The organism is Methylophaga thiooxydans DMS010, from assembly GCF_000156355.1.
In the GTDB taxonomy this organism is placed as follows: Bacteria; Pseudomonadota; Gammaproteobacteria; order Nitrosococcales; family Methylophagaceae; genus Methylophaga; species Methylophaga thiooxydans.
This window is the reverse complement of sequence record NZ_GG657899.1, coordinates 113,910-171,580: the sequence shown is the minus strand read 5'-3', so window position 1 is coordinate 171,580 and position 57,671 is coordinate 113,910. Positions and strand designations below refer to the sequence as shown.

58 protein-coding genes (1 of these 58 only partly in view) are annotated in these 57,671 nt (G+C 47.1%); 19 read left to right on the top strand and 39 right to left on the bottom strand.

Annotated elements, in window-relative coordinates; genetic code table 11:
• The 3 genes from MDMS009_RS09665 to MDMS009_RS09655 form a co-directional block, all read left to right on the top strand.
• Nucleotides 1-349 carry the final stretch of a PhoH family protein gene (locus tag MDMS009_RS09665; protein WP_008291319.1) on the top strand. The gene continues 1,061 nt to the left of window position 1, outside the view, so 349 of the gene's 1,410 nt are visible here — the last part of the coding sequence; the start codon falls outside the window, past its left edge; it ends in the stop codon at nt 347-349.
• 193 nt (nt 350-542) lie between these two features.
• Complete coding sequence (locus MDMS009_RS09660; protein WP_008291419.1) at nt 543-1,157, top strand: PilZ domain-containing protein; 615 nt, start codon at nt 543-545, stop codon at nt 1,155-1,157.
• A 77-nt stretch (nt 1,158-1,234) separates the two neighbouring features.
• Nucleotides 1,235-1,891, top strand: coding sequence for a glutathione S-transferase (locus MDMS009_RS09655; RefSeq protein ID WP_043888156.1), 657 nt, complete (start codon nt 1,235-1,237; stop codon nt 1,889-1,891).
• Here MDMS009_RS09655 and MDMS009_RS09650 read toward each other — a convergent pair.
• The 6 genes from MDMS009_RS09650 to bioB are packed head-to-tail and all read right to left on the bottom strand — an operon-like array spanning nt 1,888 to nt 7,079.
• Nucleotides 1,888-2,583, bottom strand: a complete 696-nt coding sequence (locus MDMS009_RS09650; protein ID WP_043888154.1) for a transglutaminase-like cysteine peptidase — start codon at nt 2,581-2,583, stop codon at nt 1,888-1,890. The two genes, MDMS009_RS09655 and MDMS009_RS09650, sit on opposite strands and share 4 nt — an antisense overlap.
• Nucleotides 2,583-3,248 (bottom strand): dethiobiotin synthase, encoded by a 666-nt coding sequence (bioD, locus tag MDMS009_RS09645; protein ID WP_008291260.1) that lies wholly within the window; start codon nt 3,246-3,248, stop codon nt 2,583-2,585. The genes MDMS009_RS09650 and bioD overlap by 1 nt, the downstream gene beginning before the upstream one ends.
• Nucleotides 3,245-4,138 (bottom strand): malonyl-ACP O-methyltransferase BioC, encoded by an 894-nt coding sequence (bioC, locus tag MDMS009_RS09640; protein ID WP_008291417.1) that lies wholly within the window; start codon nt 4,136-4,138, stop codon nt 3,245-3,247. The genes bioD and bioC overlap by 4 nt, the downstream gene beginning before the upstream one ends.
• The gene (bioH, locus tag MDMS009_RS09635) at nt 4,131-4,892 is read right to left on the bottom strand and encodes a pimeloyl-ACP methyl ester esterase BioH (RefSeq protein WP_154647012.1); all 762 of its coding nucleotides are present in this window, start codon (nt 4,890-4,892) and stop codon (nt 4,131-4,133) included. Before bioH ends, bioC begins: the two co-directional genes overlap by 8 nt.
• On the bottom strand, nt 4,882-6,057 hold the full coding sequence (gene bioF / locus MDMS009_RS09630; RefSeq protein ID WP_008291376.1) for an 8-amino-7-oxononanoate synthase: 1,176 nt from the start codon (nt 6,055-6,057) through the stop codon (nt 4,882-4,884). The genes bioH and bioF overlap by 11 nt, the downstream gene beginning before the upstream one ends.
• A 14-nt stretch (nt 6,058-6,071) precedes the next feature.
• Nucleotides 6,072-7,079, bottom strand: a complete 1,008-nt coding sequence (bioB, locus tag MDMS009_RS09625) for a biotin synthase BioB (RefSeq protein ID WP_008291743.1) — start codon at nt 7,077-7,079, stop codon at nt 6,072-6,074.
• A gap of 43 nt (nt 7,080-7,122) precedes the next feature.
• Here bioB and MDMS009_RS09620 point away from each other — a divergent pair, with 43 nt between their 5' ends.
• From MDMS009_RS09620 to MDMS009_RS09605, 4 genes are read left to right on the top strand one after another with little or no spacing between them, the layout of a single operon-like run.
• Nucleotides 7,123-7,836 carry a ComF family protein gene (locus tag MDMS009_RS09620; protein WP_052298172.1) on the top strand — a complete coding sequence of 238 codons (714 nt, stop codon included), beginning with the start codon at nt 7,123-7,125 and terminating at the stop codon, nt 7,834-7,836.
• A gap of 35 nt (nt 7,837-7,871) precedes the next feature.
• Nucleotides 7,872-8,948 carry a sensor domain-containing diguanylate cyclase gene (locus MDMS009_RS09615; protein WP_008291570.1) on the top strand — a complete coding sequence of 359 codons (1,077 nt, stop codon included), beginning with the start codon at nt 7,872-7,874 and terminating at the stop codon, nt 8,946-8,948.
• The gene (locus MDMS009_RS09610; protein WP_008291488.1) at nt 8,935-9,363 is read left to right on the top strand and encodes a potassium channel family protein; all 429 of its coding nucleotides are present in this window, start codon (nt 8,935-8,937) and stop codon (nt 9,361-9,363) included. Before MDMS009_RS09615 ends, MDMS009_RS09610 begins: the two co-directional genes overlap by 14 nt.
• 19 nt (nt 9,364-9,382) lie before the next feature.
• Nucleotides 9,383-9,967, top strand: a complete 585-nt coding sequence (locus MDMS009_RS09605) for a hypothetical protein (protein WP_008291343.1) — start codon at nt 9,383-9,385, stop codon at nt 9,965-9,967.
• On the opposite strand, the gene MDMS009_RS09600 is transcribed toward MDMS009_RS09605, so the two are convergent.
• The 9 genes from MDMS009_RS09600 to gmk are packed head-to-tail and all read right to left on the bottom strand — an operon-like array spanning nt 9,954 to nt 18,351.
• Entirely contained in the window at nt 9,954-10,778 is an 825-nt protein-coding gene (locus MDMS009_RS09600; protein WP_008291708.1) for a thermonuclease family protein, read from the bottom strand. The genes MDMS009_RS09605 and MDMS009_RS09600 overlap by 14 nt on opposite strands.
• A gap of 28 nt (nt 10,779-10,806) precedes the next feature.
• Nucleotides 10,807-11,307 (bottom strand): hypothetical protein, encoded by a 501-nt coding sequence (locus tag MDMS009_RS09595; RefSeq protein WP_008291518.1) that lies wholly within the window; start codon nt 11,305-11,307, stop codon nt 10,807-10,809.
• A complete protein-coding gene (gene ubiA / locus MDMS009_RS09590) occupies nt 11,304-12,176 on the bottom strand; it encodes a 4-hydroxybenzoate octaprenyltransferase (RefSeq protein ID WP_008291764.1) in 873 nt (290 codons plus the stop codon). Before ubiA ends, MDMS009_RS09595 begins: the two co-directional genes overlap by 4 nt.
• Nucleotides 12,173-12,715, bottom strand: a complete 543-nt coding sequence (locus MDMS009_RS09585; RefSeq protein ID WP_008291704.1) for a chorismate--pyruvate lyase family protein — start codon at nt 12,713-12,715, stop codon at nt 12,173-12,175. The genes ubiA and MDMS009_RS09585 overlap by 4 nt, the downstream gene beginning before the upstream one ends.
• Before the next feature lie 15 nt (nt 12,716-12,730).
• Nucleotides 12,731-14,818 (bottom strand): ATP-dependent DNA helicase RecG, encoded by a 2,088-nt coding sequence (recG, locus tag MDMS009_RS09580; RefSeq protein ID WP_008291780.1) that lies wholly within the window; start codon nt 14,816-14,818, stop codon nt 12,731-12,733.
• A 24-nt stretch (nt 14,819-14,842) separates the two neighbouring features.
• Nucleotides 14,843-15,229: a RidA family protein gene (locus MDMS009_RS09575; RefSeq protein ID WP_036312414.1), complete on the bottom strand. Its 387-nt coding sequence runs from the start codon at nt 15,227-15,229 to the stop codon at nt 14,843-14,845.
• Between the two features lie 37 nt (nt 15,230-15,266).
• Nucleotides 15,267-17,423, bottom strand: a complete 2,157-nt coding sequence (locus MDMS009_RS09570) for a RelA/SpoT family protein (RefSeq protein WP_008291667.1) — start codon at nt 17,421-17,423, stop codon at nt 15,267-15,269.
• Nucleotides 17,424-17,429: 6 nt separating this feature from the next.
• Nucleotides 17,430-17,690, bottom strand: a complete 261-nt coding sequence (rpoZ, locus tag MDMS009_RS09565) for a DNA-directed RNA polymerase subunit omega (RefSeq protein WP_008291367.1) — start codon at nt 17,688-17,690, stop codon at nt 17,430-17,432.
• A gap of 49 nt (nt 17,691-17,739) precedes the next feature.
• On the bottom strand, nt 17,740-18,351 hold the full coding sequence (gene gmk / locus MDMS009_RS09560; RefSeq protein WP_008291575.1) for a guanylate kinase: 612 nt from the start codon (nt 18,349-18,351) through the stop codon (nt 17,740-17,742).
• A 184-nt stretch (nt 18,352-18,535) separates the two neighbouring features.
• On the opposite strand from gmk, the gene MDMS009_RS09555 reads away from it, so the two are divergent.
• The 3 genes from MDMS009_RS09555 to MDMS009_RS09545 are packed head-to-tail and all read left to right on the top strand — an operon-like array spanning nt 18,536 to nt 22,284.
• Nucleotides 18,536-19,567, top strand: coding sequence for a Fe(3+) ABC transporter substrate-binding protein (locus tag MDMS009_RS09555; RefSeq protein WP_008291328.1), 1,032 nt, complete (start codon nt 18,536-18,538; stop codon nt 19,565-19,567).
• Between the two features lie 10 nt (nt 19,568-19,577).
• The gene (locus tag MDMS009_RS09550) at nt 19,578-21,230 is read left to right on the top strand and encodes an ABC transporter permease (protein ID WP_008291460.1); all 1,653 of its coding nucleotides are present in this window, start codon (nt 19,578-19,580) and stop codon (nt 21,228-21,230) included.
• 1 nt (nt 21,231) lies between these two features.
• Complete coding sequence (locus MDMS009_RS09545) at nt 21,232-22,284, top strand: ABC transporter ATP-binding protein (protein WP_008291611.1); 1,053 nt, start codon at nt 21,232-21,234, stop codon at nt 22,282-22,284.
• A 3-nt stretch (nt 22,285-22,287) separates the two neighbouring features.
• On the opposite strand, the gene MDMS009_RS09540 is transcribed toward MDMS009_RS09545, so the two are convergent.
• Entirely contained in the window at nt 22,288-23,142 is an 855-nt protein-coding gene (locus MDMS009_RS09540) for a YicC/YloC family endoribonuclease (protein WP_008291269.1), read from the bottom strand.
• Nucleotides 23,143-23,266: 124 nt separating this feature from the next.
• Here MDMS009_RS09540 and rph point away from each other — a divergent pair, with 124 nt between their 5' ends.
• The 6 genes from rph to MDMS009_RS09510 all read left to right on the top strand — a co-directional run bounded on the left by rph (nt 23,267) and on the right by MDMS009_RS09510 (nt 27,421).
• Nucleotides 23,267-23,986: a ribonuclease PH gene (gene rph / locus MDMS009_RS09535; RefSeq protein ID WP_008291663.1), complete on the top strand. Its 720-nt coding sequence runs from the start codon at nt 23,267-23,269 to the stop codon at nt 23,984-23,986.
• Nucleotides 23,983-24,588: an RdgB/HAM1 family non-canonical purine NTP pyrophosphatase gene (gene rdgB / locus MDMS009_RS09530; protein WP_008291760.1), complete on the top strand. Its 606-nt coding sequence runs from the start codon at nt 23,983-23,985 to the stop codon at nt 24,586-24,588. The genes rph and rdgB overlap by 4 nt, the downstream gene beginning before the upstream one ends.
• Nucleotides 24,589-24,659: 71 nt before the next feature.
• Nucleotides 24,660-25,280 carry a hypothetical protein gene (locus MDMS009_RS09525; protein WP_008291462.1) on the top strand — a complete coding sequence of 207 codons (621 nt, stop codon included), beginning with the start codon at nt 24,660-24,662 and terminating at the stop codon, nt 25,278-25,280.
• The gene (hemW, locus tag MDMS009_RS09520; RefSeq protein WP_008291612.1) at nt 25,270-26,442 is read left to right on the top strand and encodes a radical SAM family heme chaperone HemW; all 1,173 of its coding nucleotides are present in this window, start codon (nt 25,270-25,272) and stop codon (nt 26,440-26,442) included. The genes MDMS009_RS09525 and hemW overlap by 11 nt, the downstream gene beginning before the upstream one ends.
• Nucleotides 26,443-26,476: 34 nt before the next feature.
• Nucleotides 26,477-26,767, top strand: a complete 291-nt coding sequence (locus MDMS009_RS09515) for a hypothetical protein (RefSeq protein ID WP_052093946.1) — start codon at nt 26,477-26,479, stop codon at nt 26,765-26,767.
• On the top strand, nt 26,768-27,421 hold the full coding sequence (locus MDMS009_RS09510) for an MOSC domain-containing protein (protein WP_008291510.1): 654 nt from the start codon (nt 26,768-26,770) through the stop codon (nt 27,419-27,421). It begins immediately after the preceding gene.
• Here the strand turns inward: MDMS009_RS09510 and MDMS009_RS09505 are convergent.
• Genes MDMS009_RS09505 through alaC form a run of 4 tightly spaced genes read right to left on the bottom strand, consistent with a single transcriptional unit; the run spans nt 27,412 to nt 31,613 of the window.
• Entirely contained in the window at nt 27,412-27,930 is a 519-nt protein-coding gene (locus MDMS009_RS09505) for a hypothetical protein (protein ID WP_036312394.1), read from the bottom strand. The genes MDMS009_RS09510 and MDMS009_RS09505 overlap by 10 nt on opposite strands.
• Nucleotides 27,931-29,076: a threonine synthase gene (gene thrC / locus MDMS009_RS09500; RefSeq protein ID WP_008291705.1), complete on the bottom strand. Its 1,146-nt coding sequence runs from the start codon at nt 29,074-29,076 to the stop codon at nt 27,931-27,933. It abuts the gene before it with no gap.
• A gap of 36 nt (nt 29,077-29,112) precedes the next feature.
• The gene (locus MDMS009_RS09495) at nt 29,113-30,426 is read right to left on the bottom strand and encodes a homoserine dehydrogenase (protein WP_008291607.1); all 1,314 of its coding nucleotides are present in this window, start codon (nt 30,424-30,426) and stop codon (nt 29,113-29,115) included.
• 8 nt (nt 30,427-30,434) lie between these two features.
• Nucleotides 30,435-31,613 carry an alanine transaminase gene (gene alaC / locus MDMS009_RS09490; protein WP_081443616.1) on the bottom strand — a complete coding sequence of 393 codons (1,179 nt, stop codon included), beginning with the start codon at nt 31,611-31,613 and terminating at the stop codon, nt 30,435-30,437.
• Between the two features lie 94 nt (nt 31,614-31,707).
• On the opposite strand from alaC, the gene MDMS009_RS09485 reads away from it, so the two are divergent.
• The 3 genes from MDMS009_RS09485 (at nt 31,708) to MDMS009_RS09475 (ending at nt 33,764) form a co-directional block, all read left to right on the top strand.
• Nucleotides 31,708-32,550, top strand: coding sequence for an HDOD domain-containing protein (locus MDMS009_RS09485; RefSeq protein ID WP_008291336.1), 843 nt, complete (start codon nt 31,708-31,710; stop codon nt 32,548-32,550).
• 155 nt (nt 32,551-32,705) lie between these two features.
• Nucleotides 32,706-33,239 (top strand): NlpC/P60 family protein, encoded by a 534-nt coding sequence (locus tag MDMS009_RS09480; RefSeq protein WP_052298161.1) that lies wholly within the window; start codon nt 32,706-32,708, stop codon nt 33,237-33,239.
• An 84-nt stretch (nt 33,240-33,323) separates the two neighbouring features.
• Nucleotides 33,324-33,764: a DUF3617 domain-containing protein gene (locus tag MDMS009_RS09475; RefSeq protein WP_237700511.1), complete on the top strand. Its 441-nt coding sequence runs from the start codon at nt 33,324-33,326 to the stop codon at nt 33,762-33,764.
• Between the two features lie 98 nt (nt 33,765-33,862).
• On the opposite strand, the gene MDMS009_RS09470 is transcribed toward MDMS009_RS09475, so the two are convergent.
• The 19 genes from MDMS009_RS09470 to parE form a co-directional block, all read right to left on the bottom strand.
• Nucleotides 33,863-34,486: a DUF1294 domain-containing protein gene (locus MDMS009_RS09470; RefSeq protein ID WP_008291329.1), complete on the bottom strand. Its 624-nt coding sequence runs from the start codon at nt 34,484-34,486 to the stop codon at nt 33,863-33,865.
• Between the two features lie 105 nt (nt 34,487-34,591).
• On the bottom strand, nt 34,592-36,085 hold the full coding sequence (gene lysS, locus MDMS009_RS09465; RefSeq protein ID WP_008291477.1) for a lysine--tRNA ligase: 1,494 nt from the start codon (nt 36,083-36,085) through the stop codon (nt 34,592-34,594).
• Nucleotides 36,086-36,098: 13 nt separating this feature from the next.
• Nucleotides 36,099-37,176, bottom strand: a protein-coding gene (prfB, locus tag MDMS009_RS09460; RefSeq protein ID WP_154647011.1) for a peptide chain release factor 2 whose coding sequence is annotated in 2 segments (ribosomal slippage) — nt 36,099-37,121 and nt 37,123-37,176 — 1,077 coding nt in all. Because the reading frame shifts where the segments join, the coding sequence is not laid out codon by codon here.
• Nucleotides 37,177-37,288: 112 nt separating this feature from the next.
• Nucleotides 37,289-38,095 (bottom strand): peptidoglycan DD-metalloendopeptidase family protein, encoded by an 807-nt coding sequence (locus tag MDMS009_RS09455; protein ID WP_008291223.1) that lies wholly within the window; start codon nt 38,093-38,095, stop codon nt 37,289-37,291.
• A 3-nt stretch (nt 38,096-38,098) separates the two neighbouring features.
• On the bottom strand, nt 38,099-38,674 hold the full coding sequence (locus MDMS009_RS09450; RefSeq protein WP_008291381.1) for a YqaA family protein: 576 nt from the start codon (nt 38,672-38,674) through the stop codon (nt 38,099-38,101).
• The gene (locus MDMS009_RS09445; RefSeq protein ID WP_008291679.1) at nt 38,674-39,333 is read right to left on the bottom strand and encodes a protein-L-isoaspartate(D-aspartate) O-methyltransferase; all 660 of its coding nucleotides are present in this window, start codon (nt 39,331-39,333) and stop codon (nt 38,674-38,676) included. The genes MDMS009_RS09450 and MDMS009_RS09445 overlap by 1 nt, the downstream gene beginning before the upstream one ends.
• 1 nt (nt 39,334) lies before the next feature.
• Nucleotides 39,335-40,081, bottom strand: a complete 747-nt coding sequence (surE, locus tag MDMS009_RS09440; protein ID WP_008291233.1) for a 5'/3'-nucleotidase SurE — start codon at nt 40,079-40,081, stop codon at nt 39,335-39,337.
• A 114-nt stretch (nt 40,082-40,195) separates the two neighbouring features.
• Nucleotides 40,196-42,994 carry a formate dehydrogenase subunit alpha gene (gene fdhF, locus MDMS009_RS09435; RefSeq protein ID WP_008291763.1) on the bottom strand — a complete coding sequence of 933 codons (2,799 nt, stop codon included), beginning with the start codon at nt 42,992-42,994 and terminating at the stop codon, nt 40,196-40,198.
• Nucleotides 42,994-44,691, bottom strand: a complete 1,698-nt coding sequence (locus MDMS009_RS09430) for an NAD(P)H-dependent oxidoreductase subunit E (protein WP_008291301.1) — start codon at nt 44,689-44,691, stop codon at nt 42,994-42,996. Before MDMS009_RS09430 ends, fdhF begins: the two co-directional genes overlap by 1 nt.
• A 382-nt stretch (nt 44,692-45,073) precedes the next feature.
• The gene (locus tag MDMS009_RS09425; protein ID WP_052298160.1) at nt 45,074-46,093 is read right to left on the bottom strand and encodes a formate dehydrogenase subunit gamma; all 1,020 of its coding nucleotides are present in this window, start codon (nt 46,091-46,093) and stop codon (nt 45,074-45,076) included.
• A 10-nt stretch (nt 46,094-46,103) separates the two neighbouring features.
• Nucleotides 46,104-46,283, bottom strand: a complete 180-nt coding sequence (locus MDMS009_RS09420) for a hypothetical protein (protein ID WP_008291221.1) — start codon at nt 46,281-46,283, stop codon at nt 46,104-46,106.
• A gap of 3 nt (nt 46,284-46,286) precedes the next feature.
• Nucleotides 46,287-46,871 (bottom strand): formate dehydrogenase FDH3 subunit beta, encoded by a 585-nt coding sequence (gene fdh3B, locus MDMS009_RS09415; protein ID WP_008291745.1) that lies wholly within the window; start codon nt 46,869-46,871, stop codon nt 46,287-46,289.
• A gap of 18 nt (nt 46,872-46,889) precedes the next feature.
• Nucleotides 46,890-49,787 carry a molybdopterin-dependent oxidoreductase gene (locus MDMS009_RS09410; RefSeq protein ID WP_008291635.1) on the bottom strand — a complete coding sequence of 966 codons (2,898 nt, stop codon included), beginning with the start codon at nt 49,785-49,787 and terminating at the stop codon, nt 46,890-46,892.
• 375 nt (nt 49,788-50,162) lie between these two features.
• Entirely contained in the window at nt 50,163-50,732 is a 570-nt protein-coding gene (locus MDMS009_RS09400; protein ID WP_008291474.1) for a TorD/DmsD family molecular chaperone, read from the bottom strand.
• A gap of 10 nt (nt 50,733-50,742) precedes the next feature.
• Nucleotides 50,743-52,296 (bottom strand): 4Fe-4S binding protein, encoded by a 1,554-nt coding sequence (locus MDMS009_RS16630; RefSeq protein ID WP_008291313.1) that lies wholly within the window; start codon nt 52,294-52,296, stop codon nt 50,743-50,745.
• Entirely contained in the window at nt 52,289-52,753 is a 465-nt protein-coding gene (locus tag MDMS009_RS15850) for a DUF3306 domain-containing protein (protein ID WP_052298159.1), read from the bottom strand. Before MDMS009_RS15850 ends, MDMS009_RS16630 begins: the two co-directional genes overlap by 8 nt.
• Nucleotides 52,750-53,223, bottom strand: coding sequence for a DUF3305 domain-containing protein (locus MDMS009_RS09385; RefSeq protein ID WP_008291396.1), 474 nt, complete (start codon nt 53,221-53,223; stop codon nt 52,750-52,752). Before MDMS009_RS09385 ends, MDMS009_RS15850 begins: the two co-directional genes overlap by 4 nt.
• A gap of 51 nt (nt 53,224-53,274) precedes the next feature.
• The gene (parC, locus tag MDMS009_RS09380; RefSeq protein ID WP_008291549.1) at nt 53,275-55,515 is read right to left on the bottom strand and encodes a DNA topoisomerase IV subunit A; all 2,241 of its coding nucleotides are present in this window, start codon (nt 55,513-55,515) and stop codon (nt 53,275-53,277) included.
• A gap of 21 nt (nt 55,516-55,536) precedes the next feature.
• A complete protein-coding gene (gene parE / locus MDMS009_RS09375; protein ID WP_008291650.1) occupies nt 55,537-57,438 on the bottom strand; it encodes a DNA topoisomerase IV subunit B in 1,902 nt (633 codons plus the stop codon).
• Nucleotides 57,439-57,671: the final 233 nt, after the last annotated feature.

Here is a 57,671-nt window from a genome sequence, read left to right as displayed (position 1 = left end):
CGGTGAATGGGGGCGTCAGGCAACCAATGATTTACTTCAGCGTTGGATCAAAATCCGTTCATTGAACTTTATGCGTGGTCGTACTTTCCTTAACCGTTTCATCATTATTGATGAAGCGCAAAATCTGACATCAAAACAAATGAAAACCTTAATCACCCGTGCCGGTCCCGGCACCAAAGTGGTCTGTTTAGGTAATATCGCTCAGATTGATACGCCGTACTTAAGTGAGACCACCTCCGGGCTGACTTATGTGGTCGATCACTTTAAGTACTGGCAGCACAGTGGCCACATTACTTTGTTGCGCGGCGAACGTTCCCGTTTAGCGGATTATGCGTCCGAACACCTATAATAATGAGCGTTAAATGACCATCATTCAGGACATAAGCGTATGAGTTAACACTCAAACCAAGCTACCAACTCTTTGGCGCAAACGTCACGGGACTGGTAAAAAATTCAGAACATGATATAAAGGAAGTCGGCTTTGGGGGCGTCCCACCCCCTAGTAATGCTTAATAATTATTAACAAATTTTGGACGGGCAAGATGCACTATGCTGGCTCAGATAGGCGCGAATTTTTTCGCATCAACGACACGGTTGTGGTTGACTATAAAATCATACAAAAAGAGAACGTTAGTTCCGTAGCGCATCGTATTGCGCAATCAACCGACGATGATGAAGGTAATGAAAAGGCGCAATTAAGAGCACTACAAACAGCCTTCACACATACCTTAGATCAAATTAATCACCAAGATCGTGATATTGCGCGTGCGCTGCGTATGCTCGATGAAAAAATTAATCTCATTTCACAAGAGATTCAGCGTCATCATAACCCCATCTCACATGATGATCTGACCGATGCGAACCTGAGTGGTGGTGGACTCGCCTTTATGGTCGCAGAGCCTATTGAAGTTAAAGACCACGTTGAAATCTATATGCAGTTATTACCCACTGCAAATACGATTCATGCTTTGGCGTCTGTTATTTCATGTGAAAAGATCCTGTCAGCATCGCCCGATAAGCCCTATCACTTGCGCATGATATTCACCCACATGGATGAGCAAGACCGCAACTTGTTAGTGAAACACACACTAAACCGTCAGGCTGAAATGTTACGTGGTGGTATCGCCAGTGATGCGATGAGTCTGCGCGAATTCTAAACCCAGCTGTTAGCAGATTTAGGTCTGCTGCCCAGATTGCTATACTGAGGCTTTTTAGGCCTCTTCCCGCTTAAAGTATGACTGAACCCAATTTACCCGTTTTATATAGCTTTCGTCGCTGCCCATATGCCATGCGAGCACGATTAGCCATAACCAGCAGTAACATTCACACTGAGCTACGTGAAGTTGTATTGAAAGACAAACCCGCGTCTTTGCTGGCTCTATCCTCAAAAGCCACTGTGCCGGTTCTGCAAACTGCTGAGGGTAAAGTCATTGATGAAAGTCTGGATATTATGTTGTGGGCATTGCAACAGCATGATCCCAATAACTGGCAACACAATCTGAGTGACGCTCAACAGCATATCAGCCAGCAGTTGATTGAAAACAATGATGGTGAATTCAAATTTTATCTTGATCGCTATAAATACGCTGACCGTTACCCTGAACACACTGAGCTGCATTACCGCCAACAAGGTGAAAAAACGCTAGCCAAGCTCGAGTCATTATTAAATAACAATGGCTGTTTGTTGGGAGCTAACTGGACGATAGCCGATATCGCGGTATTGCCATTTATCAGGCAATTCGCTTTTGTTGATAAGGATTGGTTTGATCAATCACCCTATCCAGCAGTAAGGCACTGGCTGGATGACTTTCTAGAAAGCGAATTATTTAAACGTATTATGCAGAAATATCCGCAATGGCATGAGGGTGATGACGCTACGCTATTTCCCTAATCCGGGCAGCGTGTACGAGCTTCCGAATCAGTTAAATCGTAATACTGGTAAAGACAAATCATCGCGGGTTCATTTGCGGCTTCAACATCCATTGATTTCAGTAGCTTCTGCCACAAACTAATCCGTTCACTACTATCCACGAACTGGTCTGATTGCTGTTTTTTATTAACCCATAAACCTTTGCCGTTAAAGCTATACACCGGATACAGATCATCACGTTGTGTCGCAGGCAGGATTTGGGTATTGAGGTTATCCAATACCAGTGGCGTGACTTTGGGATTATCGTAGTAACTCACCACCATATGTGCCTGATTTAATGAAAGCGCTTTGACATAGGTCAATCGTAATTTGTCTTCATCCATGCCCATGGATGTCAATGTGAAGTACTTGGCAATGGAGAAGTCTTCACAATCTCCTCCTCGTGTTACCAAGGTTTGTAGCGGTGTTGCCCAGTAATCTTCTTGCTGCCAGTGATCAATATCATCGACAAAAGTAAATTGATTCACAAAATCATTGGTTGCTTTCAGGCGACGCATATCAGACCAGTTCTGACCTGAGTCAATCAACTGCTTCCAGGCCTTCACCGTCTCCTCTGTTTGCTGATTGATACCGGTGTCAGTCACCTCTTTTTTAGGTGTGGAGGAGCACCCTACCAATAACGCAAGACAGAGAATTGCGAACCATCTGATCATCAGGGGTCGCCTTGTAGAAATGCGTCGGCAGTTTGTCCATTCTCCAGGCAAGGCACAACGCCAAGGCAAGGCGCATCAATACGTTGTTTTAAGGTCTCAATGATTTCATTTGACTCAGACTGGTGATCTAAATGATTAGCGACCCAACCTGCCAGTTTCAGCCCTTTTTGTTGAATGGCCTCTACTGTCAGCAAAGCATGATTAATGCAACCCAGTTTAACCGCAACGACCAGCACTACTGGTAAGTCGAGCTTGTGAGCCAAGTCTGCCATTGTTTCATCATCATTGATGGGCACAAACCAACCGCCGGCACCCTCGACAACCACTGCCTCTGCCTGTTGTTTAATTTGCTGGTAGCATTTTTTTATTGTGTTCAAACAAATCGACACCTCAGCCTGCTTTGCTGCGATATGCGGCGCAATGGCAGGTTCAAAGGCATAAGGGTTCACCATGGTATAGGGCAATGCGACATCGCTTTGCGCCATCATGGCTAAGGCATCGTCATTTCGCCACTCGCCTTCACGCCAATCACAACCACTGGCAATCGGTTTCATCCCCACTGTTTTTAGTCCTTGTTGCTGTAACAAGGCGATCAGACCGACACTGATGCAGGTTTTACCCACTTCAGTATCTGTGCCGGTAACAAAGACATGGTTAGGCATCATCGACGTTGAATCTCATTAATGGAAACATGAACACTACCGTCCTCAGCGTGTTGTTGACCCGCTTGCTGTAATTTCCAGCCATGGCCAAAAACAACTTCATAACTGGCGGGAAGCAAACCATCACGGCGAAATTGTTCATAGGCTGTAATCACATTTTTCATCACATTTTTACCCGTCAGTCCTCGTCGGCGTCCTTCATTTACATTATGCGCGCCCAATATTTTCAAATCACGCATCATCGCCATCGCCGTATCGTAAGTCAGGGTGTAGGGCTCGACATCTAATACACAATCAGCCAAACCGCTGGCTGTCATCGCATCGCCAACATCATGCATATCAAAGAACACATTGACATGCGGGTATGCATCAACCGCCGCCCAGGCCTGCCTTAGCTCCGTCAAGGTATCAGGCCCCAATGACGTAAACATTAACAACCCATTTGGTCTTAATACACGTTGAATTTCTTTGAAACTCTGCTTTGGGTCGCACCACTGCAGGGCGAGATTGGCAAACACTAAATCGACACTGTTATCGGCCAATGGCAGACTTTCAGCATCTCCCGTAATGGTTTGCAATGCTTTGTTTTGAGGTAACCAGCGTTTAAACCCCAGGTCGTCACGAAAGCGTTTTTTTGCCTGCTTTAGCATACCCGCTGCAATATCCATCGCAATCAGTTGTGCCTGAGGATAGCGCTGATGTAATAAGGCGAGATTTCGTCCTGTTCCAGCGCCCAAATCAAGAACACGTTCGGGCTCCACTGTCATCAAAGACAATCTATCGAGTAATTCATCTGCCGTCTGTCTTTGTAGCACAGCAACATCATCATACTGTGTCGCTGCAGCGGCAAAAGACTGCGCTACTTTAAATTTGTCGGGACGATATTCAGCCATCAATAAAAAGTTCTATTAATTCCTGACAGCGCTGCGGCTGTGCAATAAACGGGGCATGGCCAACGCCATCAATCATCGTGACATCTAATGCTGGGTTAAGCTTTTTTGCATAATCTGGCATTGATGCAGGGATCAAGGTATCGCGTTCCCCTAAAATCAATTGCAGCGGACATGTTGCTTGCGATAAAGCATCGCGCATATCAGTCTGCAACAATAATGCTAATCCTTGTCTAAGCGCTTCTGGCTGAGGTGTATGCTGAGTAGCTAATTGCTCACTTAATTCGCGAATTATCTCTCGGCTTTGTACGGCGCCTTTAGCTTGCAACATTAAAAAACGTTGTAAAGTCTGCTGCTGATCAACGTGCAGGTTCGATGCAAAACTTTCGAACACTGAGGGAGCCATCGCACAAGGCCAGGTCTCACAGCCCACAAACTTGGGGGTAGTCGCCATCAAACTCAGTTTTCGTACTTTTTTTGGATACCGTTGTTGCATCGCCAGACAAATTAAACCACCGAGTGACCAGCCTAACCACACCGCATTATCTGGCAATTTCTGCTCAAGCTCAGATAATAATAAAGGCAGTTCAAACTGCCCCTCTTGCCAATCGCTCTGTCCATGTCCGGGCAAATCGACTAAGTGCAAGGTAAAACGTTCAGCCAGCCCTTCCGCCAGCTCATGCCATACCCCACTGTGCATGCTCCAGCCATGTAACATCACCAAATCAGGACCGGCGCCAACTACATTAATGTGCACAGGCTAGCTCCAATGCTGCCAGCAATTTTTCAATATCTTCAGCGCGATGTGATGCAGATAAAGTCACTCTTAATCTGGCAGTATTATTAGGCACCGTGGGTGGGCGAATAACACCGACCAATAAGCCTTTATCTTCTAAGGATTTTCCAATTGCCAACGCTTTTTTATCATCCCCAATAACGATCGGTTGTATCGGTGTGATTGAAGGCATTAGCTCTAATCCCAGTTGTTCTGCACCTTGCCGGAATTGTTTAATCAGATCCTGCAATTGCTCACGACGCCAGTTTTCATTCTCCACCAATTGCAGACTAGCTAAGGTAGCTGCTGCTATAGCTGGCGGTTGCGCCGTGGTGTAAACATAACTGCGTGCTTTTTGAATCAAGCTTTCGATCACCACCTCATCTGCGGCAACAAAGGCGCCACCTGTGCCTATGGCCTTACCCAAAGTTCCGACCACTATTGGCGTTTTATCCGCCGCCAAATTATAGTGCGAAACTGTGCCGCGACCGCCTTTGCCAATCACGCCGAAACCATGAGCATCATCAATTAACACAGCCGCGCGGTGTTGCTCGGCTAACGCCATCATCTCCGGCAACGCTGCAATATCGCCGTCCATACTGAAAACACCATCACTGACAATAAGTCGATGTTTGGCATGAGCTGCCGTGTGCAAACGTTTATGCAGTCGCCCCATATCAGCATGGGGAAATCGCAATTGCTCAGCCTCAGTCAGGCGTCCGCCATCCAATAATGACGCGTGATTTAGCTTATCCTGAATCACCATGTCACCGCGGCTCAACAAACCATCGATTACCCCTAGGTTCGCCATATAACCAGTAGAAAAAAGCAATACACGTTGCTGACCGGTAAACTCGGCTAAGGCTTCTTCGAGCTGCTGGTGATAATGACTGTGCCCGGTAAGAAGGTGTGCGGCACCACTACCGACCCCTTCCTTATCAATGGCTTTTTTAAAAGCCTGCTTAATGTCGGAATGGGCAGCAAGGCCGAGATAGTCATTGCTGCAAAAAGACAGCATCGGTTTACCATCAACCACGATATTGACGCCCTGCTCACCAGTGCGCAATCGCGATTGACGGTATCGACCCGCCGCTTTACGTTCTGATAACGCGGCGTTTAGTTCTTCATGCCAGGGGAGTTGTGACACTCGTGTTTAACAAATTACGCTGCTGAACACTGCTTTTCAGTTTTTTCTTCACCCTCCCAAGGTGTAATACCAAGGCGTTTGAACAATTGCTGATCGTGATTGGTATCAGGGTTATCCGTTGTCAGTAACTTTTCGCCATAGAAAATCGAGTTCGCACCGGCAAGGAAACACATCGCTTGCATTTCATCGCTCATGTTTTCACGTCCCGCAGACAGTCGAACAAATGATTTCGGCATCATAATGCGAGCGACAGCGATAGTGCGAACAAATTCAAGCGCATCCAGGTTTTCAATACCATTCAATGGCGTACCTTCAACCTGTACCAGCAAGTTAATCGGTACACTTTGCGGTTGTGTGGGCAGATTCGCCAGGCTGATCAACAGTCCTGCGCGATCGCCACGCTCTTCGCCCATACCAACAATACCACCGCTACACACATTAATACCCGCATCGCGCACATGGCCTAGCGTATTAAGACGGTCTTCGTAGGTACGGGTAGTAATGATGTCACCATAAAACTCCGGTGAGGTATCCAGATTATGATTGTAGTAATCCAAACCGGCATCTTTCAGACGCTTGGCTTGATGCTCTTCAAGCATGCCCAAAGTCACACAGGTTTCCAGACCTAAGCCTTTCACCCCTTCGACCATGTCAGCAACACGTTCGAGATCACGATCTTTTAAACTACGCCATGCAGCGCCCATGCAAAAACGGCTTGCACCAGCTTGTTTGGCTTCATTAGCCGACTTCATCACTTCATCTAAAGGCATTAACGGTTCTGCTTTAACAGCAGACGGATGGTGCGCACTTTGTGGACAATAACCACAGTCTTCCGCACAACCACCGGTCTTAATGCTTAACAATGTGCTGATTTGGACTGAATTAGCGTCAAAGTGCTGACGATGCACGGTTTGAGCTTGAAACAGCAGATCATTAAAAGGCAACGCAAACAGCGTCTCTACTTCTTCCTGTTTCCAGTCGTTTCGAATAGTCGTTTGGGTTTCTGCTACGTTCTCAGGCATGATGACTCTTCACTGATTTAATGGATTAAATTAGGCAATGGCCATGGCTAGATTTAGCACGCTGACTCATCAATTTCAGGAATTATACAGGAAAGTATTTCCAATACCTTGTTTGCTCTGCGGACTTGCTGCTGAACAATACGGTCTGTGTCAGCCTTGTATGGCAGAGTTACCGGTATTAGGCCATGCATGCAAACGCTGTGCATTACCACTGCAAAATGCGCAAATTTGCGGTCATTGCCTTAACGCAACCCCCAGTCAGGATCACAGTTTTAGTCTGTATCGTTATGAAGGCACCGTCAGGCGTTGTATTACGGCATTCAAGTACCACAAACAACTGCAATTTAGCCGCTTGTTTGGCCAACAAATGGCTAATATTTTGTCTGCTCGTGCAGAACTACCAGACTGTCTTGTACCGATACCACTGCATCCACGGCGCCTTCGTCATCGGGGCTTTAATCAATCGGCTGAAGTCGCCAAATACTTGGCCTCAGCGCTGAATATTGCGTACCGGCCAGAACTGTTGAAAAGAGTAAGACTAACGCAATCACAAAGTGAACTCCCTTTTAAGCAGCGAAAAAAGAATATGCGCAACGCGTTTGCCTGTCGTACAAAACAATTACCCAAACATGTAGCGATCATTGATGATGTGATGACCTCGGGCTACACCGTCGGTGAAGCCGCAAAAATAGTTAAACGCCAAGGTGTTGAGGTCATTGAGGTATGGACAATTGCACGTGCAATAAGCCATTATTGAGACCTAGCCCACAATTTCGCTCATAAGGCGTTTGGATGCAAAATATCGCCACGTTACAAACCCGTTTGGATGAACTGCTCCGTATCGCCAAAAGTAATGAGCGTAAACAAGACAATTTTCAGCAATATGAGCTGGCATTGCTCAATAGTGGCAGCCTGCACGAATTATTCAGCATTATCCTTGATCAGCATAAAGAACGTTTTCAACTCACTGAAGTGACCTTATTACTCTATGATCCAGAATATGAGTTAAGACGCTTGGTTGAAACTAAGACGGGCAAACACAGTTGGCGTAATCGCTTGCTTTTTACCGAAACGGCACAGTTTATTTCACAATACTTCAGCCCCCAACAAAAGCCGCGTCTGGTCACGTTTTCATCACACCAGCATACTTTTTTATTTCCTGATCACGATCAGCTCGGCTCAGTGGCATTGTTACCCTTGATTCGCCAAAACCAACTCATTGGTAGCTTAAATCTAGGCAGCCGAAACCCGTCACGATTCCAAAGTAATATCGGCACGCAGTTTCTAAGTCATTTGGCTGCAGTAGTATCAGCGTGTATCGAAAACGCTCGTTTGCACGAGCACATCAAACTGGTGGGGTTACGTGACCCACTGACGGGAATTAATAACCGTCGATTTTTTGATCAACGCCTACAGGAGGAGGTCAGCCGTGCCAAGCGGTTTCATACGCCACTGTCTTGTCTGTTTATCGATTTGGATCACTTCAAGCGCGTCAATGATAACTATGGTCACCAAGCAGGTGATGCCGTCTTGAAACAAGTCTCTGAATTACTCAATGACAGACTACGCAACACCGACGTATTAGCGCGCTATGGGGGGGAAGAATTTGTCATCCTGTTATCTCATACTCACTCAAAAGATGCCGCCGAGATTGGTGAGCAAATACGTGAACGGGTAGATGCGGCTGAATTTACTATCCCATCCGGTAAAACGATTCATGTGACCCTGTCGATAGGTCTGGCGACGATGACTAAAGAGGGCAATATTCACGATGAAAACGCACTTGTTGCTGCCGCTGATCAGGCAGTTTATGCCGCCAAGTTATCGGGCCGTAATAAATTAATGCAGACGCCAGATGCTACTGACTAGCTTTGTTATCAATACCTTGCTTGTGCTTATCTGCGTGGTGATTCATTACGAAACACTCTATCAGTTAGCCAGAAGGTTATCGGTTGTGCACATATCTCCGCGCCGTCGTGTCTTAGTTGGCGTGATGGTGATCCTGCTCGCCCATATCGTTGAAATTTGGCTGTTTGCATTGGGTTACTACGCTATGGCTAACAGCGCTGGATTCGGTAGTTTAAGTGGTAATACTAATTTAAGCCTGCTGGATTGTGGCTATTTTTCATTTACCACCTACACTACCCTGGGGTTTGGCGATATTGAACCAAGTGGTTATTTGCGTTTTCTAACAGGCATAGAATCATTAACGGGGTTCGTCATGATAACGTGGTCGGCCTCATTTCTTTTCCTTGAAATGCAAAAGTACTGGCCCAAACGTTAAGGTCACTGCGGAGGCAGCTATGAGTAGAATAGAACAGCTTCTCCAACAAATCAGACAACTCGAAGAAGAGTTGCTACTTGAACTCAACCAACGTAGTCAGGTTATCGGCTTCACTATTAAAGGTAAACGCGTTGAGTTCGAACGCTCAATTAGACTCGCGCACAAACGACTGAAGTATGGGATCTGGCGATGGCTGTTTGGTATCAGACCCATCAATATTATTACCGCACCGATCATTTACGCGATGATTGTTCCGTTGGTATTGATTGATGTGCTGGTCAGCTTTTACCAATACACCTGCTTTCCCATTTATGGCATCAGCCGCGTGAAACGTGACCATTACATTGTGTTCGATCGTCACCATTTGAGTTTTCTCAATATCTTTGAACGCCTGCATTGCCTCTACTGTTCCTATGGTAATGGCGTTGTTGCCTATATCCGCGAAATTCTGGCCCGCACCGAACAATATTTTTGCCCCATAAAACACGCACGCAAAGTCTTAGGAACACATGAGCGTTATTATCAATTTATTGAGTATGGGGATGCGACCGACTACCACCAGAGGCTGCAGCAGTTTCGTAAAAATTTGGCTAAAGAAGAATAATAGCGCTGGGGTGTACCAGTCTGATTATGTGCTGTTCATCTCGCCTGCTGATCCAACCACGCACCTCAAGCTGCTGACCAACAAATCTGTCTAATCCATCGAATAAAGGAAGGTGGCGGTTTGCGATTTGAATTGACACCTTATCTGTCACCAATAATGTCGTGTTTTGCTTTCCCCGGCTGATGGATTTCACTGTAAGCTGCCAGCGCTGCCAACCGCGATAGCTGACGCCTGACGTAAAGTCAGCCAGTGTTTTTGACTGATATGCCGGCATCGACCAGATTCCTATCTCCTTACTCTCCGCCTGATTCTGCGCCACTATCAAACGCTCAGCATATCTGAGATTGGGCGGTATTAAGGTCAACATGGCATGACCGGTTTCTAAAAGCCTGGCATTGATATAATCACCATTGTCGAGAAAGCAATGCGCCAGCCGTCTGCCATATTTATCATAAAGCTGTTGATCGTATTCAATAAATAAAACCGGTGATCGTAATGTCGTGTTGAGCCACTGCTTTGCCTGCCGGCCACCGGCTTGTTGCTGAGTGAATCGACTTTCAACTTCTGGTGTATTAAGTCCAATTAAACGTATTTTCTCGCCGCTTTCCAGCTCAAGAGTATCGCCATCAATAACCCTTTTCAGTCGCACCCGATATCGATAGGAGCTGGGGTGTCGCTCAGCTTTTTCAGCGCTACTGTGTGTGCGCTCTGAAAAGACCTCATTGCCTTGTGCATCAACACTGCGATAAATATCCGCCGAAACAACACTACAAGCCATAATAAGGGTAATAATGCCCCCTAAATAATGCATAGGCCTCCTCCCTGAAATGCCCCTTATCTCAGTGTATTTCCATAAACTTGGTCATTTTTTCTTGTTGTTGTGCTACTTGCCGACGTAAATCGTTGATCAACTGTTTCAACATACTCGCTACCGAATCAAAGCTTTCTCCGTGCATTTCGGCATGAGCCGCTTCCACAGATGCGAAAATAGCCAGATAGTCACCTTTCCTGATGGCTCCAGGTAATTCAGAAAGTGCATTGTTAAGTTGTCTGGACAGGCGCTTTAGGATGAACTTGTCCTGCTCGTGTGATATTTCGTTCAGTACTTTTTGTGCCTGCTGTACATCGTTTTTGATGTCCTGTCCCAGTTGTTGGATAGCCTGTGTCAGTACGCGAAATGCATCCCCTTCGCTACCAGCACGTGCTGCCGAACTCACGGCATTCGATGACAATAAATGCATTTGCTTCAATAAGGGTTGTAGTTGTTCAAGCTCCGTTTGCAACTCGCTGACGATTTGCAATAGCTGTTGCTGAGCATCGTGTGTTAATGAACCTGTCATTCCACTATCATCATGTAATGTAAAACAATGCCGGCAAACAAGCAGCCGCCTAACCAATTATTATTCAAAAAGGCGCGTAAGCAGGCTTTGGCATCACGATGTCGACTCAGGTATTGCTGGTAGACAAAAAAACCGGCCGCTACCACAACAGCCAGATAATAAACCCAGCTCATTTCCAACTGCTTACCAATCAAGACCATCACCAAAATGTAACTCGCCTGCAACACGCCTTGTATTTTCAGGTCATCGTCACCAAACAACACGGCAGTCGATTTAATACCGGCAAGTAAATCATCATCACGATCCGCCATTGCATAAAACGTATCGTAGACTGTGGTCCAGATAATATTGGCCAAAAACAATAACCAGGCGATAGTGGGTATGGTTTCTGTCTGAGCAGCAAATGCCATCGGAATGGCCCAGCCAAATGCAATACCTAAGTAAAGTTGTGGAAGGTGAGTAAAACGCTTCATAAACGGGTAACTGGCAGCTAAGAGAACAGCGACCAGAGACAGCCAAATCGTCATCGTATTAAGCAAGGAAACGAGACAAAAAGCGATGATGGCCAGCACGACAAACAAGATCACAGCATGCTTTGCCTGTAACTGACCGGTTGCCAGCGGCCGAGACTCGGTACGCCAAACTTTGCCATCAATATCACGATCAGCGAAATCGTTAATCGCACAACCGGCAGAGCGCATGATAATTACACCCAAAATAAAAACCAGCAGTACAGTTAGGTCAGGAAATCCCTCAGCAGCGATCCATAACGCCCCCAAGGTCGGCCAGAGTAATAATAAAATGCCAATCGGACGATCTAGCCGCATCAATGTCACATAAGGCCAGATAGCAGATTTCAGTTTACTCACGAATCACTCCATTTATCTGAAGGTAGAAACACTTCATTTACCAGCATATTTTTATTGCCAACATAGAAACAGGAACGGCGTGCCCATAAATATTGGGGCCGACTTGGTAGTCTTTTGCTCGCCATTTCATACAGAAACTGTCCAGGCTGCAGGTAAGCCACCTGTAGTGGACCACGTTTCAAACTTGGTTCATTAAACAACATTTCGCCCAAAGACTGGTTGCCTAATGCATCAAAGCGTTGTGATTTGGCAAGATAGGTATTCCTTGGCACAACAGTACGCGCATAAATCTGTGGCTGCTGACCATCTAATAAATGTACTTCACGCTGAAACATTAACTGGGTCAATGGTTGCCGTAACAAAATGGCTTCATCAGCGAGCGGACGGTCCCAATGACTTTCCAACAACGCGACAGAAAATGAGTGCTGACAAGATTGCTGCAAGCGGCGCGTTAATGAGCCTGTATCAGTTAACCAGCCGCTTAAGGCCGTCGGTAATGATAGCAGTAAAGGCGTTTGCCAACGGGTCCAGTGGTTCATCACATTTCCATTCGATTAAACATTGCCGAAATCAATCTTATGGGCAAACCATCGGTTAACCAAGGCATCAGCCTGTTTCGGCGCTTCTTTCAGCATGACGTTGGCGGCATTATCCATCACTGATAATAAATCCTGATCGTCAATCAAATCAGCCACACGGAATTGCGGTAAGCCGGTTTGCCGTGTACCCAGCACCTCTCCTGGTCCACGTATTTCCAGGTCACGCTGTGCGATTTTAAAACCATCGTTGGTTTCACGCAGGCATTTCAATCGTGCCTGCCCATTCTCGGATAAAGGTGGGTGATACATCAACACACAGTGGCTTTCAATTTGTCCGCGCCCGACCCTGCCGCGTAACTGATGCAGTTGGGCCAGTCCGAGTCTTTCAGCGTTTTCGATGACCATCAAGCTGGCATTAGGAACATCGACCCCTACCTCAATCACAGTAGTGGCGACCAACATATCCAGTTGCCCTTCTTTAAAGGCCGTCATCACCGTATCTTTATCTTTGGTTTTCATACGACCATGCACGAGCCCAATTCGCAGATCCGGTAAGCTATCTTGCAGTGATGTTGCTGTATCTTCAGCCGCCTGACATTGCAAATGTTCCGACTCTTCAATCAGCGTGCACACCCAGTAAACCTGACGTTGCTGCTGACAAGCGGCATAAACCCGCTCAATCACATCATGACGTCGATTATCTGGTAACACCACGGTGGTCACAGGCGTTCTGCCAGGCGGCATTTCATCAATAACAGAGATATTAAGATCAGCATAAGCCGTCATTGCTAACGTCCGGGGAATCGGAGTTGCGGTCATCACTAATTGGTGTGGCATGGAGTCAATGTCACAACCTTTATCACGTAAAGCCAAACGCTGATGCACACCAAAACGGTGCTGTTCATCAATGATCACCAAACCCAAGTTATTGAATACCACCTCGTCTTGAAACAACGCGTGAGTACCAACTGCAACGCTAATCTCACCAGCTTGTAGCCTTGCTAACATTTGTTTTCGTTCTGATGTCGTTTGCTTGCCTGCACACCAGCCAACCTCAATATTCATCGGTGACAGCCAGTTAACAAAGGTACGAAAGTGTTGTTCTGCCAGGAGCTCTGTCGGTGCCATCATCACAGCCTGGCAACCTGATGCAACCGCTTCAATCGCCGCCAAGGCAGCTACCACGGTCTTACCTGAACCCACATCCCCCTGAACCAACCGTTGCATCGGTCTGGGTTCAGCCATATCTTGCAAAATTTCATGGGTGACCCGTTTCTGGGCTTGCGTCAGTGGGAATGGCAACACATCCAATAATGCTTGTCGTTTATCCTGTTTGGCTTGTAACACCGGCGCAGTGTGATGTTGCGTTTGTGCGCGTAATTTTTTCATCGTCAGTTGCTGTGCCAGTAACTCTTCATACGCCAGTCTTTTCTGTGCTGGGTGGTGGCGATCCAGTAACTGTTGAACAGGCGCATCTGGTGGCGGCTGATGGACATATTGCAAGGCATCTACCAGAGAGTATTCAGCACTCTGATGTAGGCGCGCGCCATCAATCAATAACTCCGGCATGGTTTCCTGATCCAGACAACTGAGCGCCTGCTTGATCAGTTTACGTAAAGAAAGCTGATGCAACCCTTCGGTTGTGGGGTAAACCGGCGTCAACTCATTCTCGACTGGCACCGCCCCTTCTTCCGCAAGCAATTGATACTCAGGATGCACCATTTCCAGTGACGCTGGCCCATTTCGTACTTCACCAAAGCAACGAATACGACGCCCTTTCGTCAGTTGCTGCTGTTGTGCTTTAGAAAAATGAAAAAAGCGCAGGATAATTGCGCCGGTGCCATCAGATACATGACACAACAACGAGCGACGACGGCCAAATTTGACCTGAGAGAGTTGGATCACACCTTCAATCAAGACTTCTTGCTGCAGCCTTAACGCGCCAAGTGGCATAAGACGTGTTCGATCTTGGTAACGTAGAGGGAGATGAAACAGCAGATCTTGCACCTGCTGCACACCAATTTTTATCAGCCGCTCAGCGACTTTGTCACCAACACCTTTTAGCGCAGTAACAGGCTGCGATAACTGTTTATCGGCCGCCACAGCCTGTCACCCGCGATGATTTAATTAGGCACCGAGGTGTAAAACAGCATCCATTTCAACGGGTACATCTTTAGGCAAAGAAGCCACACCAATCGCAGCTCGTGCCGGATAAGGCTGCTCAAAGTACTCCATCATAATGTCATTAACTGTGCCGAAATGGCTCAAATCTGTTAGGAAAATATTCAATTTAACAATATCTTGCAGACTACCGCCTGATGCTTTTGCCACGGCTGCTAAATTATCAAATACACGGCGCACTTGGGCTGAAAAGTCACCTTCCAGCACGGTCATCGTTTCCGGTACCAAAGGAATCTGACCAGACATATAGACAACGTCCCCAACTTTTACAGCTTGCGAGTATGGACCAATCGCTTCGGGGGCATCAGCTGTATGAATAATTTCGCGTGTCATTGAGTTCTCCATCAAAAAGCCGCAAGCGGCATTGTCATTAATTAATACGTGTAATTCTTTCAACCATTTCGAGACGGCGCAACCGACGAATCACCCGAGCCAGGTGCTTGCGATCCATCACTTCAATAGTGAGACGCAGGTCAGAGTAACCGCCATCGCGTTCATCAACCACCACATTGTCGATATTGGAATCGGCTTCTGACACCGTTGAGGCAATCGTAGCCAAGACACCACGCTGGTTTTTCACATGCACCATAATATCAACAGGGAAATCACGCTCCACATCGGGCGACCAAGTGACATCCAACCATTTCTCGTTCTGAACCCGCAGATGTGACGTGTTCTTACAGCCGCGTCGATGAATAATAATTCCGCGGCCGGCACTGACATAGCCGTGGATAGGATCGCCGGGGATCGGATGACAACAACGGCCGAAGCTGACCACCATGCCTTCTGTGCCTGCAATCATCAGCGCCTGTGCATCTTTATCCGGCGTAGATTCATTGACCAGTTTTTGTGCGATCAATAATGCAGAATGGTTGCCTAGACCAATATCCTGTAGCAAATCTTCAAACTGTTTCAATTCAAACTCAGCAATCAACTCATTGAAGCGTTCAACAGGAATATCATCAAGGCTGGTTGAAAATGCTGTCAGGTGTTTATTTAATAATCGACGTCCCAACAGCACAGCTTCTTCTGTCTGTAAGTTGCGCAGATAATGGCGAATATTGGTGCGCGCTTTTGCCGTCACCACAAAGTTCAACCAAGCAGGATTCGGGTGCGATGCCGGTGAGGTAATAACTTCTACCGATTCACCGGTTTCTAACTGTGTGCTCAGCGGCACCAAATGGCGTCCAACCCGCGCTGCCACACAGCTATTACCCACATCACTGTGAACAGCATAGGCAAAGTCCACCGTAGTAGCACCGCGCGGTAAGGTCAGAATCTCACCTTTTGGAGTGGACACATAAATTTCATCGGGGAAGAGATCGATGCGCAGATTTTCCAGAAACTCCATTGAGTCGCCTGAACCTTTCTGCATTTCCAAAATGCCTTGCAGCCACTGACGCGCTTTACGGTGCGCTAGGTTATTACCAACGGACTCACCCGTTTTGTAAAGCCAATGCGCGGCCACCCCGGCTTCTGCCATGTGGTCCATATCTCGTGAGCGGATTTGAACTTCAATCGGCACACCATAAGGGCCAAACAAGACGGTGTGTAAAGACTGATAGCCATTCGCTTTAGGAATCGCAATATAGTCTTTGAATTTGCCCTGAACCGGTTTGTAGAGGTTATGCACCACCCCCAACATCCGATAGCAAGCATCGACATCATCGACAATGATGCGAAATGCATAGACATCCATCACTTCAGAAAAGGAGAGTTGTTTCGCCACCATTTTCTTATAGAGGCTATAGAGGTTTTTCTCACGGCCCTGGATGTCGGCGCTCAAGCCTTCCTGTTCCATGCGATTAAGAATCGATGCGGTAATTTGGGTAACGATTTCTTTTCGGTTACCGCGCGCTCTGCGTACTGCATCTTGGAGAACGCGATAGCGAATTGGGTAAAGAACGTGAAAACCCAAATCTTCCAGCTCACAACGCATCAGGTTCATACCTAAGCGCTGGGCAATGGGGGCATAAATATCTAGGGTTTCGTGCGCAATACGACGGCGTTTTTCTGGGCGTAAATGTCCCAGCGTTCGCATATTGTGAAGCCGATCCGCGAGCTTGACGATAATAACGCGAATATCACGCGACATTGCCAGTAGCATTTTGCGCAGATTTTCAGCCTGGGCGTGTTTTTGGGTTTCAAACGCGGCTTTGGCAAGCTTGGTCACACCTTCAACCAGCTCTGCCACTTCTTCATCAAACTCGGCGATGAGTTCTTTTTTGGTGAGCGCCGTATCCTCAATGACATCATGCAGCAGACCGGCCATGATGCATTCATAATCCATATGCATCATCGCCAGTACATGCGCTACGGCCAGTGGATGCGTGATATATCGCTCGCCACTACGCCGCGTTTGACCTTCATGAGCGCTATCGGCGAAGTGGTAAGCGCGCCGAATCGCATCGACCTGCCCTGTTTCCAGATAATTGGAGGTCGCAAAACACAAGTCATCAATGGTGAGTTTTGGTTCTGATTCCTGGATGAAGTCCAGTTCAGAAGCGACTGACGGCTTTGCGCTCACAAGTGCTTATACTTCGTTTTGTAATTCTTCTTCGCTGACGATGCTTTCTTCAGCGTGCTGACGCGCACTGGTTTTGGTCAAGATTTCTGGACCTACAAGACCCGCTGCGATTTCACGCAAAGCCAGTACGGTTGGCTTGTCGTTATCAATCTCGACCATGGCATCATCACCCATCGCGATTTCACGTGCACGTTTAGATGCAACCAATACCAGTTGGAAACGGTTTTCAACGTTTTCCAAACAATCTTCTACTGTGGTACGAGCCATATTAATTCCCCGGGAAAATAAACAAGTAATTCTACGAAATATCAGCGTTTTAAGCCAGCAATTCTGTAATCAGTGCCGATTGTTTATGCTTCTGTGTCGCTAATGCCTGACGTTTTGCGATAATGATGGCAGTGAGTTTGTCCAAAGCCTCTGTAAAATCATCATTGACGATCAGATAATCAAACTCTACGTAATGCGAAATTTCATTTTCGGCATCCCGCATACGGCGCTGAATCACCTCTTCATTATCTTGACCACGATCTCGCAAACGTTGTTCCAGCGTCGCTTTGGATGGTGGTAGGATAAAAATGCCTGTCGAGTCGGCAAAGTTATTTCGAACTTGCTGCGCGCCCTGCCAATCGATTTCCAGAATGACATCAAGCCCTTGTTCTAACAATGCTTCCACAGCTTTGGATGATGTGCCATAGCTATTGTCAAAAACGGTCGCCGACTCCAAAAAATCGCCATTACCGCGCATTTGCGCAAAAACATCCTGACTAACAAAATGATAATCACGTCCGTCTTGTTCACCATCACGCGGTGGGCGCGTCGTATGTGACACTGACAGGCGAATATCGTCATGCCCTGCCACCAACGCATTAACTAAGCTCGTTTTGCCAGCACCAGAGGGCGCCGCGACAATAAATAAACTTCCCATCATTTTTTCTAATAGTTACCTGAATTGATGTTTGCTGAGACATCTTAATCATGTCTGACTTTCTAGAAGCATTATACGCAATGCATTCCGATATTGAGGAAAACTGAAGTACATCTTTCATTTGCCCCCCCTTTTAAATAATAATAGATATCAATACTATTAACTTTTCCACCGTCAGGATAATTTCATGAAACCATTCAAATCGTTTTTTACCTTGATTCCAGCATTACTCGGTCTCGGCATGACACCGGGCATCAGTCAGGCTGCTGAAGAAGTGAATTTGTACTCTGCTCGCATGGAGTCGTTGATTAAGCCATTACTGAATCAGTTCACACAAGACACGGGTATCAAAGTGAATGTGGTCAGCGGCAAAGCAGATGAACTACTACAACGCTTAAAACTCGAAGGTCGTAATTCACCCGCCGATATGCTGCTGACGACAGACGCAGGGCGGTTACACCGCGCATTAGAAGCCGAGTTATTACAAACCGTCTCATCAGATATATTGAATGAGCGTGTACCATCCAGCTACCGTGATCCTGAAGGACATTGGTATGGCTTATCATTACGTGCCAGACCGATTATGTATGCGGTTGATCGGGTCAATCCAGAACAGTTATCGACCTACGAACAACTTGCCAGCGATGAGTGGGACAACAAAATTTGTATCCGCTCCTCCAGCAATATTTATAACCAGTCATTAGTGGCCTCGATGATCGCAGCTGATGGCGAAGATACAACACAAGCCTGGGCAGAAAATCTGGTCGCTAACTTCGCACGCCCGCCTCAAGGCGGTGACCGTGATCAAATCAAAGCCGTTGCAGCCGGTCAATGCGACATTGCTGTCGCCAATACCTATTACCTTGCTGGCATGCATTACAGCCAGGACGAAAGTGAACGTCAGGCCGCCGAAAAAGTCGCCGTATTTTGGCCTAACCAAGCAGACAGAGGGACACACATCAACATTTCCGGTGCAGCAGTCACAGCCGCTGCCAAAAATCGCGACAATGCGATTAAATTGCTGGAATTTTTGACATCTGATGCAGCACAGCGCTGGTATGGCATGGTTAATGGTGAATACCCTGTGCGTGAAGGCATTGAAATGAATGACACGTTAGCATCATGGGGTGAGTTCAAATCAGATGATCTGAATATGCGTCAGCTAGGCGAACTGAATGCCCAAGCCTTGCGCTTAATGGACAAAGCAGGATGGCGTTGATTTCAATCCTATGAGTTCAAATAGGTCTTACTTAGCGGCCAGAGTCAGTTTGTTGATTCTGGCTTTGCTATTAGCGTTACCGGTTATTGTCGTCAGCGCTCATGTCTTTTTGCCAGCGGATGATATTTGGCAGCACCTTACTGAAACGGTGTTAGCTGACTATATTAGCCAATCGCTCTGGCTCAGTCTGGGCGTCGCTGTTGGCACACTCGTGCTAGGCGTCAGTGCGGCGTGGTTAACCAGCATGTGTCAATTTCCTGGTCGTGGTGTTTTCGAGTGGGCTTTATTACTGCCAATGGCCATGCCTGCGTATATCATCGCCTACACTTACACCGGATTACTCGACTTTGCCGGCCCTGTGCAAACGCTGCTGCGTGAATGGATGGGATGGGGATATGGTGATTACTGGTTTCCACCGATTCGCTCCTTAGGCGGCGCTATCGTCATGTTGACGCTGGTTTTGTATCCCTATGTGTACCTGCTTAGCCGCGCGGCTTTTTTAAATCAATCTTTGTGTGTGTTGGATGTCAGTCGCACCTTGGGCAACACACCTTCCCAAACATTTTTCCGGGTGGCACTACCGCTGGCTCGTCCCGCCATTATTGCGGGGTTATCTTTGGCTCTAATGGAAACCTTAGCAGACTACGGCACAGTCAGTTATTTCGGCATTAGCACCTTCACAACGGGTATTTTCAGAACCTGGTTTGGCATGGGTAGCGCGGCGGCAGCGGCGCAATTGGCTGCTTTACTGATGGTGTTTGTGTTGGTACTCATCGTGATGGAAAAGTTGTCACGCCGCCAAGCCCAATATCATCACACTAGCCGTCATCATCAACAACTAAAACGGTTCCAACTCAGCACGAGCAAAGCCTGGTTGGCGTTTGCATTTTGTCTCACTGTTTTACTGGCCAGTTTTGTTATTCCGGCAGCACAATTATTGCAATGGACTTTGCTTGTCGCCGACTCGGTCATTGATGATGCCTTTATGACTCTAGTCTATAACTCACTGAAACTGGCAAGCTTGACCGCCTTGCTGGCGCTTTTTTTAGCATTGTTATTGAGTTACGGAAAACGCTTATTTGGCGGCGCCTTGGTGAGGTTTGCAGTGAGATTGGCAAGTATGGGGTATGCCATTCCGGGAGCGGTCATTGCTGTGGGTGTGATGATTCCCTTTGCTTGGCTCGACAACTCAATAGACAGTTGGTCGCGTACCAACCTGGATTTCTCCACCGGGCTCTTATTAAGCGGCACTTTAGTGGCTGTGATTTTTGCTTATTTAGTGCGTTTTTTAGCCGTGGCTATTCAAACTGTGGAAAGTGGTCTCGGTCAGGTGCGTTTGTCGATGGATGAAGCAGCGCGGTCTCTGGGCCATTCACCACTGGCGGTATTACGAAAAATACATATGCCCATGCTGCGTGGCAGTCTGCTAACAGCCTTATTACTGGTGTTTGTTGATGTATTAAAAGAGCTTCCGGCAACACTGATTTTACGCCCCTTCAACTTTAATACACTGGCCGTCAAAACCTTTGAGCTTGCCTCTGATGAGCGTTTAGCAGAAGCCGCTCCCACTGCTTTGGCTATTGTGGCGACAGGCTTACTTCCCGTCATTATCCTAAGTATTGCGATTACCCGCTCACGCCAGTTAGATTCAGACAAGGCATAACATGACCACTACCACTCCCCTTAAACTCAACAATGTCAGCGTCGGCTATCAGGGTACTCCCGTGCTGGAAAACGTCGACCTATCATTAAAACAAGGTGAGATTGCCAGCCTACTGGGGCCTTCCGGCTGCGGTAAGTCGTCTTTATTACGAGCCATTGCCGGTTTTGAACCTGTCATGCAAGGCTCGATCAGCATCAACCATCATCAGGTTGCAGCCAAAGGTTTTAGCTTACCCCCAGAACAACGCAAAACGGGCATGGTATTCCAAGACTTTGCCTTATTCCCACATTTGAATGTCAGAGACAATATTGGTTTTGGTTTGAGCAAGGCTTCTCGTAAAGAGAAGAAAAATCGTACCGATCAACTGCTCGACTTAATTGGCCTTAAATCAATTCAGTCTAACTATCCGCACCAATTGTCAGGTGGCCAACAACAGCGCGTTGCGTTAGCCAGAGCTATGGCACCACGGCCTGATATCCTGCTGTTGGATGAGCCTTTTTCAAGCATGGATACCGACATGCGAACCCAGCTCGCCCACGAAGTGGGTGATATGCTTAGACAAGATGGCATGACCGCCATATTGGTGACCCACGATCAACATGAAGCCTATGCCATGGCAGATCATATCGGGGTGATTGGTGAAGGCCGCTTGCACCAGTGGGGCAAACCGTACGATCTGTATCACCGCCCTGCCGATCGCTTTGTGGCCGACTTTATTGGTGAAGGCGTTTTTATTCCCGGCGAGCTGATTCGAACCGATCAGATTCAAACCGAGTTAGGCATGGTTAAAGGCAAAGTATCCTCTGCCATAAAATCGATAGGTCGCGTCGAATTACTGCTTCGTCCTGACGATATCATTCATGATGACAACAGCAAATTAAAAGCCGAAATCATCGCAAAAGACTTTCGTGGGCCGGTATACATCTACACATTACGGTTACAAAGTCAGCAGAAAATCCTGTGTCTGGTGCAAAGCCACCATGATCACAAAGTAGGCGAAAATTTGGGCATACGGCTAGATGCAGAACATTTAGCCGTGTTCCCAAGAATGTAAGTTTTATTCGATATTCTGGATCTGTTCACGCATTTGTTCGATCAAGACTTTCAAGTCCACGGAATATCGCGTGGTATCGGTATCAATCGATTTCGACCCCAAAGTATTCGCTTCACGATTCAGTTCCTGCATCAAGAAGTCTAACCGGCGACCAATCGGCTCATCTCGCTGAAGCACTGAATTTACTTCATTTACATGGCTTTGTAGACGATCTAACTCTTCGGCAACATCACTTTTCTGAGCTAACAGCACCATTTCCTGCTCAAGGCGCTCTGATTCAAGGTTAATCTGTAGTTCAGCAATACGATCTTGTAGTTTCTGACGATGGGTTTGAAGAATCTCCGGCATACGCTGGCGAACTTGCTCGGCAATATCATTGATTTGCTGACAACGCTGTTCAATCATGGTTTGCAGTGATGCGCCTTCACGTTTTCGGCTAGCCACCAGATCGGCCACAGCTTTTTCTAACGATTGCATAAGCAATGCATTTAAAGCGTCCTGATCTAAGCTTTGACTTTGAATCACGCCTTGCCATTGCAGCACTTTCATTAAGTCCAGTGGCGCATCATTCTCAGCACGGTTCGCCAACAGCTGATATTGATCAATTACGTTTTGCGCTAACGTCTCGTTGATTTCCAGCTTATCCTGTTGTTGTTCAGGCGCTTTGTATCGCAGAGAAACTTCAACCTTGCCGCGACTTAAGGTATCTGAAATCAGCTTGCGCATCGCCATTTCCATCGGTCTGAAGCTTTCTTCCAGACGAAACGCCACTTCCAGATATCGGTGATTAACCGAACGAATTTCCCAATTCAGGGTACCGAGTTCTGTCTGCTCCTCATGGCGGGCAAACGCTGTCATGCTTCGTGTCACTGAGTTTGATTCCAAATATAGTTTGAACAATCCTACATCTTACCCAAAAGCACCTGCGGCTGTCCTGCTTGGCAGGTATAATGTGGCAATTTGACTGAGGAAAGATCGAATTATGCGTCCTAGTGGTCGTCAAGCAAATGAATTAAGACAAGTAAGCATCACACGTAACTACACCAAACATGCCGAAGGTTCGGTTTTAGTCGAGTTTGGCGATACCAAGGTGTTGTGTACCGCCTCAGTTGAGGAGCGTATTCCGCCCTTTCTGAGAGGCTCTGGTGAAGGCTGGGTTACTGCTGAGTACGGCATGTTACCTCGCTCGACTGGTAGTCGTATGCAGCGTGAAGCGGCACGAGGTAAACAAGGTGGGCGTACGATGGAGATCCAACGCTTGATTGGTCGTTCTTTGCGTGCAGCCATTAACCTGAAAGCTTTGGGTGAACGCAGTATCACCATTGATTGTGATGTCATTCAAGCCGATGGCGGCACGCGCACAGCCTCGATTACCGGTGCCTTTGTTGCATTGCAAGATGCCATCAATCATCTGATTAAAACCAAGAAACTGAAAAAAAGCCCGCTATTTGGTCAGGTTGCTTCGGTTTCTGTCGGTATTTACAACGGCACGCCGGTACTCGATCTGGATTATGACGAAGACTCGTCCGCCGAAACTGACATGAATGTAGTCATGAACGATGCCGGGGCGTATATTGAATTACAGGGCACAGCAGAAGGTCATGCCTTCCGTGCTGATGAGCTGCAATCCATGCTGGATTTAGCCAGTCATGGTATTGAGCAACTGATGATCAAACAAAGGGATGCTTTGGCTGAATCATGAGCAACATCGTGCTGGCAAGTGGGAATAAAGGTAAGTTGCGCGAATTCGCGCAGCTGCTGGCCCCCTTGAACATTGAGATTGTACCGCAGTCCGAATTACACGTTGTAGAAGCCGAAGAAACCGGACTTAGCTTTGTTGAAAATGCCATTCTCAAAGCCCGCAACGCCTGTATGCAAACTGGTCTTCCAGCTATATCTGACGACTCCGGTATTGAAGTTGATGCCTTGCAAGGGGCACCAGGAATTTATTCATCTCGCTATGCCGGCCCTAACGCCAGTGATCAAGATAATATCGATACACTGTTGGCAGCCATTAAAGATGTGCCAGAAGCAGAACGCAGCGCCCGTTTCCAATGTGTGGTGGTGTATATGCGTCATGCCAAAGACCCTACGCCACTGATTTGTCAGGGCACCTGGCATGGTCAAATCATGCTGCAACCGTCAGGGGATGGCGGCTTTGGTTATGACCCTATATTCTTTGTCGCCGAAACAGAAACCAGCGCCGCCGAACTCAGCCCTGAACAGAAACATGCAGTGAGCCATCGGGGACAGGCTATGCGTCGTTTTATCGCCGAGTTTCAGTACGCACGTCACCTGCCTTGATAATCCATTCTAGGTTGTCATGCATGCTATTGCAGACGCGCACTTTGGGACTACTTTTTTTAGTCAGCCTTATGATTTCTGCCTGTAGCGTTAAGTCATATTCCGAGCAGGCCATCACGCCCATTCGTCTCGCAAGCAATCTGCATGAAACATGGGATCAAGCTCTGCACAACTTTATTGGTTTTCCAACCCCCACAGCCTTTTCTGTTTGCCACGATATGAGTTGCCACACTATCAGTGATGCGAGCCTTTCTAACACGCAGTGGCATGATGTATCCCGGTTATTTACCCCCACGGCTGAAAACGCCACCGTTGAAAGACAACAAATTCAGCATGCCATCGCCTTGCTGGAAACACTAGTTGGTGAACAGTTGGGTACTCATGCCGATAACGCAAAAAATCGTCTAGATGGCAGCCGAAACGGCCAACTCGACTGTATTGATGAAGCAACCAATACCAGTGTCTATCTGCGGCTATTAGAATCAGAGAATTTATTAACGTGGCATAAAACGGCACCACGCACATCACGGGGCCCGTTATCCGGTCAGGCACCACACAACACGGCGACCATTATCGATATCACTACTGATGAGCGTTATGCGGTTGATGCCTGGTTTAAAGCCAATGGAAAACCACCCGCCATTGTGGTGTTAACGGACTGGTATCAAGGCTGGCGCCCAGATGACAACTGATATGTTCAACTTTACGGCATTACCCCCGCTCAGCCTGTATATCCATGTGCCTTGGTGCGTGCGAAAATGCCCTTATTGTGACTTTAACTCCCATCACAGCCCACAAGAAATACCCGAAAAAGCCTATGTGGATGCTTTGCTGCGTGACTTGGAGCAAGAAGTCCCCCTGATTTGGGGGCGAACGGTGCAAACCATTTTTATCGGCGGCGGCACCCCCAGCTTATTTTCAGCTGAAGCCTATGATCGGCTGTTTTCAGGTCTTCGTGCCTTATTACCGTTGCACCATGATGCTGAAATTACGCTGGAAGCCAATCCGGGAACCTTAGAAGCAGGTCGTTTTAAAGAGTATCGAGCGCTGGGCATCAATCGTTTATCAATTGGCATTCAGAGTTTTAATGATGAAGCACTGACCAAACTGGGGCGTATCCATAACAGTAAACAGGCGATTAAAGCGGTAGAGGCAGCCCATGCTGCCGACTATGACAATTTCAATTTGGATTTAATGTTTGGCTTACCCGGGCAGGATGAAAACAAAGCAGCGGCTGATGTCGAAACCGCGATTGCGCTGCAGCCCGCGCATATATCCTATTATCAGCTGACTATAGAACCCAATACATTGTTTTATGCACAGCCGCCGACGCTGCCAGACGATGATCCTATCTACGATTGGCAACTGCAAAATCAGACACGTTTAGCTAAAGCCGGTTATATGCAATATGAAACCTCGGCTTACGCTCAGCAAGGGCGTCAATGCCGACATAATGTTAATTACTGGCAGTTTGGCGACTATATCGGCATTGGCGCCGGTGCCCATGGCAAAATAAGTAGTGCCGCGCCGCAGCAGATTGCGCGTCGGGTAAAGCAAAAGCAGCCTCAGGCGTTTATCGACACCGCTGGTAAAGATACCAGCTTGTTAGAACAGTCTCTCGTAGCAGAAGACGAAGTCGGTTTTGAATTTATGTTAAACGCGATGCGTTTGCTAGATGGCGTTGCCACACCATTATTTCAACAACATACCGGTGTGCCTATCTCAACTATTCGGGGGGCTATGCAGCGCGCAGAAGCCTTAGGCTTGGTCGAACATAGCATCAGTCGGATTCGTCCTACTGAAAAAGGGCAACGTTACCTCAACAGCCTGATTGAGCTATTTTTAACAGCGTAGTATCCTTAAATATAATCATTCAAGGAGAAAACCGATGCCGAAGATCAGCATGATAGTTACGGGAATAATGTTAGTGCTGTCGATGACTGCTGCTCAGGCAGAAGTGATCTCAATTGCCGACCCACGTTATGACGTGCCAAACAGCACGGCGGGTGTACTTCGTCCCACGCAAGGTATGAATATGTCTGTGGTCGAACAAAAATTCGGTCAGCCAACGCAGAAGTTTCCAGCGGTTGGTGAGCCTCCCATCACGCGGTGGCAATATGGCGAGTTTGACGTCTTTTTTGAATATGACAAAGTGATCCATTCTGTCATCAATCGCTAAGTGAAAGTACGCTCTGTCAATATCTCCCTGTCGAAACAGGTTCAATACAAAGATAAAAACATCGCGACAGGCATCTTCAAACAGCCTGTCAGCGGTCGTATCGCTGTTAATCAAGTTAACCTCGCCGGTGATCAGCAAGTTGATCTAGAAAACCATGGCGGCGAACATAAGGCCGTGTATGCTTTTGCCAGTGAACACTACCCTTTCTGGCAACATAAATTAGCGCTTGATGACTTAGCCTTTGGTCAGTTTGGTGAGAATCTGACCATTGATGGCCTTGATGAAAAACAGCTTTGCATCGGCGATCAGATTCAGGTTGGCCAAACTATTTTAGAAATTACACAGCCACGTGTACCCTGCTTTAAACTGGGAATGGCGTTTGGACTCGATACGATGCCTCGTTTATTTGTGGAAAATGCTGCGACTGGCATTTACTTTCGGGTCATTAAAACCGGTACCGTTGCAGCAGGCGATATGGTCACTCGTACCTTCAGACAACCCGAAAACGTCACCGTACACGCCTTATTCCGCGCCTACTTCGACAAACACCTGCTAATTGAAGAAAAAAAGGAAACGCTAAAAAAAGCGTTAGTCATCCACGCACTCTCAACGGAGTGGCGAGATAAGATTGAAGCTAGACTCAGTCAGTCTTGAGTCGGTTCGGTTTCAATACCGAGAAAGCGGCGTAGCGCCCATTTAGGCAGGGTGCCAACACGTGCGTGATGCAATGAATCGGACTCAATCACAATCAGCACCAATACACTGACCAGTGTCGGCAAAATACCTAAGCCACCAATCATCGCGTATACCGCTTCTTTCATCATGCCCAGATAGGTTTTTCCCAACCATCCCAGCGTTGACACGGTCACTAATAGCAACAACATCACAAAGAAGAATTTGCTCCAACGGCGAGCAACTTGCCAGTGTGCCCAAACAAACTCACTGTCTTCTCGTTTTACCTGACCGGAACGATAATAGGTATATGCCAGTGCCGCAAAGGAAAATAGCGGCACCAGCACCATGTACTGAATATAACTCGGGCCGAATGTCGCAATCGCGGTAAACACCAGAATGTGGTTACCAATCAGATTACTCAGGAAAATATCATGCGGTCGTTTCGCCGCAATCGTTTCCTGCTCAGTCGGCTCGGGTACAAGGCTCATCTAGCTAGCCATGTTATTCATAATCGCATCACGTACCGCATCCAGTTCCGCATTCACGGTGACAACCGAAGAAGTGCTTTGTTTAATCGCTGTGTCTGGATCTTTCAACCCGTGACCTGTCAGCGTACAAACAATCGTGCTGCCTTCAGGGATTTTACCTGATTGAATATCACGTAATGCGCCCGCTAAAGAAGTGGCAGAAGCCGGCTCACAGAACACCCCTTCTTTTTCTGCCAGCAACTTTTGTGCAGCCAGAATTTCTTCATCAGAACATTCATCAAACCAACCACCAGACTCTTCTTTCACCTGCCAGGCTTTATCCCAGCTTTGTGGGTGGCCAATACGAATCGCCGTCGCCACAGTCTCCGGATCATCAACCATATGACCACGCATAAACGGTGCACTTCCGGCAGCCTGATAGCCAATCATCTTGGGACGATTACCTACAATCGCACCACCAGCATATTTACACTTACCATTGCAGTATGCACAGGCATCGGTGACATGCTCACCTGAATCACAGGAATACTCACAGTAGCCAATCCAATGAGCCGTGATATTACCGGCATTACCAACTGGCAGGCAGTGATAATCAGGTGCACGACCCAGTTCTTCAACAATCTCAAATGCAGCTGTTTTCTGACCCTGCAGACGGTATGGGTTGATTGAGTTAACAATGGTAACGGGCGCATGTTCTGCCACGTCTTTCACCAATTGCATACCCTGGTCAAAGTTACCTTTGATTTGGATAACCGTTGCGCCATGCATCATAGCTTGCGCTAACTTACCTTGGGCAATTTTGCCATCAGGAATCAACACAAATGCAGCAATGCCAGCACGTGCAGCGTAGGCGGCCGCCGCAGCAGAAGTATTACCGGTAGAAGCACAAATAATAGCTTTACTACCTTCTTCAACCGCTTTTGTCACCGCCATGGTCATGCCACGGTCTTTAAAAGAACCAGTTGGATTCAGGCCTTCGTATTTGACATAAATATCGACATCCTTACCCAACTCTTTGGAAATATGGTTGAGCTTGATCAGGGGAGTGTTGCCTTCACCAAGACTGATCAGGCGGGTATCGTCATTGACCGGCAAACGATCGCGATAGCGTTCAATCAGTCCAGTGTAACGGGGTCGAAATGACATAATGCGTTTCCTCTAATATAAATTCTGTATTGGGCTTTAGCCGCCCAGTGATTCCATGCGAATTCGCATAATAGAATCCGGTACCGTATCCAATGCTTCAATTTGCGCTATAGCCTGATCCATATTCTTCTCGACCACAGCTTGCGTCAGCATGATGATAGGCACCATGCCTTCATGTTCTTCAGGTTGTTTTTGCAAGATGGCTTCAATATTAATGCCCTGCTCGCTGAGAATGCGGGTAATATCGGCCAACACGCCCGGCTTATCGAGAGTATGAATGCGCAGGTAATAAGACGTCACCACCTCTGACATTGACAGAATCGGAGTATCTTTCAATGCGTCAGGCTGGAATGCCAAATGGGGTACTCGATTTTCCGGATCGGTCGTCAAGGCACGTACGATATCAACGATATCCGCCACCACAGCCGATGCTGTCGCTTCAGAGCCTGCCCCAGCGCCATAGTACAAAGTCGGGCCTACCGCATCACCTTTTACGACAACAGCGTTCATCACACCGTTCACATTAGCGATGAGACGACGTTGTGGAATCAACGTTGGATGAACACGTAGCTCTACGCCTGATGCAGTTTTCTTGGCAATCCCCAAATGTTTAATGCGATAACCGAGTTCAGCAGCATTCTGAACATCTTCTTGCGAAATCTTGCTGATGCCTTCGGTGTAGCATTTATAAAACTGCAACGGGATACCAAATGCGATAGAAGCCATGATGGTCAGTTTGTGCGCAGCATCAATACCTTCAATATCAAAGGTCGGATCGGCTTCGGCATAACCTAAAGCCTGAGCTTCAGCTAATACATCAGCAAAATCACGGCCTTTTTCGCGCATCTCGGTCAAAATAAAGTTGCCAGTACCATTGATGATGCCTGCCAGCCATTCAATGCGATTTCCTGCCAAGCCTTCACGCATCGCTTTGATAATAGGAATACCACCAGCAACAGCCGCTTCAAACGCAATCGTCACGCCTTTTTGCTGAGCCAGCTCAAACAGCTCATTACCATGCATCGCAATCAACGCTTTGTTGGCTGTCACCACATGTTTGCCATTTTCAATCGCTTGCATCACTAAATCTTTGGCGACACCCGTGCCACCAATTAACTCAACAACGATTTGAATGTCGGGATCGTTAATGATCTCGAATGCATCTTCACTCAGCTCAATGGCAGAGGTATCACAGTTTTTAGGATTATCCAGATCGCGATCCGCTGCCCGTGAAATTTCAATATCACGGCCGGCACGACGACTGATTTCTCTCGAGTTCCGAGTCAATACATTGACGGTACCACTACCAACTGTACCCAGACCCAAAATTCCGATTTTTACTGATTGCACTCTGCCCCCTAAGGTTTTCTCATCATGTCACGGATCCCGCGGATCGCCTGACGTGTACGATGTTCATTTTCAATCAAGCCAAAGCGAACATACTCATCACCGTATTCACCAAAACCAATCCCCGGTGACACAGCAACTTTCGCTTCCTTGAGTAATTTTTTACTAAATTCCAGTGAACCCAATTCACGATATTTCTCTGGGATCTTGGCCCAGACAAACATAGTCGCTTTAGGTTTTTCAACAGCCCAGCCAATCGCGTTCAATCCTTCACATAACACATCACGACGGCTTTTATAGGTAGCGACGATTTCCTCGACGCACTCCTGAGGCCCATCAAGCGCGGTGATAGCCGCCACCTGAATCGGTGTAAACATGCCATAGTCAAGATACGACTTCATGCGTGCCAGGGCAGCAACTAAGGTCGGATTCCCCGACATAAAGCCAACCCGCCAGCCGGGCATATTATAAGTCTTAGATAAGGTATAAAACTCAACAGCGACTTCTTTTGCACCGGGTACTTGCAAAATCGAGGGAGCCTTATAATCATCAAAACAAATTTCACCGTATGCCAGATCGTGTACCACCCAAATTTGATGCTCTTTGGCAAAAGCAACAATGCGCTCAAAAAACTCAATATCCACGCATTGTGTAGTTGGGTTGCCGGGGAAATTCAACACCAGCATTTTCGGTTTTGGCCACGAATCTTTAACTGACTTTTCCAGTTCCGCAAAGAAATCAACATCGGGCGTCAGCGGCACATGACGAATATCGGCACCCGCTATAACAAAGCCATACGGATGAATTGGATAAGCAGGATTGGGGACAAGTACCGCGTCACCTGGTCCTACTGTCGCGAGCGCCAAATGCGCTAAGCCTTCTTTGGAACCGATAGTAACAATGCATTCGCTATCCGGATCCAGTTCGACATCAAACTTACGTTTGTACCAGTCACTGCAGGCTTTACGTAAGCGCGGAATCCCCTTTGATACCGAGTACCGATGTGTATCGGGACGTTGTGCGGCTTCGACCAGTTTGTCTACAATATGGGCGGGCGCGGGTTTGTCCGGATTACCCATTCCAAAGTCGATAATATCCTCACCCCGCGCACGTGCTTTTGCTTTCAAATCATTTACAATGTTGAAAACATATGGCGGAAGACGTTTAATTCTAGGAAACTCGTCGTTCAACTGAATACCTGCGATAAGCTAAAACTGTCGGCAAACAAAGCAAAATAACTGAAATTCATCAACACATCAAATTCATTTACAAGAAGCGATCTACATGAGCGAACAAGACATATTTTACAACAACATCCTTGACGATCTAGAAAGTGGCGCACTTGTCTTGCCCACGCTTCCCGAAGTTGCCTTGCAAGTCCGTGAAGTTGTCGACGATCCTAATGCCACAGCAGCACAACTTGCCGATATAATTGTGACTGACGCTGCACTCTCTGCACGACTTCTAAAAGTAGCTAATAGCCCACTTTATCGAGGTCGTGTTCCGATTGAGAGCATACAAATGGCTGTATCTCGCCTCGGACTTTCAATGGTTCGAAATTTGGTTACCAGTCTGGTGATGGAGCAAATGTTCCAAGCGACCACCAGTCGTCTTGATAAACGCCTACGTGAACTCTGGGAACACACCACCAAAGTCGCAGCTACCTCACAGGTGCTTGCCAGTAAAATATCCGGCATCAAAACCGATGAAGCGATGTTGGCTGGTCTTATTCATGCCATCGGCATCTTGCCGATCTTAATGAAAGCAGACGAAGATGGTGATCTTATCAGAGACGACCGCAAACTGGATCAAATTATTGACAATCTCTATCCCAAACTGGGCGCGACCATTCTCAAAAAATGGGAATTCTCACCTGAGCTTATTGAAGTTGCTGCTGAACACAAAAACCTCAATCGTAATACATCAGATGTGCCTGCCGATTTGGTCGATGTTGTCCAAGTAGCGGTATTACAAAGTTACAACGGTACTGATAAGGCGGTAGATCCGGTCACACTCAACAATATCATCTCATTTAAAAAAGTGGGTGCCGATACTGGCTTTAGTATTGAAGAACTGGATGAAGACAGCGAGGAATACCAAGAAGCCTTGGCACTGTTCAATATGTAAGCAACAAGGGGACGGCTTGTCAGTCCCCTTTCTTTTAAACATGTATTTTGTGACTCACTCTCGCTCATCTGTGACCAAGCCCGTATTCTTTTGTTTGGGAACGTTGTAATGTGAATACTATTCTAAACAGTTTATAAAACGCCCCAAGATAAGCAATGAACGTCATACGCCATCTACATTTACTGAACCATCGCATGCCATCGTGGCTGTTGATGTTGTCTGCCATTATGTTTGTAGCTGGTTGTCAGACAAGCCCTAAAATCAGTACATCGCCTGAATTTGAGACAACCCAACACCATACATTATCTAGATTGTCTGAGACGCAAGCCTTAGAAAAACTGTATCAACAACATGCTACTTGGCAAGGAACACCCTACCGCTTAGGTGGTAATAGTCGTTCCGGTATCGATTGCTCTGCATTTGTGCAAACAACGTTTGATGATGTATTCAATACCAAGCTTCCTCGCACAACCAACCAGCAGATTCGCATCGGGGAAAAAGTAGGTCGTTCTGATCTACAAGCTGGTGATCTTGTATTCTTTCGCAATGGGCGTCATGTGGGTATTTATCTCGAAGATGATCGCTTCTTACACGCATCAACGCGGCTTGGGGTCACCATCTCCAGAATGGATAATGTTTACTGGTCGCGTTATTACTGGCGCTCTATTCGCATCCAAACCGCGCCCTAGAACAATCACTACAGAGTGTCCAAGCAAATAGGCACTATGTGCCATAATGATGCATATTCAAGCATTCGCTCAGGAGACCCCGCCGTGCCTCGACTTACTTTTTTATTCAGCCTTCTGCTTAGCAGTTTGATGGCTGTAACACCTGTTTTAGCTGAAACACCTAATCTGAAGCCTGGGCTATGGTCATACACCACTACGACCACGCTTGATGGCCCTATGAAGCTGACACCCAAAACCGCCAATAATAAAGAATGTCTGACCCAACAGCAGATCAACAAAGGTATTGATATGTTGGATATTCCAGAGCAGTGCGCAGTACTGAAAGCAGATGTATTTCGGGATAGCTCTGACTTTGCCTTGAGTTGCAATATGCAAGGCATCAAAACCCTATTTAAGGGCAATGCCGCTTTTCATGGTGAGCATATGAATGGCGAAATGGATGGGGAGATGAATACGCCGCTGGGTCTTATGGTGATGAAGATGAACTTTGTGTCCAAACGGGTTGGGGAATGTCCTGCATCTTAAGCTTTTAGGCAAGGCTGATTGAATATTACTGTCGACACGTTAGATTCTTAGCTGCCGCTAGGCGTTCATTTATTTTGCATGCCCAAAATAAAGGCAGCTTAGAATTGGAAGTTTATAAACTCATTTAGCACCAATAATCCGTCTGGTGTTGATATCCACGCCAACATCACTAAGTTTACGATAACCGTTACAAAAAAAACGACTCGGAAACCTGTCTTCTTGGATTTGTGCCGAAAGATCGCTTGTGCAGATAGTGCACCCGGCCAGCCTCCAAGCAATGCTAATAAGTGCAAGGTACTCTCAGGCGTTCGCCAATCACCATTTTTGGCGGCTGACTTATCTTTCAGATAAGTAAGCAAAGTGATGAAGCTCAGTGACAGGTATAAGAAAAGGATTGATACAGGTAACTCACCGGCCAACACATAAACGCCAAGACCGATGAGAAATAGTGATGAAATGAGGATTGCGAGAAAACCACTTCGCTGCTTCTTTTTGCTTTTTAGTTTCTCACCATCATAAGTAGCGTCGATAGCACATAGTCGGTTTTGCTTATCTTTAGACAGCGTGTAGGCGATAGTCTCACCGAGCTTAGGTACTCGGCCTCTACTCTGAACCGACTTAATATGAAGAAAGATATCCTTTCCACCAGACTCAGGGATGATAAAGCCGTAGCCTTTCCCTTCATTCCAAGTCTTTATTTTTCCTTTTCTTCTCACCGCCATTCGTCATCCTTGACTAACTCTCTCTTTGAGAAAGACTGAATTAAAAAGAGATAAGAGATTGGCAAGAATACGTTCCTGCCAATCTTTTCAAGCTTTTCTATAAACTTATTCTGGTCTCATATGCGGGAACAACAACACATCCCGAATCGATGGTGAATCAGTTAACAGCATAACTAAACGATCAATACCAATACCTTCACCTGCTGTTGGCGGCATGCCATATTCTAGGGCACGGATGTAATCAGCATCATAGTGCATGGCTTCGTCATCACCGGCGTCTTTTTCTTCAACCTGAGCTTGGAAGCGTTCCGCTTGATCTTCTGCATCATTAAGCTCTGAGAAACCATTGGCGATTTCACGTCCACCAACAAAAAATTCAAAACGGTCGGTCACAAATGGATCGTTATCTGAGCGGCGAGCCAACGGTGAAACTTCAGTTGGATACGCCGTAATAAAGGTTGGATCCATCAAACGATGTTCAACGGTTTTCTCAAAGATTTCGATTTGGACTTTACCCAATCCGTAGCTATCTTTTACTGGAATTTCGAGGCTTGCAGCAATCTCGCGAGCTGCTTCCAGTGTATTGAGCTGTTCTGCTTTGATATCCGGGTTAAAGTGCAAAATCGATTCTGTCACCGTCATCCGAGTAAAGGGTTGTGCAAAATCGATATCCAGCCCTTGGTAATGTACTTTGGATGTGCCGAGCACATCTTGCGTCACGGTGCGCAACATTGCTTCTGTCAGATCCATGAGTTCATGATGATCAGCATAGGCCTGATAAAACTCAACCATCGTGAACTCTGGGTTATGACGTGTTGATAAGCCCTCATTGCGGAAGTTACGGTTAATTTCGAATACACGCTCGAAACCACCCACAATCAGACGTTTTAGATACAGTTCCGGCGCGATACGCAGAAATAAGTCCATATCCAGTGAGTTGTGATAGGTCGTGAATGGTCGCGCTGTGGCACCACCTGGAATCGCTTGCATCATCGGCGTTTCCACTTCCAAATAACCCTTATCCATCAAAAAGCGACGCACGCCATCAATGATTTTAGTACGCAGACGGAATGTCTCACGACTGGCTTCGTTCATGATGAGATCAACATAACGTTGGCGATAACGTGTTTCCTGATCCGACAAGCCATGGAATTTTTCAGGCAATGGACGCAATGATTTCGTCAGCAGGCGAATATCATCCACCAATACCGATAATTCACCTTTCTGGGTACGGAACATAACCCCTTCTGCCGCAATAATATCGCCCATGTCCCAACGCTTGAATTGCGCATAAACACCTTCCGGCAAATCATCACGTTTAACATAGAGCTGCATATCACCAGACATATCTCGCAGATTGGCAAAGCTCGCTTTACCCATCACTCGCTTGGTCATCAAGCGTCCAGCAATTTTCACTCGACGCGTTGATGCTTTGAGATCGTCAGCGGAAGTGTGTTCATATTCAGCTGTCAACTCGGCGTTCATCACGTTACGACGGAAATCGTTAGGGAATGCATTGCCTTGCTCACGTAACTCGGTGAGTTTTTCGCGGCGTTGTGCGATCAGTCTGTTTTCGTCCAGTTCGGTTTCGTTAGTCATTGATGTTTCCAGCTTATAGTCCTGATTTCAGCGAAGCTTCGATAAATTGATCTAAATCCCCATCGAGCACGGCTTGAGTATTACCTGTTTCAACCCCGGTACGCAGATCTTTAATACGTGATTGGTCGAGTACATAAGAGCGGATCTGACTGCCCCAGCCAATGTCAGATTTCGATTCTTCTGCGGCCTGTTTGACTTCGTTTTGTTTTTGCAATTCCAGTTCGTACAACTTAGCGCGTAACTGGTTCATCGCCTGATCTTTATTTTTGTGCTGCGACCGCTCGTTTTGACACTGCACCACAATATTAGTTGGTTCGTGTGTAATACGAATCGCTGAGTCAGTGGTATTAACATGCTGACCACCAGCCCCACTGGCACGGTATGTATCAACCCTTAAATCAGCCGGATTAATATCAATTTCAATGGTGTCGTCAACTTCTGGATAAACAAAGATTGAAGCAAATGAGGTATGGCGTCTGGCACCTGAGTCAAAGGGTGATTTACGTACCAACCGATGTACACCGGTTTCTGTTCGCAACATACCAAAGGCATATTCACCTTCCATTCGAATCGTCGCACTCTTGATGCCTGCCACCTCACCGGCTGAAACTTCCATCAGCTCAACTTTGTAGTCTTGAGACTCTCCCCAACGCAGGTACATACGCAGCAAGATATTTGCCCAGTCCTGCGCTTCTGTACCGCCCGACCCTGATTGAATATCGATATAAGCAGAGTTTTTATCCAGCTTGCCAGAAAACATACGTTGGAACTCAAGCTTTTCCAACCCTTTTTCAAGCTCATCAAGATCGGCCGTAATAGCATCAAATGTTTCTTGATCGTTTTCTTCTACAGCTAGCTCAAGTAAGTCTTTGGCATCTTCCAGCGTATCGCGGTGACTGGATAAGGTCGTGACAATCTTTTCCAGACTGGCGCGTTCTTGTCCCAGCTTTTGAGCACGATCCGGATCATCCCAGACGCTGGGAGACTCCAACTCGCGTGTTACTTCGACTAATTGTTCCGCTTTGTCATCGTAGTCAAAGATACCCCCTGAGATCGTCACTGCGATCGCGAAGGTCTTTAATACGTTGCATTGTTGCGCCTAGTTCCAAGGGTAACCTCTGAATCTGTAGTTAAACTTCCCGGATCGATGCCCGGCAAAACGTTATATTGTAGCTGATTTAATCAGAGTATTGTTTGTCTGGCTTAGCGCTTAGGCAGGAAACGCATCGGATCAATCGGCTTGCCATTGCGGCGAATTTCAAAGTGCAATTGATCTCGTTGTGTCCCCGTACGGCCCATCAACGCTATTTTCTGTCCCGCTGTGACAATTTCGCCTTCTTTCACCAGCAATTTATCACTGTGTGCATACGCACTCAGATAAACGTCATTATGTTTAATGATCAATAAGTTGCCATATCTCGGCAGGCCGCTACCACTGTAAACCACCTTGCCCGAAGCCGCGGCATTAATCTGCTGACCTGCTCTTCCCGCGATATCAATGCCTTTACGACCCGGACTGCTATTAGAGTAGGTCGACACGATATTACCTTCGGTTGGCCATCGCCATTGTAAATTCTGACTCCCCGTAAATGGCTGTGCGCTTGAAATTGGTGATGGGGCTGACGCGCTTTTAGCTGTCGTTGGCTTAGTTGCTACTTGTGACTTCGGTTTCGGAACAGGCGCAGGCGGTTTCGTATAAGTCGGTTGGGTTGGATTGCGTGTGGAGGTTTGCTTTCGTGTGCTGTTATTGGCTTTAAAACGTAACCTTTGCCCGACATAGATGGTGTAAGGCGAACGGATGCTATTGATACGTGCGACATCTTTGTAATCCATACCATAACGCCAGCTGATGGAATAAAGCGTGTCACCTCGTTGAACGGTGTAAAAATTTGGTGGCGTCGATATTTTCCGTTTAGAGCTATCATAGGATCCAACTGGTGCTACAGCTCTACCGCCACCACCGCAGGCGGTCAGGGTTGTAATCAGCAGTAACAGCAGAATCCATTTCATATGTTATTTAAATATCAAATAGCCCGTCACCAAAATCAATACTGTCAACCAGCCAATACGATCAATCCATTGATGCAAACTTGCTTCCAATCTTGGCCCACCTAAACGCATCAACCCTGCCACCAAGAAAAAACGCATTCCGCGTCCAATCAAAGAGCCCACCACAAAAGGTAATAAAAGCATATTGGCAGCCCCGGCGGCAATAGTAAAAATTTTATAGGGAATAGGCGTGAAGCCTGCAATCAAAACTGCCCAAAATCCCCACTGCTCAAACCACATTGCTGCCTGCTCATAGGCTGGCATATAGCCAAGCGACATCAACCAAGGTTGCGCCATGTGAAAGGCAAATAAACCAATTGCGTAGCCAAGTAAGCCACCTAAAACGGATGTGATCGTGGTCAGACTGGCATAAAACCATGCACGTTCGGGTTTCGCCAAGGTCATCGGTGCCAGCATGACATCTGGTGGAATCAAAAAACACGATGACTCGGTAAAACTCACCAATGCTAACCAGTAGCTGGCATATCGATGTCTTGCCCAACGCATTGTTTGGACATACAAGCCAGAAAAAAGCCGCATCAGATCTGACCGCTTAACAACGGTACAAAGCTCACCGGATCGAGTTCTGTTTCTTCAAACGTATCACCCACGCGATCGATAACTCGTAACGATTGCCCCGCACTACCTCCGACTGGAATCACTAATCGACCACCCGGTGCAAGCTGACGCAATAACTCCTGAGGCACTTGTTCGGGGGCACAGGTGACGATAATCCCATCATAAGGTGCATACCATTCCCAGCCCCAATTGCCATCGCTGTGCTTGAGTCGGATATTATTTAATTTCAGCTGATAAAACCGTTCACGTGCTTGATTCTGCAATGGTGAAATACGCTCGACACTGAAGACTCTGTCTACCAGTTTAGACAACACAGCCGTCTGATAGCCGGAACCGGTTCCCACTTCCATGACTTTTTCTCGTGGGCCACCTTCCAGCAATATTTCTGTCATCTTAGCAACGATATAAGGCTGTGAAATCGTCTGACCATGCCCAATGGGTAAAGCAGTATCTTCATAAGCGCGACTGGCTAGTGCTTCATCCACAAACAAATGTCGCGGCATTTCGCGAATAACGGTCAGTACATCCTGACTTTCAATGCCACGTTCCTGCAAACGCGCGACCAAACGATCACGTGTTCGCTGCGAGGTCATGCCTATGCCACGAAGATCGGTATTCATATCAATGATCTTTTAGCCAAGCGGCCACCCCATCGATAGCATCATAACGAGTCAGATCAATTTGTAATGGCGTGACTGATACCGCACCGCGACGAATGGCGTCAAAGTCAGTCCCCGGACCGGCATCTTCTTCACTCCCAGCAGGCCCAATCCAATACATTGGACGGCCACGTGGATCGAACTCTTTAATCACCGGTTCGGCTTTATGACGATGCCCCAGACGAGTACTTTCAATACCTGTGATCTGATCAATAGGCAAATCGGGCACATTCACATTCAAAATCGTATCTGCGGGTAAGGCGGAATCTTTCAATCTTGCGACCAGCTTTTGGGCAACCCAAGCAGCCGTTTTATAATGTGTACCGGTGTGTGAGGCTAAGGAAATCGCAATGGCGGGTAAACCAAGAAAGCGCCCTTCCATTGCCGCAGCAACGGTACCAGAATAGAGCACATCATCGCCCAAATTAGCACCTGCATTGATGCCTGAAACAACCATATCTGGTTCCTCATCAAGCAAGCCGGTGATGGCTAAATGCACACAATCTGTTGGCGTGCCTTCTACGCGGTAAACACCATCTTCTTGTTTATCAAGACGAAGCGGATTTTCTAAGGTCAATGAATTACTGGCGCCGCTGCGGTTTCTGTCTGGCGCCACCACTGTAATATCGCCAAACGTTTTTAGTGCATCGGCAAGGGTACGAATGCCCTGTGCCATATAACCATCGTCATTACTTATCAGGATTTTCATCAGAGTTAGCTAGCCTGCTTTTTTGCTTTTAAATACGCGCCCATATCTTAGCAAGAATGTGTGAAAACAGTCATAAAAAAAGGCATCCGGAGATGCCTTTTTCTTTTTTAGCTGTTATACGAGCTGGTTTTTTGACTGACCACCACCATAGCTATAGAACTGCATTGGTTCACCGCCGGGAGTGACGTTAACTGCGCAATACTTGAACTCCGGAATTTTCGCCGCCGGATCCAACGCTGGGTTAGACAATTTATTTACCGCTGCTTCGTAATAACAGAACGCCATAAAGACAGCACCAGTCGGCACGCCAATATCAGCACGAGCCAATACTGAAACACTGCCGCGACGTGTTGACAGGGTAATCAATTCGCCTGGTTTCACTCCCATCTCGTCCATGGTGATCGGATTAATTGTTGCCACAGCTTCAGGCTCTAACGCATCCAACACATTAGAACGTCGTGTCATTGAACCGGTGTGCCAATGCTCCAGCATGCGGCCGGTAATCAACACGAATGGATAGTCATCGTCAGGCCGCTCATCCGGTGCCACAATGTCCGCAGGTACAAATAACCCTCTTCCGCTCGCTGTCGGGAAATCCTGCGTGAAAATCACGTCTTCACCCGGATCACCTTCTTGCTCACAGGGGTAAACCACACTGTGCTCTGCTTCCAATCGATCCCACGTTATGCCGCCCATGGATGGCACCGCTTTACGAATTTCTGCAAATACATCAGCAGGCCCCTGATAATTCCAGTCTAGCCCCAAACGTTTAGCCAATTCTTGAATAATCCACAGATCTTGGCGTGCATCACCCGGCGGGTCAATCGCCTGACGCCCCAATTGGACAAGTCGATCCGTATTCGTGAACGTACCGGTCTTCTCTGGGAACCCCGAAGCTGGTAATACCACATCAGCCAGATAGGCAGTTTCAGTCAAGAAAATATCCTGAACGACCATATGCTTGAGTTCTGACATCGCCTGACGCGCATGATTGGCATCAGGATCCGACATTGCAGGGTTCTCACCCATGATGTACAAACCATGCAAATTACCCGCATGAATCGCATCCATGATTTCGACCACAGTCAAACCGGCTTTCGAATCTATCTTGCCGCCCCACAACGCTTCCATATGACCACGTGCTTCATCATCATCTACCTTGTAATAATCAGGCAAACACATGGGGATAAGCCCCATATCCGAAGCACCTTGAACATTATTTTGGCCACGCAGAGGATGCAACCCCGTACCAGGACGACCGATTTGACCGGTCATTAACGCCAGTGAAATCAAACAACGGGCATTATCGGTTCCATGGATATGTTGAGAAACACCCATACCCCATAAAATCATCGAGCCTTTCGATGTGGCATAAAGTCGCGCCACTTCACGTAATGTTTCAGCAGGAATACCACATACCGGTTCCATCAGCTCAGGCGTGTACTTCTGTAGATGCCGTTTCATTTCATCAAAGCCAGAAGTTCGATCGGCGATGAAGTCTTTATCGACCAATCCTTCTTCAACAATGACGTGCATAATCGCATTCAGCATTGGCACGTCTGAACCCGGCTTGAACTGCAAATGATGTGTCGCTTGCTGCGACAGCTCAGTACCACGCGGATCCATCAGAATCAGTTTAGTACCGTTACGGATCGCATTCTTCATCCATGTTGCACCCACCGGATGATTCACTGTTGGGTTAGCACCAATTAAGACGATAACTTCTGCTTGATCAACATCCGAAACCGGGTTTGAAACAGCACCAGAACCTAAACATTCGAGTAAGGCGACTACCGATGAGGCGTGGCACAAACGTGTACAGTGATCGACATTATTGGTATTAAATCCAACGCGTACTAATTTCTGGAATAAATACGCTTCTTCATTACTCCCCTTAGCACTACCAAAACCCGCCAGTGCATTAGGACCCGCTGAATCACGAATATCGACAAAGCCTTTCGCGGCAAGCGCTAATGCTTCTTCCCATGTCGCTTCGCGGAATACTTTATCGATATCGTTAGGATCCATCGAAAAGTCAGGCGTTTTGGGAGCATCGTCGCGACGGATTAAGGGCTTCGTCAAACGGTGCGGGTGATGTACATAATCGAAACCATAGCGGCCTTTAACACATAAACGACCATGGTTTGCCGGCCCGTCACGTCCCTCAACATACAAAATTTTGTTATCTTTAATGTTGTATGTCAGCTGGCAGCCAACCCCGCAATACGGGCACACTGAGTCGACTTTTTTATCCGGTTCGACCATCGCCACATCATTGGCTGGCATCAATGCACCAGTCGGGCATGCTTCGACGCACTCACCACAGGCTACACAACTGCTTTCACCCATTGGGTCATCAAGATCAAACACAATCTCTGTGTGATTGCCGCGCATGGCAAGACCAATCACATCGTTATTTTGCTCATCACGGCAAGCGCGCACGCAGCGAGTACATTGGATACAAGCATCCATGTTAACGGCAATACCGGGATGCGACAGATCGGCTGGTGCTTGTTTACGTGGTTTAAAGCGAGGAGTGCTGATCTCGAGCTTACCAGCCCAATAATCCAATTCAGAATTCAGCGTATGCGGTTGCTCAGAGACATCTGATTTGAGCATTTCCAGCACTAATTTCTGAGAATGCAGGGCTCGCTGACTTTGCGAGTCAACCTTCATGCCTTCTGACGGATAACGACAGCAGGAAGGCGCTAATACACGTTCGCCGTCAATTTCGACCATACAGGCACGACAGTTTCCGTCCTGACCTTGACGCTCGGAATAACACAAGTGAGGAATTTCAACACCATGACGCTGTGCTGCCTGCAGAATGGTTTCCCCTTCTTCAGCAAACACCGCTTCGCCATTTAGATTAAACGAGACCAATTCATTTTCGATATTAGGGTTGATAGCCATTATTTCAACTCCTCGGGGAAATACTTAATCACACAACGCAGCGGGTTAGGTGCCGCTTGTCCAAGGCCGCAAATCGAGGCATCGACCATGACTTGTGACAATTCTTCGAGTAAATCTTGATCCCACTGTTTTTCTTGCATTAAATTCACCGCTTTCGCTGTGCCTACTCGACATGGTGTACATTGCCCGCACGATTCATCTTCAAAAAACTTCATCGCATTAACGGCAAGCTCACGAGCTTGGTCTTTATCTGAGAACACAACAACGGCTGCAGAACCAATAAAACAGCCATGGTCGTTTAAGGTATCGAAGTCGAGCGGAATATCCCCCATGGATGCCGGCAAAATACCACCCGAAGCACCACCAGGGAAGTAACCATAAAACTCATGGCCATCGAGCATCCCGTCACAGTACTCATCAATCAATTCACGCATGGTAATACCAGCAGGCGCAAGGTGAACGCCCGGCTTATTAACTCGCCCACTGACGGAGAATGAACGCAAACCGGTTCGACCATGGCGACCATGGTCGGTCATACAACTCGCTCCTTTTTCCAGGATGTCACGAACCCAGTATAAAGACTCCATATTATGTTCAAGTGTTGGTCTGCCAAATAAACCAACCTGAGCAACAAATGGTGGACGTAAACGAGGCATACCGCGCTTACCTTCAATCGACTCAATCATCGCCGATTCTTCGCCGCAAATATACGCACCTGCACCTCGGCGTAAATGTAACTTGGGCATATTGGCAACAGGAGGATTGGCTTGTAACTTGGCCATTTCGACTTCGAGCATTTCACGAATGGCTGCGTATTCATCACGCAGGTAGATATACACCTCTTCAATACCGACAGCCCAAGCAGCGATCAATGTCCCCTCAAGGAAGCAATGTGGATCACGATCCAGATAATATTTATCTTTGAATGTGCCCGGCTCGCCCTCATCAATATTCACGGCCATTAATTTAGGAGCGGGTTGGTCTCGTACAATCCGCCATTTGCGACCAACCGGGAAGCCGGCGCCCCCCAAGCCACGTAGGCCTGAGTCATCCATCACATCAAGTACTTTCTCTACCTCAAACTGGCCTTCCATGCACAAACGGTAGGTGTTGTAACCGCCCTGTTCGATATAGCTTTCAAACAAAATGGGGTCAATTTTTTCAGGCTGTACTTGTTTTTTGTCGACAAACTCGATGACTTGCGCCGCATCGGCATGTTCTACTGGATTCATACCGACAACAGCAACCGGCGCTTTGTCACAGCGGCCAATACACGGAACACGCTGGACTCGAACATCTTGGCCTAAACCCTGCTCCAATGAATGGATAAGCTCTTCCGCCCCCAACATCTCACAGGTCATTGAGTCACACACACGTACAGTCAGAGGCGGCGGTGGCGTCTGATCTTCTTTAATGACATCAAAGTGATGATAAAAGGTGGCCACTTCATAGACTTCGGCTCTTGAAAGCTTCATCTCATGTGCCAATGCCACTAAGTGAGGCGCAGAAATGTAGTGATAAAAATCTTGGATTTTATGCAGATGCTCGATGAGCAGATCTTTTTGTCGAGATTCATCACCCAACAATGCTTGCACTTCAGACAAGGCTTTAGGATCAACCTGTCTGCCTTTGCCTACTGCCCGAGGTAGCTTAAGTTCTTTGCCCAGCTTCTGAGCGCTGATTTGCTGCCCACTCATGAAATGTCTCTCTCTTAAATTATGCCATCGTTGGCTTTTGTTATAGTTAAACAGACAAAAATTAGCATGGCTTAGTTTTGTTGTGAAGCGCAAAGAAAGCAATAAATAGAGTCAAAACAATAGTTTGCTATTTTTTGGTGCAGACTCTTAGGTCAACTTCAACGAATTCGCACTAAATCCATGCAATTTTGTAAGTAAAATACAAAATATTTGCACCGTCTCAAAATAGACAATTCGATAAGCTATTGATATTAGTAAAAAGTAGTATATAAGCACAAGAAAAGTGCAAGGTATTGAGATTATTCAAGAAAATAATTGAACACAACAGCATAATTAACCAAGCTGGGGGCGTAATTATGCCAATTTGCGCAAATTTAGCGGATTATTCTTCTTTTTTATTGTGCTCATTCGACTGTTGTTGTACGTCCTGCAACCACAAATCATGATGTTGTTCGGCCCATGCCACATCCACTTGTCCCGTTGTCATTCCTTCAAGCGCCCCTTCGGTCCCGATTGTGCCGATATAAATATGACCGAATGAGAATGAAATCAGTACCAGCCCAGTCAGCAAGTGGATAATGTGAGCTATCTGAATAATTTCACGTTCTTGATTGAAATTAGGGAAATCCAGCACTAAACCTGAAAAACACAGGGCGACACCCGCTGTTGCTAAAGTCCAATACCAGACTTTTTCACCACCATTCATTCTGCCAGCTGAAGGATGCTTGTCTCCTACCATGCCACCAAAAGCCTTAAACCATTCGATATCAGTTTTGGTGAAGAAATTGTGTTTGAACCACTTAATCAAAATGGTAAACAGCGCGACCATGAACACGGGACCCAAAATATTGTGTAGCCACTTCGCGATAGATGCGTAAGCAGAAAAGCCGGGGTAGCCCATTAACGGAATCAACACATGCCGGCCGTAGAGTAAACTCAGTCCGGTAATCCCCAAAATGATGAATAAACTGGCTGTAGTCCAGTGCAAGCGTCTCTCGTTCAAGGTCCAGCGCTCGATGGTTTTACCTGAACGCGGATGCGTTAACTCAACGCGACCTCTGGCAATATAAAAACCGAGAATAGCAACCAAAACAAACGCTAATAACCAACTACCATACGTTGCCATTGGGCCATTACGTAACTGTCGCCAGTTTTGTCCTGAGCCTTGAATTAACTCGTTTGTTTCACGACCTTTAACGGCTGTATAACCTTCATTTGCCTGTCTGACCTGACGCCATGTATCTGAGCGTGGATTGGTGGTTTGTTCGGCCTGCTGCTCTGCCTGAGCAAAAGCATTAACAACATAGCCTGATAAAGGCAAAACCAGAATCGCCAATAGCATGATAACTCCAGTCCAAGTCATCATTTTCTTGCGTCTGTTAAAGGCTGTTGTCGCCGACATAATTCCTCCGCTAGCGGTCGGTCTGAACTTGGTTGAAGCGCCGTTTCAGCACCTCAGCACGCTCTTCGGGTGTGTTGGCATGATAATCCGGGTTACCTTTGTACTCACCCGCTTCATGCAAAGTGACATCAGTATCTTCGTAACAGGCGGTTAAACCCAGCATGGCAATAATAATCAGCGTCTGTTTCATGACTTAGTCTTTATAAGCTGTATTCCAGCCCCAGCTGTCAGGACGACCACCACGACGAACGACTCGGCTACGGAATAAATCTGCAACGATATCGCCATCACCCGCGATCAATGCTTTTGTCGAGCACATTTCAGCACATAATGGCAGTTTGCCTTCTGCAAGACGGTTACGGCCGTATTTATCCAACTCTTCTTGTGAGTTGTCTTCTTCAGGGCCACCCGCACAGAATGTACATTTATCCATTTTCCCTCGTGCGCCAAAGGCGCCTTCCTGAGGGTATTGCGGTGCACCAAACGGGCAGGCATAGAAGCAATAGCCACAGCCAATGCAAATATCTTTGTCGTGCAGCACCACACCATCATCGGTGGTGTAGAAACAGTCGACAGGGCAAACCGCCTGACAAGGCGCATCAGTACAATGCATACAGGCTACTGAGATCGATTTTTCACCCGGTAAACCATCATCAATAGTGACCACTCGGCGGCGGTTCACGCCCCAAGGGACTTCATGCTCGTTTTTACACGCCGTGACACAGGCGTTGCACTCAATACAACGTTCGGCATCACATAAAAACTTCATTCGAGCCATGATAAAACCTCTTAAATCTTAAGCTGCACGTACGCGGCACAGAGACACTTTTGTCTCCTGCATCGCGGTGACCGAGTCATAACCATAAGTAAACACAACATTACAAGACTCACCTAATACATGTGGTGCCGTTCCTTCCGGGTATTTGTCATGTAAGTTCTCGCCTTGGTAGTGTCCACCAAAGTGAAACGGCATAAATACCACGCCGCGCTCTACCCTTTCAGTCACAAATGCCATGACCTTAATAGAGCCACCCTCGGGACCATCGACCCAGACTTGTTCGCCGTGTGTAACACCCGCGTTATTGGCGTCAGCTGGATTAATTTCAATAAACATATCCTGCTGCAGCTCTGCTAGCCACGGGTTAGAACGTGTTTCATCACCACCACCTTCGTATTCCACCAAACGACCACTGGTCATTAATAGGGGGTAGTCTTGGGTAAAGTCTTTTGCCTGAATCGACCCATAACGCGTCGGCAGACGGTAGAAACTACGACGGTCTTCATAGGTTGGGTATTTCTCAACCAAATCGTGGCGGTTGGTATACAGCGCTTCACGATGAATTGGTACCGGATCAGGGAACTGCCAGACAATTGCCCGAGCTTTGGCGTTACCGTATGGCGCACAACCATGATTAATGACTACACGTTGAATACCACCCGACAGATCTGTTTTCCAGTTTTTGCCTTCCGCTTCTTGTTGTTCTTCTGCGGTCAACTCATGCCACCAGCCAAGCTCTTTCAGCATGTCAGCAGTGAACTCAGGATAACCATCCTCGATATCTGACCCTGCTGTATAGGAATTTTCAGCAAGAATATTGACGCCATTGTGCTCTACACCAAAACGGGCACGGAATGGCAAGCCACCCTCAGAAACAGGAACCGATGTGTCATACAAAATCGGGCTGCCTGGATGTTTCATTTCAGCCGTGCCCCAACATGGCCAAGGCAAGCCATAGTATTCGCCATCACATGGACCACCTTGTGCTCTCAGTGTGGTTTTGTCGAAAGTGTGCAGATTTGCCGCTTGTAGCTTCATGCGCTCTGGCGTCTGGCCTGTGTAGCCTACTGTCCACATGCCACGATTAAATTCTCGCGTTATGTCTTCAATATATGGCTCTTCGCCATTTACCGTAATATTCTTACAAAGCTCTTTTTCATAGCCGAACTTCTTGGCAAATTTATAAATAATCGTGTGATCGGGCAGTGATTCAAACAAGGGTGAAATGATCTGCTCACGCCACTGCACAGAACGGTTAGATGAGGTGACTGATCCGTAGGTTTCAAATTGCGTTGCTGCAGGTAAGAGATAGACACCATCAGTGCGATCGTTCATGACAGCAGAGACCGTTGGGTAAGGATCGACAATGACCAGCAAATCCAGCTTTTCCATTGCCGCTTTCATTTCAGGGCCACGGGTCTGGCTGTTCGGTGCGTGCCCCCACAGTACCATCGCTTTGATTGCTTCTTTTTGGGCAATGTTTTCTTTGTCTTCTAAGACACCATCGATCCAGCGCGATACCGGAATACCATTGGTAAACATCGGCGTTGCGCCACTGCCACCGGTTGTGCCTTCTTCGCCCTCAACTTCACTGACTTCGTAGGACTGTTGATCAAAACGATTTTTAAGCCAGTCGAAATCAACATCCCATACTCTGGCCCAATGTTTCCAGGCACCTTCCGAGAGGCCATAATAACCGGGTAAGGTGTGTGATAAGACACCTAAGTCAGTTGCTCCCTGAACATTGTCGTGACCACGGAAGATGTTGGTACCTCCGCCTGACACACCCATATTGCCCAGAGCCAACTGGAATATGCAGTAAGCACGGGTATTATTGTTACCGATGGTGTGCTGGGTCCCCCCCATACACCAGACAAAAGTACCCGGACGATGTTCAGCCATGGTTTTTGCGGCTTGATAAACGTCTTTTTCTTTTGCGCCACTGACGCGCTCAACTTCTGCGGGATCCCACTTTGCGACTTCCTTGCGGATTTCATCCATGCCGTAAACACGCTGCTCGATGAATTTTTTATCTTCCCAGCCATTTTTAAAGATGTGCCAGAGCATACCCCAGACAAACGGCACGTCAGTACCAGGACGAATTCGAATAAACTGATCAGCGTGGGCAGCAGTACGAGTGAAGCGTGGATCAACCACAATCACTGGTGCGCCGCGTTCTTTACCACGGAAAATATGCTGTAACGACACAGGGTGTGCCTCAGCCGGGTTTGCACCAATGATGAAAATTGCTTTCGAGTTGTGGATGTCGTTGTAAGAATTCGTCATCGCACCGTAGCCCCAGGTGTTTGCTACCCCGGCGACAGTGGTTGAGTGACAAATGCGCGCTTGGTGGTCAACATTATTTGACCCCCACAATGCAGCAAACTTACGGAACAGATAGGCCTGTTCGTTGGAATATTTCGCTGACCCTAGCCAATAAACTGAATCGGGGCCAGACTTTTCTCGTATATCGAGCATCTGATCGCCGATTTCATCGATCGCCTGCTCCCAAGAAACACGAGTCCATTTACCATTTACTTTTTTCAGGGGATATTTAAGTCGCTTATCACCATGACCGTGCTCACGGACCGATGCCCCTTTAGCGCAGTGAGAACCTAAGTTAAACGGATGCTCGAAACTTGGCTCCTGACCAATCCAGACCCCATTTTGAACTTCCGCAACCACACCACAGCCAACGCTACAATGTGTACATACGCTACGTTTCTTAGTGATATCACCATCATCATAGCTGTGCATTTTGCTTTCTGCTGCTTCTGCTTTTTGCATCATGGCAGGCGGCAGCATTGACATAAATGCGGCACCACCAGCGGCAATACCAGAACCTTTCAGAAATGCACGACGATTAACAGCGTTTGCAGACGATGTTGAGGCTGATTGTCTTTTGGTCAGTTTCATGGCGAACTCAGCGGCTAAAATTCAGCTAGATGGTAATAGGTATCAACATGCTTCGTACGCTGATACCCCTTAGAGGTGGGCTTTTCTTCAATGCTTTCCGGTGTCTCACTAGGCGCAGCTTGAACCATGCCAGATGTGGCAACAATGGCAGTAGTACCGCCGACTACGGAAGTCAGTTTTTGTAGGAAATCCCTGCGTGAACGGGAAGATTGGGTGCTCATGACGCTCTCCAATTCAATGAATGTGCATACGATGAAAAGAGTTGCTTGCCAGAGAGACAAGCCGTGCATCTTTGCACATCTGGTTTACTTATAAAGTATCGCTCAGCTAGCCCTGTGTATCAAGCATTTCAACACAAATTATGTAAATTAATGCCTATTTCAGTAATTGCGTTTCTAACTTGAGAAATTGCTTGGCAAATCCTGCAACGCTTCGGTAAAAAACAGCATTCTTGGCAACCGCCAGATCGGAAAAAAACCTTTCCGCCCATGGCTGAATATGTCTGTTAAAAAATGTTGAAGCATCAACAACGGGCGTACCTTGCGCAGATAGAATCAGTCTCATCACATCAAATTCCGCAGCGATATGGTCTTCTGGCTCTTTTTTATCGTCTTGCCGCTCTAAGCCCAGCTGGGCCAGATCTTTGCGTAACAACGCCAATGGTTTTTCATTCAAAAAGCCTGTTTGATAAAACGAGCCATAAGGAATTATTTCACCCTGCGTCAAGCCAATAAACAAAGCGTGATACTCCGAGTTCAAAGCATCTTTTTCAACCTGTTTGGCAGCGGTCTGTAATGCTAACCAGGCTTGCCCCATGGCAGACTCAGGTTCGGTCACATCCACTTCTGCAATATTGTCTAACAAGGCTATTTGCGGTGGTGCGGCTAACAATGTCGCTAATAAAGCGTAGTGCTGCGCACGCCACTGTTCTTGGTTTTCACTCATTTTTTGCCTTTTATGAATCTTTGAACATGGCTTTAACGCGACAATCTTCGCACATTTTTAGCCTTTCTAAAGCAGCGCCCTGAAACATGTGATGACCTGATAATTTTTCCATCATGGTATCGATCATTTTTTGCGTAGCAAACGGTTTATGGCAGCCAATACAATGAAAAATGGCTTCTTCATTGAGAATACGTTTTTGTCTGGCTTGCTCACGCTCAAACAAATAACGGGGACTCAACGTAATCGCATCTTCCGGGCAAGCAGTGTCGCAGATACCGCACTGCACACACAGATCTTCAATAAAGTTCAGTTGCGGCTTATCCACACCATCGACCACCGCACCGACAGGGCACACCGAAACACAGGACATACATAACGTACACGCTTGCTTATCGACTTCTATTTCACCGAATGCAGCTTCAGTAGTGAGTTTAACCTCAGTCACTTTTTGCGGTGCGTGCTGATGTAAGTGCGTTAATGCCATCGATGTCATGCGACGTTTATCATCAACGCCTGCATATTTTGCTGCAGTTATCGGCATATTCGTCACCGTTTGTGACAAGGCCTTTTGTACTGACTCGAAGTCTTTATAATCAAGGTATTGCAGGCGATCGTGACCAAAACCGAGTGACGCTACAATGGTGTTGGTTTCCTCAATTTTTGCTTGTACTTCTTGCCAGTCATGATCGTCATGACTGCCGGCATCCCACACATGCACTCGTCCCACGCCGTAAGCTAAAGCCGTTAACCAGAACGGCATACCCAACGCCCCTATTTCTTCAACCGAAAAAGGCACAACATTGTCAGCTAATGCCCAATCGTAAGCTTCCAGCAAGGTTTGAGCGCGACTTTCATCATGGATCAGCAACTGCGGCGCGTCTGATGACTGCTCAAAGTAGCTTTGCAACATCTCACGGAAACGATTAATGCTGATATCCAATGTGGGTAAAGCATAACTTATCGCACCAGATGGGCAGACAACCGTGCAACTGCCACACCCCTGACAAAGGGAAGGGTTAACATTGATTAAGTCCCAACCACTGCTTTCAACGGCACCGGCCGGACAGGCATCAATACAGTTCGTGCAGCCCTTCACACCGCGACGTCCATGTGCACAGATATCGGCGTTGTAATTAAAAAATTTGGGTTTATCAAAAACCCCCACTAAATCTGGTAACTGCTGTAAGGCTTCGACTAACGCCTGTTTATCCTCACCGGGAGCGAAGTAGCCCAGTGGCGGTACAACTGTTGTGATTTTTGGCTGCGGACTTAAATCTAAAACCAGATCAACCGTTAGCTCATGATCAGAGAAAGTAGCCTTAAAGTCACCTAACCAGCCCGTTAACGATGAAGGCGGTTGTTTAATGATGGTGACTGATTCATCGGCATCAACAGGCGTATCGTCAGTACTAAAACAATACAACTCCAGTGATGCCAGCTGAGGTAACACAGCATTTAAGCTTACTGTATCCCCCAGCACTAAACATCGACCGGCCGACTCGAACTCGATGTACTCTGCTGGTTCGAAAACTTTCTTTCCGGCTTCTAACACGGCTTTATACAATTCCGTCGTCCTCTTTATCGCTGGGTTTTATCTCAGTGTGCTCTGCTGCTGAAGATGATTGTGTTTTTTCTTGATTAGCTTCATCTGGTCGCGTTTTTTCTTCCGCCAGCTTTAACATGCGCTTCATTTCATGCGTCACGATATTGCCAAGACTGGCAAATTGCGTGAAGTCATCATCATATTCATTCAGACCATCACGGATATTAAATTCGGGTTTTCGAAATAATTTACGTAAAGCCGCTTTTTTCGTTTCTGCGTCAACATCTTCTTGCTGCCATATGGGCAAAGGTCGCTCTGTTTGTGGCGGCATTTCCGAATCGGCGGCGCTTTCTTCATTAGACTCAACAGAGGGCTCATGTGGTTGAACGCTGTCTGAATCAGATCCGGGATCTTGTTGACGCTTTCTTTGCGACCAGCGTAATAAAAAACCGGGTTCATTATCGGTCTCACGACTCATGTTGCTTCACCCTCGTCAGCATCGTGCCACTTACGACGTTTACGCTTTTTAGGGGCGGCCGGTATGTAATGTGCTACGACAAAATGTTCCAGCCAAACACATAAAGCATCAGCCAGGGGTGCGTCTAAAACCGTTTCACCTGTTTCCATATACGCAGCGGCTTGATCAAAATCTACCGTCATTAACATCGGAGCAAGTTCACCCGCGTCTTGACTACAGACTAGATAAACTTTGGGCTGCTCAGCCATCAAATTGAGGTAATAAGCATCGCAGTGTTGTTTGTGAAGTATTAACTGCAATTCGGTGAGATAGACTAATTCGCCTTGCTCTGACGCCTTCGTCAGCGTGCTTTGGTCCAAACCGGGTAAGGTCCCGACTAGCGACCATACGTTTTTGACCCAACGATTAACGCTCGGTTTACGCAGTAAAACTGCGGTAACAGCAAATTGGTCTGAGGGTGAATCAAGCATGGCGATGAAACGGCAAGTAAGAATCTAGATGATAGCAAATTTCAACCAGTTTTACTCGGCGACTTCAACACCCGTTACTTTTTGTAAGCCCCGTGGAAGCTTATGTCCTCGCTTACCTCGTTCACCTGCATAATGTTCAAGATCCGCCGGTTTCAGAGTTAAATGACGTCGTCCCGCATGCAGGGTCAAACTACGTTGCTGCGGCACAATAATGACTGACTGCATCCACTCCTGACCACCGGTAAACCGTGCTTGTGGAATATTAATCAGACGAACCCCTTTACCTTTATTCAACGTAGGAATTTCACTGGCTGCAAAGACTAATAAACGACCATCCCCCGATGCCACGGCCATCTGATCATTATCCTGATCCTCAAGCAGTAAAGGTGGCAATATTTGTGCTCCTTTAGGCAAGTTAAACAAAGCTTTACCTGCTTTATTCTTCGCCAGCAGGTTTTCCAAGGTCGTGACAAACCCATAACCAGCCGTATTTGTCAGCAAAATCGTTTTATCAGCTTCCACCGCCAGCACCGAGACAAAGCGCACTTCAGGTGCAGACTGTAAGCGCCCGCTTAATGGCTCTCCCTGCCCGCGTGCCGATGGCAAAGTGTGAGCGGATAAAGAGTAACTTCGACCCGTTTCATCAAGGAAAACGATTTGTTGATTACTGCGCGCTTTGACCGAGGTCAAATAACGATCGCCAGTACGGAAATTTAACGATGTCGGATCAACATCATGGCCTTTCGCCGCTTTCACCCAGCCACTTTCTGACAAAACGATGGTTAACGGTTCGGTTGGCAATAACTCAGTGGCATCCAACGCTTTGGAAGCTTTACGCTCGACAATTTGTGAGCGTCTGTCATCACCAAATTTTTCTGCATCGGCGGTCAGTTCTTTGCGAATCAGGGTTTTCAGGCGCGTGTCCGAACTAAGCAACAACTCCAGTTGTTTACGTTCTTTGCTGAGTTCATCCATCTCACCACGGATTTTCATTTCTTCCAGCTTAGCCAAATGGCGTAAGCGTAATTCAAGAATCGATTCAGCCTGACGGTCAGTGATGCTAAAACGCTCCATCATCACCGCTTTCGGATCGTCTTCATGTCGAATAATGGCAATGACTTCATCGATATTGAGGTAGGCAATTAACAAACCTTCCAGCACGTGCATCCGATCCAGCACTTTATCCAGTCGGTACTGCAAACGACGGCGCACGGTTTCAACCCGGTAGCCAAGCCATTCAATCAGCATATCGCGCAGGTTTTTAACCTGAGGTCTGCCATCCATGCCAATCATGTTCATATTGACGCGGTGACTGCGTTCCAGATCCGTTGTCGCAAATAAATGCGACATCAAACTATCAATATCTACCCGATTAGAGCGAGGCACGATGACCAGCCGAACAGGATGTTCATGGTCAGATTCATCACGCAAATCTGCCACCATAGGTAGTTTTTTCGCATTCATTTGGGCAGCAATTTGCTCAAGAATTTTGGCGCCGGATACCTGATAAGGCAAGGCATCAATAATGATCTCACCGTCTTCCTTATTGTAAGAAGCGCGTTGTTTTACCGAACCATGCCCAGTTTCATAAATCTTGCGGATTTCATCCTGACTGGAAATGATTTCTGCACCCGTTGGAAAGTCCGGCCCCTGAATATCTTCCAGCAGTTCATCAAGTGTTACGCGTGGCGATTTGAGTAACTTCAGACTAGCACTCACCACTTCTCTAAGGTTATGTGGCGGGATATCCGTTGCCATACCTACCGCAATACCAGTAGTGCCATTGAGTAATAGATTTGGCAGCCGTGCAGGTAACAGAGAGGGCTCATCCATCGTGCCATCAAAATTAGGCACCCAATCGGCCGTGCCTTGACCTAATTCACTTAATAACACTTGCGCATAAGGCGCCAAACGCGCTTCGGTATAACGCATAGCGGCAAAAGATTTGGGATCATCCATCGACCCCCAGTTACCTTGCCCGTCAATTAAGGTATAACGATATGAGAATGGCTGCGCCATCAATACCATGGCTTCATAACAGGCGGAATCACCGTGCGGATGATATTTACCCAACACATCACCTACCGTACGGGCAGACTTTTTATGTTTGGATAAAGCGCTCAGACCTAACTCTGACATCGCATAGACAATGCGACGCTGTACCGGTTTCAGACCATCGCCAATGTGCGGCAAGGCTCGATCCAGAATGACATACATCGAGTAATCCAGATACGCCTTCTCGGTAAAGTCGCGTAGCGGCTGTTGTTCCAAATCATCGACGATAATAGTCATTACTTAAGTCTCTGTTGCATATTACAAAGCGGCTAAATCAGCCAAATCACCATGTTGTTCAAGCCAGGATTTACGATCGGAAGCACGCTTTTTAGCCAACAATTTATCCAAGGTCATCATAGTATCGTCTTCGGCGCTGATGGTTAGCCTGATAAGACGCCGCGTATCCGGTGCCATTGTGGTTTCACGCAATTGCATTGGATTCATTTCACCCAGGCCTTTAAATCGCTGAGTACTCACTTTACCTTTGATCTTCTCTTTTTCAATCCGATCCAGAATAATCTGGCGCTCTTCATCATCCAAGGCATAAAAAATCTGTTTGCCAACATCAATACGATACAAAGGTGGCATGGCGACACAAATATGACCGGCTTCGACCAGAGGGCGGAAATGTCTGACGAATAATGCACATAATAAGGTGGCGATGTGGGCACCATCTGAGTCCGCATCCGCCAGAATACAGATCTTGCCATAGCGCAGACCAGCCAGATCATCTGAGCCGGGATCGACACCGATCGCCACAGCAATATCGTGAACTTCCTGTGACGCCAAAACCTGTGTGGGTTCGACTTCCCATGTATTTAGAATTTTACCGCGTAGCGGCATGATAGCCTGGAATTCGCGACTGCGACCTTGTTTTGCGCTGCCGCCAGCCGAGTCCCCTTCCACTAGAAATAATTCTGTGCGGGCCGGATCTTGCGAGGTGCAGTCAGCTAACTTGCCTGGTAAAGCCGGGCCCGATTGAACCCGTTTACGTACGACTTTCTTGGCTTGTTTAAGTCGAGATTGTGCGTTGTTGATGGCAAGATCAGCAATCTTCTCACCATCTTCAACATGGTGATTGAGCCACAAGCTGAATGAATCTTTTACGACGCCTGACACAAAGCCTGCACACTGACGTGATGACAATCGTTCTTTGGTTTGCCCGGAAAATTGCGGATCTTCTAATTTAACTGACAACACATAACAACAGCGTTCCCACACATCTTCAGGTGCCAGTTTCACGCCTCGTGGTAACAGGTTTCGAAATTCACAAAACTCACGTAAGGCTTCTAACACACCTGAACGCAAACCATTAACATGCGTCCCGCCTTGTGCGGTAGGAATCAGGTTAACGTAGCTCTCTGCTAACACTTCTCCCGGCTCTAATTGCCACATTAACGCCCAGTCAGCTTCTTCGCTATCATCGCCGACATGGCCAACAAAAGGCGTGGCAGGTACGCAGGGTTCATCGGTCATCGCTACTGCTAAATAGGATTTCAAGCCATCCTCATAGCACCAGCGATCTTCCACTTTTTCTTTGCCAGAAAGATCAGTAAAGGTCACGATCAAGCCTGGACACAAGACAGCCTTGGCTCGCAGTACATGGCGCAGCCGTGAAACTAAAAATTTGGGTGAATCAAAAAACGAGGCTTCCGGCCAAAAGCGTACTGTGGTTCCGGTATTGCGTTTACCGACAGTACCTATCTCGGTAAGCGATTCTTTCAGAGCACCTTGCTCAAAAGCAATCTGATATTCAGTTGCATTGCGGCGAATTTTGACATCCAGACGCGATGATAAAGCATTGACCACCGACACCCCAACGCCATGCAACCCACCTGAAAATCGATAGTTTTTATTAGAAAACTTTCCTCCGGCATGCAGGCGAGTCAGAATCACTTCAACACCGGGCACGCCTTCTTCTGGATGCATATCTACCGGCATCCCACGACCATCATCACTCACTTCCAGAGAATTATCAGGATGAAGTATGACCTGCAACTGGCGCGCATGACCGGCTATTGCCTCATCCACACTGTTATCGATGACTTCTTGAGCTAAATGATTTGGTCGGGTTGTGTCGGTGTACATGCCCGGTCGTTTGCGTACCGGTTCAAGTCCTGTGAGAACCTCAATGGCCGAGGCATCGTATGTATTTGTCATCGTTTCGAAATCAACTTGAATTTATCCCCACCGAAGATTATCAGGATAGAAGCCTAACACACAACATTGTCAACATTTTTAGCAAATCCGTTACCGCTGGAGTGGATTATGCTGACAAGATTCTGCCTTAGTGCGGCGTACTACTTATCTACTAAACTATCTGCTTTCAGCTTGCAGTGCCAGTCAGCTTCACCACTATTCCTCAACTCCATCACAGCACTCGAGTTGTAAAA

Excerpts from the sequence above, each read along its gene's own strand:
- MDMS009_RS09615 (WP_008291570.1), top strand. The coding sequence starts at position 7,872 with ATGCAAAATATCGCCACGTTACAAACCCGTTTGGATGAACTGCTCCGT.
- MDMS009_RS09400 (WP_008291474.1), bottom strand. The coding sequence starts at position 50,732 with ATGAGTGAAAACCAAGAACAGTGGCGTGCGCAGCACTACGCTTTATTA.
- MDMS009_RS09545 (WP_008291611.1), top strand. The coding sequence starts at position 21,232 with ATGACCACTACCACTCCCCTTAAACTCAACAATGTCAGCGTCGGCTAT.
- MDMS009_RS09600 (WP_008291708.1), bottom strand. The coding sequence starts at position 10,778 with ATGCATTATTTAGGGGGCATTATTACCCTTATTATGGCTTGTAGTGTT.
- gmk (WP_008291575.1), bottom strand. The coding sequence starts at position 18,351 with ATGATGGGAAGTTTATTTATTGTCGCGGCGCCCTCTGGTGCTGGCAAA.
- bioD (WP_008291260.1), bottom strand. The coding sequence starts at position 3,248 with ATGATGCCTAACCATGTCTTTGTTACCGGCACAGATACTGAAGTGGGT.
- MDMS009_RS09610 (WP_008291488.1), top strand. The coding sequence starts at position 8,935 with ATGCTACTGACTAGCTTTGTTATCAATACCTTGCTTGTGCTTATCTGC.
- MDMS009_RS09515 (WP_052093946.1), top strand. The coding sequence starts at position 26,477 with ATGCCGAAGATCAGCATGATAGTTACGGGAATAATGTTAGTGCTGTCG.
- fdhF (WP_008291763.1), bottom strand. The coding sequence starts at position 42,994 with ATGGCTATCAACCCTAATATCGAAAATGAATTGGTCTCGTTTAATCTA.
- MDMS009_RS09650 (WP_043888154.1), bottom strand. The coding sequence starts at position 2,583 with ATGATCAGATGGTTCGCAATTCTCTGTCTTGCGTTATTGGTAGGGTGC.
- MDMS009_RS09445 (WP_008291679.1), bottom strand. The coding sequence starts at position 39,333 with ATGAATACCGATCTTCGTGGCATAGGCATGACCTCGCAGCGAACACGT.
- MDMS009_RS09505 (WP_036312394.1), bottom strand. The coding sequence starts at position 27,930 with ATGAGCCTTGTACCCGAGCCGACTGAGCAGGAAACGATTGCGGCGAAA.
- MDMS009_RS09385 (WP_008291396.1), bottom strand. The coding sequence starts at position 53,223 with ATGCTTGATTCACCCTCAGACCAATTTGCTGTTACCGCAGTTTTACTG.
- MDMS009_RS09660 (WP_008291419.1), top strand. The coding sequence starts at position 543 with ATGCACTATGCTGGCTCAGATAGGCGCGAATTTTTTCGCATCAACGAC.
- MDMS009_RS09430 (WP_008291301.1), bottom strand. The coding sequence starts at position 44,691 with ATGAGTGGGCAGCAAATCAGCGCTCAGAAGCTGGGCAAAGAACTTAAG.
- hemW (WP_008291612.1), top strand. The coding sequence starts at position 25,270 with ATGACAACTGATATGTTCAACTTTACGGCATTACCCCCGCTCAGCCTG.
- MDMS009_RS09425 (WP_052298160.1), bottom strand. The coding sequence starts at position 46,093 with ATGTCGGCGACAACAGCCTTTAACAGACGCAAGAAAATGATGACTTGG.
- MDMS009_RS09420 (WP_008291221.1), bottom strand. The coding sequence starts at position 46,283 with ATGAAACAGACGCTGATTATTATTGCCATGCTGGGTTTAACCGCCTGT.
- MDMS009_RS09410 (WP_008291635.1), bottom strand. The coding sequence starts at position 49,787 with ATGAAACTGACCAAAAGACAATCAGCCTCAACATCGTCTGCAAACGCT.
- surE (WP_008291233.1), bottom strand. The coding sequence starts at position 40,081 with ATGAAAATCCTGATAAGTAATGACGATGGTTATATGGCACAGGGCATT.
- MDMS009_RS09455 (WP_008291223.1), bottom strand. The coding sequence starts at position 38,095 with ATGAAATGGATTCTGCTGTTACTGCTGATTACAACCCTGACCGCCTGC.
- MDMS009_RS09470 (WP_008291329.1), bottom strand. The coding sequence starts at position 34,486 with ATGGCGGTGAGAAGAAAAGGAAAAATAAAGACTTGGAATGAAGGGAAA.
- MDMS009_RS09585 (WP_008291704.1), bottom strand. The coding sequence starts at position 12,715 with ATGAACCACTGGACCCGTTGGCAAACGCCTTTACTGCTATCATTACCG.
- MDMS009_RS09485 (WP_008291336.1), top strand. The coding sequence starts at position 31,708 with ATGAGCGAACAAGACATATTTTACAACAACATCCTTGACGATCTAGAA.
- MDMS009_RS09655 (WP_043888156.1), top strand. The coding sequence starts at position 1,235 with ATGACTGAACCCAATTTACCCGTTTTATATAGCTTTCGTCGCTGCCCA.
- MDMS009_RS09480 (WP_052298161.1), top strand. The coding sequence starts at position 32,706 with ATGAACGTCATACGCCATCTACATTTACTGAACCATCGCATGCCATCG.
- rpoZ (WP_008291367.1), bottom strand. The coding sequence starts at position 17,690 with ATGGCTCGTACCACAGTAGAAGATTGTTTGGAAAACGTTGAAAACCGT.
- MDMS009_RS09540 (WP_008291269.1), bottom strand. The coding sequence starts at position 23,142 with ATGACAGCGTTTGCCCGCCATGAGGAGCAGACAGAACTCGGTACCCTG.
- MDMS009_RS09550 (WP_008291460.1), top strand. The coding sequence starts at position 19,578 with ATGAGTTCAAATAGGTCTTACTTAGCGGCCAGAGTCAGTTTGTTGATT.
- fdh3B (WP_008291745.1), bottom strand. The coding sequence starts at position 46,871 with ATGGCTCGAATGAAGTTTTTATGTGATGCCGAACGTTGTATTGAGTGC.
- rdgB (WP_008291760.1), top strand. The coding sequence starts at position 23,983 with ATGAGCAACATCGTGCTGGCAAGTGGGAATAAAGGTAAGTTGCGCGAA.
- parC (WP_008291549.1), bottom strand. The coding sequence starts at position 55,515 with ATGACTATTATCGTCGATGATTTGGAACAACAGCCGCTACGCGACTTT.
- MDMS009_RS09450 (WP_008291381.1), bottom strand. The coding sequence starts at position 38,674 with ATGCGGCTTTTTTCTGGCTTGTATGTCCAAACAATGCGTTGGGCAAGA.
- MDMS009_RS09555 (WP_008291328.1), top strand. The coding sequence starts at position 18,536 with ATGAAACCATTCAAATCGTTTTTTACCTTGATTCCAGCATTACTCGGT.
- lysS (WP_008291477.1), bottom strand. The coding sequence starts at position 36,085 with ATGACTAACGAAACCGAACTGGACGAAAACAGACTGATCGCACAACGC.
- MDMS009_RS09595 (WP_008291518.1), bottom strand. The coding sequence starts at position 11,307 with ATGACAGGTTCATTAACACACGATGCTCAGCAACAGCTATTGCAAATC.
- bioC (WP_008291417.1), bottom strand. The coding sequence starts at position 4,138 with ATGGCTGAATATCGTCCCGACAAATTTAAAGTAGCGCAGTCTTTTGCC.
- MDMS009_RS09575 (WP_036312414.1), bottom strand. The coding sequence starts at position 15,229 with ATGACACGCGAAATTATTCATACAGCTGATGCCCCCGAAGCGATTGGT.
- thrC (WP_008291705.1), bottom strand. The coding sequence starts at position 29,076 with ATGTCATTTCGACCCCGTTACACTGGACTGATTGAACGCTATCGCGAT.
- parE (WP_008291650.1), bottom strand. The coding sequence starts at position 57,438 with ATGACAAATACATACGATGCCTCGGCCATTGAGGTTCTCACAGGACTT.
- rph (WP_008291663.1), top strand. The coding sequence starts at position 23,267 with ATGCGTCCTAGTGGTCGTCAAGCAAATGAATTAAGACAAGTAAGCATC.
- MDMS009_RS15850 (WP_052298159.1), bottom strand. The coding sequence starts at position 52,753 with ATGAGTCGTGAGACCGATAATGAACCCGGTTTTTTATTACGCTGGTCG.
- MDMS009_RS09605 (WP_008291343.1), top strand. The coding sequence starts at position 9,383 with ATGAGTAGAATAGAACAGCTTCTCCAACAAATCAGACAACTCGAAGAA.
- MDMS009_RS09620 (WP_052298172.1), top strand. The coding sequence starts at position 7,123 with ATGGCTAGATTTAGCACGCTGACTCATCAATTTCAGGAATTATACAGG.
- MDMS009_RS09525 (WP_008291462.1), top strand. The coding sequence starts at position 24,660 with ATGATTTCTGCCTGTAGCGTTAAGTCATATTCCGAGCAGGCCATCACG.
- bioB (WP_008291743.1), bottom strand. The coding sequence starts at position 7,079 with ATGCCTGAGAACGTAGCAGAAACCCAAACGACTATTCGAAACGACTGG.